48 protein-coding genes and 1 other annotated feature (1 of these 49 running past the window's edge) are annotated in these 53,253 nt (G+C 37.0%); of the genes, 37 read left to right on the plus strand and 11 right to left on the minus strand.

The annotated features are described in order from the left end of the window. The 4 genes in view from ACYVQZ_RS04695 to ACYVQZ_RS04710 are tightly spaced (at most 24 nt apart) and all read left to right on the plus strand, a layout consistent with a single transcriptional unit that may run on beyond the window. Positions 1-594: the 3' portion of a GntR family transcriptional regulator gene (locus tag ACYVQZ_RS04695; protein ID WP_461240243.1), read on the plus strand. Its footprint begins 108 nt before the window's first position; the window shows 594 of its 702 coding nt (coding positions 109-702); its start codon lies off the left edge, out of view; it ends in the stop codon at positions 592-594. A 12-nt stretch (positions 595-606) separates the two neighbouring features. Further along, positions 607-1,605: an ADP-ribosylglycohydrolase family protein gene (locus tag ACYVQZ_RS04700; protein ID WP_461240244.1), complete on the plus strand. Its 999-nt coding sequence runs from the start codon at positions 607-609 to the stop codon at positions 1,603-1,605. A 24-nt stretch (positions 1,606-1,629) separates the two neighbouring features. Beyond that, positions 1,630-2,991 (plus strand): purine-cytosine permease family protein, encoded by a 1,362-nt coding sequence (locus tag ACYVQZ_RS04705; RefSeq protein WP_461240245.1) that lies wholly within the window; start codon positions 1,630-1,632, stop codon positions 2,989-2,991. Continuing rightward, a complete protein-coding gene (locus tag ACYVQZ_RS04710; protein WP_461240246.1) occupies positions 2,984-3,859 on the plus strand; it encodes a PfkB family carbohydrate kinase in 876 nt (291 codons plus the stop codon). Before ACYVQZ_RS04705 ends, ACYVQZ_RS04710 begins: the two co-directional genes overlap by 8 nt. Positions 3,860-3,897: 38 nt before the next feature. Here the strand turns inward: ACYVQZ_RS04710 and ACYVQZ_RS04715 are convergent, their stop codons facing one another. Further along, complete coding sequence (locus ACYVQZ_RS04715; RefSeq protein WP_461240247.1) at positions 3,898-4,548, minus strand: LptM family lipoprotein; 651 nt, start codon at positions 4,546-4,548, stop codon at positions 3,898-3,900. Between the two features lie 167 nt (positions 4,549-4,715). On the opposite strand from ACYVQZ_RS04715, the gene ACYVQZ_RS04720 reads away from it, so the two are divergent. From ACYVQZ_RS04720 to ACYVQZ_RS04770, 11 genes are all read left to right on the plus strand, one after another. Continuing rightward, on the plus strand, positions 4,716-5,627 hold the full coding sequence (locus tag ACYVQZ_RS04720) for a hypothetical protein (RefSeq protein ID WP_461240248.1): 912 nt from the start codon (positions 4,716-4,718) through the stop codon (positions 5,625-5,627). 182 nt (positions 5,628-5,809) lie between these two features. Beyond that, positions 5,810-6,979 carry a chloride channel protein gene (locus ACYVQZ_RS04725; protein ID WP_461240293.1) on the plus strand — a complete coding sequence of 390 codons (1,170 nt, stop codon included), beginning with the start codon at positions 5,810-5,812 and terminating at the stop codon, positions 6,977-6,979. A gap of 321 nt (positions 6,980-7,300) precedes the next feature. Continuing rightward, positions 7,301-7,978 carry a hypothetical protein gene (locus ACYVQZ_RS04730; protein ID WP_461240249.1) on the plus strand — a complete coding sequence of 226 codons (678 nt, stop codon included), beginning with the start codon at positions 7,301-7,303 and terminating at the stop codon, positions 7,976-7,978. Continuing rightward, positions 7,978-9,489 carry a sodium:solute symporter family protein gene (locus ACYVQZ_RS04735; RefSeq protein WP_461240250.1) on the plus strand — a complete coding sequence of 504 codons (1,512 nt, stop codon included), beginning with the start codon at positions 7,978-7,980 and terminating at the stop codon, positions 9,487-9,489. Before ACYVQZ_RS04730 ends, ACYVQZ_RS04735 begins: the two co-directional genes overlap by 1 nt. Before the next feature lie 13 nt (positions 9,490-9,502). Then, positions 9,503-10,261: a 6-phosphogluconolactonase gene (locus ACYVQZ_RS04740; RefSeq protein WP_461240251.1), complete on the plus strand. Its 759-nt coding sequence runs from the start codon at positions 9,503-9,505 to the stop codon at positions 10,259-10,261. Between the two features lie 2 nt (positions 10,262-10,263). Beyond that, positions 10,264-11,373 (plus strand): N-acetylglucosamine-6-phosphate deacetylase, encoded by a 1,110-nt coding sequence (locus ACYVQZ_RS04745; protein WP_461240252.1) that lies wholly within the window; start codon positions 10,264-10,266, stop codon positions 11,371-11,373. Positions 11,374-11,389: 16 nt separating this feature from the next. Then, positions 11,390-12,412 carry an ROK family protein gene (locus ACYVQZ_RS04750; protein WP_461240253.1) on the plus strand — a complete coding sequence of 341 codons (1,023 nt, stop codon included), beginning with the start codon at positions 11,390-11,392 and terminating at the stop codon, positions 12,410-12,412. A gap of 30 nt (positions 12,413-12,442) precedes the next feature. Continuing rightward, positions 12,443-13,714 carry an AGE family epimerase/isomerase gene (locus ACYVQZ_RS04755; RefSeq protein WP_461240254.1) on the plus strand — a complete coding sequence of 424 codons (1,272 nt, stop codon included), beginning with the start codon at positions 12,443-12,445 and terminating at the stop codon, positions 13,712-13,714. A 156-nt stretch (positions 13,715-13,870) separates the two neighbouring features. Then, a complete protein-coding gene (locus ACYVQZ_RS04760) occupies positions 13,871-14,524 on the plus strand; it encodes a DUF4767 domain-containing protein (RefSeq protein WP_461240255.1) in 654 nt (217 codons plus the stop codon). Positions 14,525-14,730: 206 nt separating this feature from the next. Next, the gene (locus ACYVQZ_RS04765; protein WP_461240256.1) at positions 14,731-15,438 is read left to right on the plus strand and encodes a hypothetical protein; all 708 of its coding nucleotides are present in this window, start codon (positions 14,731-14,733) and stop codon (positions 15,436-15,438) included. A 63-nt stretch (positions 15,439-15,501) separates the two neighbouring features. Continuing rightward, the gene (locus tag ACYVQZ_RS04770; protein ID WP_461240257.1) at positions 15,502-16,212 is read left to right on the plus strand and encodes a hypothetical protein; all 711 of its coding nucleotides are present in this window, start codon (positions 15,502-15,504) and stop codon (positions 16,210-16,212) included. Positions 16,213-16,301: 89 nt separating this feature from the next. Here ACYVQZ_RS04770 and ACYVQZ_RS04775 read toward each other — a convergent pair whose 3' ends face one another. Next, complete coding sequence (locus ACYVQZ_RS04775; RefSeq protein ID WP_461240258.1) at positions 16,302-16,757, minus strand: hypothetical protein; 456 nt, start codon at positions 16,755-16,757, stop codon at positions 16,302-16,304. A gap of 256 nt (positions 16,758-17,013) precedes the next feature. Here ACYVQZ_RS04775 and ACYVQZ_RS04780 point away from each other — a divergent pair, with 256 nt between their 5' ends. From ACYVQZ_RS04780 to ACYVQZ_RS04800, 5 genes are all read left to right on the plus strand, one after another. Then, a complete protein-coding gene (locus ACYVQZ_RS04780; RefSeq protein ID WP_461240259.1) occupies positions 17,014-17,769 on the plus strand; it encodes a sulfite exporter TauE/SafE family protein in 756 nt (251 codons plus the stop codon). Between the two features lie 360 nt (positions 17,770-18,129). Further along, on the plus strand, positions 18,130-18,729 hold the full coding sequence (locus ACYVQZ_RS04785; RefSeq protein WP_461240260.1) for an ECF transporter S component: 600 nt from the start codon (positions 18,130-18,132) through the stop codon (positions 18,727-18,729). 31 nt (positions 18,730-18,760) lie between these two features. Then, positions 18,761-19,555 carry an energy-coupling factor transporter transmembrane component T gene (locus ACYVQZ_RS04790; RefSeq protein WP_461240261.1) on the plus strand — a complete coding sequence of 265 codons (795 nt, stop codon included), beginning with the start codon at positions 18,761-18,763 and terminating at the stop codon, positions 19,553-19,555. Beyond that, positions 19,552-20,439, plus strand: coding sequence for an energy-coupling factor ABC transporter ATP-binding protein (locus ACYVQZ_RS04795; protein WP_461240262.1), 888 nt, complete (start codon positions 19,552-19,554; stop codon positions 20,437-20,439). Before ACYVQZ_RS04790 ends, ACYVQZ_RS04795 begins: the two co-directional genes overlap by 4 nt. Then, a complete protein-coding gene (locus ACYVQZ_RS04800) occupies positions 20,414-21,229 on the plus strand; it encodes an energy-coupling factor ABC transporter ATP-binding protein (protein ID WP_461240263.1) in 816 nt (271 codons plus the stop codon). Before ACYVQZ_RS04795 ends, ACYVQZ_RS04800 begins: the two co-directional genes overlap by 26 nt. 34 nt (positions 21,230-21,263) lie before the next feature. Here the strand turns inward: ACYVQZ_RS04800 and ACYVQZ_RS04805 are convergent, their stop codons facing one another. Then, positions 21,264-21,941, minus strand: a complete 678-nt coding sequence (locus ACYVQZ_RS04805) for a Crp/Fnr family transcriptional regulator (protein WP_461240264.1) — start codon at positions 21,939-21,941, stop codon at positions 21,264-21,266. Between the two features lie 142 nt (positions 21,942-22,083). On the opposite strand from ACYVQZ_RS04805, the gene ACYVQZ_RS04810 reads away from it, so the two are divergent. Together ACYVQZ_RS04810 and ACYVQZ_RS04815 are read left to right on the plus strand one after the other, a co-directional pair. Continuing rightward, a complete protein-coding gene (locus tag ACYVQZ_RS04810; RefSeq protein WP_461240265.1) occupies positions 22,084-23,274 on the plus strand; it encodes an MFS transporter in 1,191 nt (396 codons plus the stop codon). Positions 23,275-23,297: 23 nt separating this feature from the next. Continuing rightward, on the plus strand, positions 23,298-24,233 hold the full coding sequence (locus ACYVQZ_RS04815) for a nucleoside hydrolase (protein WP_461240266.1): 936 nt from the start codon (positions 23,298-23,300) through the stop codon (positions 24,231-24,233). Between the two features lie 57 nt (positions 24,234-24,290). Here ACYVQZ_RS04815 and ACYVQZ_RS04820 read toward each other — a convergent pair whose 3' ends face one another. From ACYVQZ_RS04820 to ACYVQZ_RS04830, 3 genes are all read right to left on the minus strand, one after another. Next, positions 24,291-25,184, minus strand: a complete 894-nt coding sequence (locus ACYVQZ_RS04820; RefSeq protein ID WP_461240267.1) for an isocitrate lyase/PEP mutase family protein — start codon at positions 25,182-25,184, stop codon at positions 24,291-24,293. Between the two features lie 125 nt (positions 25,185-25,309). Next, positions 25,310-26,281, minus strand: a complete 972-nt coding sequence (locus ACYVQZ_RS04825; RefSeq protein ID WP_461240268.1) for an AEC family transporter — start codon at positions 26,279-26,281, stop codon at positions 25,310-25,312. A gap of 189 nt (positions 26,282-26,470) precedes the next feature. Next, on the minus strand, positions 26,471-27,379 hold the full coding sequence (locus ACYVQZ_RS04830; RefSeq protein WP_461240269.1) for a LysR family transcriptional regulator: 909 nt from the start codon (positions 27,377-27,379) through the stop codon (positions 26,471-26,473). Between the two features lie 403 nt (positions 27,380-27,782). On the opposite strand from ACYVQZ_RS04830, the gene ACYVQZ_RS04835 reads away from it, so the two are divergent. The 4 genes from ACYVQZ_RS04835 to ACYVQZ_RS04850 all read left to right on the plus strand — a co-directional run bounded on the left by ACYVQZ_RS04835 (position 27,783) and on the right by ACYVQZ_RS04850 (position 34,584). Beyond that, a complete protein-coding gene (locus tag ACYVQZ_RS04835) occupies positions 27,783-30,758 on the plus strand; it encodes a type I restriction endonuclease subunit R (RefSeq protein WP_461240270.1) in 2,976 nt (991 codons plus the stop codon). Positions 30,759-30,785: 27 nt separating this feature from the next. Beyond that, a complete protein-coding gene (locus ACYVQZ_RS04840) occupies positions 30,786-32,372 on the plus strand; it encodes a type I restriction-modification system subunit M (protein WP_461240271.1) in 1,587 nt (528 codons plus the stop codon). Continuing rightward, positions 32,369-33,532, plus strand: a complete 1,164-nt coding sequence (locus tag ACYVQZ_RS04845) for a restriction endonuclease subunit S (protein WP_461240272.1) — start codon at positions 32,369-32,371, stop codon at positions 33,530-33,532. The genes ACYVQZ_RS04840 and ACYVQZ_RS04845 overlap by 4 nt, the downstream gene beginning before the upstream one ends. A gap of 134 nt (positions 33,533-33,666) precedes the next feature. Further along, positions 33,667-34,584 carry a site-specific integrase gene (locus tag ACYVQZ_RS04850; protein ID WP_461240273.1) on the plus strand — a complete coding sequence of 306 codons (918 nt, stop codon included), beginning with the start codon at positions 33,667-33,669 and terminating at the stop codon, positions 34,582-34,584. 15 nt (positions 34,585-34,599) lie between these two features. Here the strand turns inward: ACYVQZ_RS04850 and ACYVQZ_RS04855 are convergent, their stop codons facing one another. After that, positions 34,600-35,169 (minus strand): restriction endonuclease subunit S, encoded by a 570-nt coding sequence (locus ACYVQZ_RS04855; RefSeq protein WP_461240294.1) that lies wholly within the window; start codon positions 35,167-35,169, stop codon positions 34,600-34,602. Here ACYVQZ_RS04855 and ACYVQZ_RS04860 point away from each other — a divergent pair. The 5 genes from ACYVQZ_RS04860 (at position 35,168) to ACYVQZ_RS04880 (ending at position 39,431) form a co-directional block, all read left to right on the plus strand. Continuing rightward, positions 35,168-35,695: a restriction endonuclease subunit S gene (locus ACYVQZ_RS04860; RefSeq protein WP_461240295.1), complete on the plus strand. Its 528-nt coding sequence runs from the start codon at positions 35,168-35,170 to the stop codon at positions 35,693-35,695. The genes ACYVQZ_RS04855 and ACYVQZ_RS04860 overlap by 2 nt on opposite strands. A gap of 122 nt (positions 35,696-35,817) precedes the next feature. Further along, complete coding sequence (locus ACYVQZ_RS04865; RefSeq protein ID WP_461240274.1) at positions 35,818-36,717, plus strand: restriction endonuclease; 900 nt, start codon at positions 35,818-35,820, stop codon at positions 36,715-36,717. Positions 36,718-36,807: 90 nt separating this feature from the next. Then, complete coding sequence (locus tag ACYVQZ_RS04870; RefSeq protein ID WP_461240275.1) at positions 36,808-37,230, plus strand: hypothetical protein; 423 nt, start codon at positions 36,808-36,810, stop codon at positions 37,228-37,230. A gap of 477 nt (positions 37,231-37,707) precedes the next feature. After that, a complete protein-coding gene (locus tag ACYVQZ_RS04875) occupies positions 37,708-38,751 on the plus strand; it encodes an acyltransferase family protein (protein ID WP_461240276.1) in 1,044 nt (347 codons plus the stop codon). 272 nt (positions 38,752-39,023) lie between these two features. Then, entirely contained in the window at positions 39,024-39,431 is a 408-nt protein-coding gene (locus ACYVQZ_RS04880; RefSeq protein ID WP_461240277.1) for a glycosyltransferase, read from the plus strand. A gap of 166 nt (positions 39,432-39,597) precedes the next feature. Here the strand turns inward: ACYVQZ_RS04880 and ACYVQZ_RS04885 are convergent, their stop codons facing one another. Both ACYVQZ_RS04885 and ACYVQZ_RS04890 read right to left on the minus strand, forming a co-directional pair. Further along, positions 39,598-40,359 (minus strand): aspartate/glutamate racemase family protein, encoded by a 762-nt coding sequence (locus tag ACYVQZ_RS04885; RefSeq protein WP_461240278.1) that lies wholly within the window; start codon positions 40,357-40,359, stop codon positions 39,598-39,600. 15 nt (positions 40,360-40,374) lie between these two features. Beyond that, on the minus strand, positions 40,375-41,589 hold the full coding sequence (locus ACYVQZ_RS04890) for an NAD/NADP octopine/nopaline dehydrogenase family protein (protein ID WP_461240279.1): 1,215 nt from the start codon (positions 41,587-41,589) through the stop codon (positions 40,375-40,377). Positions 41,590-41,668: 79 nt separating this feature from the next. Then, positions 41,669-41,902: a binding site (T-box leader), on the minus strand. A 461-nt stretch (positions 41,903-42,363) separates the two neighbouring features. On the opposite strand from ACYVQZ_RS04890, the gene ACYVQZ_RS04895 reads away from it, so the two are divergent. Both ACYVQZ_RS04895 and ACYVQZ_RS04900 read left to right on the plus strand, forming a co-directional pair. Further along, positions 42,364-43,191, plus strand: coding sequence for a MetQ/NlpA family ABC transporter substrate-binding protein (locus ACYVQZ_RS04895; RefSeq protein WP_461240280.1), 828 nt, complete (start codon positions 42,364-42,366; stop codon positions 43,189-43,191). A gap of 245 nt (positions 43,192-43,436) precedes the next feature. Beyond that, positions 43,437-44,084 (plus strand): hypothetical protein, encoded by a 648-nt coding sequence (locus ACYVQZ_RS04900; RefSeq protein WP_461240281.1) that lies wholly within the window; start codon positions 43,437-43,439, stop codon positions 44,082-44,084. Between the two features lie 63 nt (positions 44,085-44,147). Here ACYVQZ_RS04900 and ACYVQZ_RS04905 read toward each other — a convergent pair whose 3' ends face one another. Together ACYVQZ_RS04905 and ACYVQZ_RS04910 are read right to left on the minus strand one after the other, a co-directional pair. Then, on the minus strand, positions 44,148-45,464 hold the full coding sequence (locus ACYVQZ_RS04905) for an MFS transporter (RefSeq protein WP_461240282.1): 1,317 nt from the start codon (positions 45,462-45,464) through the stop codon (positions 44,148-44,150). Between the two features lie 20 nt (positions 45,465-45,484). Continuing rightward, a complete protein-coding gene (locus tag ACYVQZ_RS04910) occupies positions 45,485-45,988 on the minus strand; it encodes a YagU family protein (protein WP_461240283.1) in 504 nt (167 codons plus the stop codon). Between the two features lie 171 nt (positions 45,989-46,159). On the opposite strand from ACYVQZ_RS04910, the gene lplA reads away from it, so the two are divergent. From lplA to ACYVQZ_RS04930, 4 genes are all read left to right on the plus strand, one after another. Continuing rightward, positions 46,160-47,182, plus strand: coding sequence for a lipoate--protein ligase (gene lplA, locus ACYVQZ_RS04915; protein ID WP_461240284.1), 1,023 nt, complete (start codon positions 46,160-46,162; stop codon positions 47,180-47,182). 12 nt (positions 47,183-47,194) lie between these two features. Beyond that, on the plus strand, positions 47,195-47,353 hold the full coding sequence (locus ACYVQZ_RS04920; protein ID WP_461240285.1) for a hypothetical protein: 159 nt from the start codon (positions 47,195-47,197) through the stop codon (positions 47,351-47,353). A gap of 384 nt (positions 47,354-47,737) precedes the next feature. Beyond that, positions 47,738-50,509 carry an immunoglobulin-like domain-containing protein gene (locus ACYVQZ_RS04925; RefSeq protein ID WP_461240286.1) on the plus strand — a complete coding sequence of 924 codons (2,772 nt, stop codon included), beginning with the start codon at positions 47,738-47,740 and terminating at the stop codon, positions 50,507-50,509. 254 nt (positions 50,510-50,763) lie between these two features. Beyond that, positions 50,764-53,178: a mucin-binding protein gene (locus ACYVQZ_RS04930; protein ID WP_461240287.1), complete on the plus strand. Its 2,415-nt coding sequence runs from the start codon at positions 50,764-50,766 to the stop codon at positions 53,176-53,178. The last annotated feature ends 75 nt before the right edge of the window (positions 53,179-53,253 follow it).

The following is a 53,253-nucleotide window of genomic DNA, read 5'->3' on the forward strand; positions in this document are numbered from 1 at the left end:
ACGGAATATGCCGAAAAATTCGGTGTGACCAGGTCCACAATTCAAAAGGCCTTGATTGATTTAACTGAAATGAACCTGATTAAAAAAGTTCAAGGTAAGGGCTCATTTGTGAATATGCGGCAACCAATCGTGAAAATGTTTAACTTTAAGGGTTTTTCAGATTATGCCAAACATATTGGTGCAACGCCGATTACTAAAGTGATTAATAACATCATTGAAGAACGTGATGGTGAAAAATTTATGATTTTACGGCGCCTACGGTCTATCAAAACAGCCACGGGTGCGATCCCGTTAACACTGGATGAATCGCACCTGAGTTTGAGTCGCTTTCCGAACTTAACTGATTTTGATTTTAACGATCGTTCACTTTACGATACTTTGCGTGAAGAATACGGTGTTAATCCAATGACTACGACTTTAAAAATGTCGGCAATTGCCGCTGATTCTCAGGTAAAAGAACTTCTGGAGTGCAAAGAAGCTGATCCCCTGTTACAAGCGCAAGGAACAGTTTTTGATGCGAATTCAGAAGTCGTAGAAACGGTCAGAATTATTTATAGTCAACAAACAGAATTTGATATTAACTTAGGAATTTAGGAAGTGGAATTGATGCGAGACAAAGATAAAGTCTTAGGAACGCTATATGGTCAAGCAATTGGTGATGCAATGGGGATGCCCTCAGAATTGTGGCCAATTCAAAAAATTCGTGAGAAGTTTAATGGAAAAATCACCGAATTTTTAGATGGTACTGATGATAATGATATTGCCATTAATTTCAAAGCCGGTGAATATACCGACGATACGAACCAAGCCTTTGCCATTTTAGATGCCTTAATTGAAACTGACTGGCAACCTGATACTAAAGTGCTAGTGAAATATATTATGGCATGGGCAGATAAAGTCGGTGCTTGGGATAACAATATCTTGGGACCTAGTAGTAAAGCTGCTTTAACACTCGTTAAAGAAGGAAAAGATCCACAAGAAGTCACCAAATCAGCACTGACGAATGGTGCTGGAATGCGAATTGCGCCCATTGGAACGTTATACGAACCAACAGACATTAAAGCGCTCGTCGAGATGGTCTATGAAGTGACTAAAATTACGCATTCAAGCGATGTTGCCATTAGCGGGGCCGCTATGATTGCGGGCGCCGTAACAGCTGCAATGGCCGATTATAGTTGGGATGATATTGTTAAGTTTGCGATCCGTGCTAATGATTTAGGCTTTGCACTAGGCTCACCTACTTGGGCGGCAAAAAATAAAAATCGTCTCCAAATTGGGGTCAATTTGGCACACAAGTATGCCAGTGATGAAGATAAATTTAGCCAGTCTATCTACGAGACAGTCGGAACAGGCACAATGATCTCAGAGAGCATTCCTGCAGCTCTTGCGATGGCTTATTACGCGCAGGATGTGCAAAAGTGTGCCTATCTGTGTACAAACCTTGGTGGCGATACGGATACGATCGGTGCCATGGCAGTGGCTATTTGTGGCGCTAAACAAGGAGCTAGCCAAATTCCGCAAGCTTGGAAAGATTTAATTGATGAAAAAAATCAGCAACACAATATTCATGCGCTCGCTGACGAAATTATGAAGTTCCATCACTAAAGACAATTTAAAGGAGTGTGTATTATGGACGACCGCATTATCAAAGTACCTGAAGAAGATAAAACTTTGAGCCCGGGAAAGTTATTTTACAACTGGTTTGCTGCTAATATTGGCATCATGGGATTTGTGTATGGTGCCATTATCGTAAGCTATCACCTGTCATTTGGACAGGCCCTTTTAGCAGCACTTGTGGGAGCGCTTTCTTTCGTAATTCCTGGCTGGGTAGCGATGATTGGCCAACGTGAAGGCGTGACGACCTTTAAGCTCAGTCGTGCTGCTTATGGGACCCATGGCAACAAAATTCCAAACCTCATGGCATGGTTGAACATGGTGGGTTGGTTATCAGTGAACGTCATCACTGGAACCTTACTTTTCTCTGCTATGCTAAAAACAATTCATATTCAAAAAAATACATTTACAATGCTCATTTGTTTGATTGTGTTTGCTGGGTTGGTTATTATTTCTGGATTATTTAAAGAAGAAACATTAGCTAAAATTCAAACATGGATGAGTTGGTTATTTGGTATTTTAACCTTAGTGATGTTAATCATGTTCTTATCTAAAGCCAACTGGCATGCTGCATTTGCGATGAAATCAGGAAGCTGGGTCACTGGTTGGTTGCCAGCTGTAGCGTTTGTCGCCGCTGGTTCAAGTATTTCATGGTCAATGGCTGCCGCCGATTGGGGTGCTTACGTTAAACCAACCACCAAACCAGCCGCTACTTTCTGGAATACAACCCTCGGTGCTGCAATTCCACTCTTTATTTTAATGGCTGGTGGCTTATTATTAAGTACGATTTCACCAAATTTAGCTTCAGCTAGTGATCCATATAATGTCATGTTTGATGCCATTCCAAGTTGGTTTGGATTCTTATACTTCTTGTCAGCTGCTGGTGGTTTAATTCCACAATGTCTGGTTTCATTCCGCTCAGCCCGAATCAATTTATCAACTATTGGTATTAACGTGTCACAAAAAGTTTCTTTAACTTTGCACGCTGCTATTATTGTGATTATTTCCGTTTATGTACTTTTCATTTCTGGTAATTTCTTGAGCAACTTTGAACTCTTCTTGAACTTCTTAGGAATCTGCTTGGCCTCATGGGTCGCTATTTTCCTAGTCGACAGCGTTTTATATCGCAAACATGGATATGATGTAGATTTAATGCGTGAAGATTCATCAGTTCATTATAACTGGCCTGGAATTATTTCATGGATCATTGCGACAATTACTGGGTTCTTATTTACTAGTAACTCGGCCTATCGTGGTATTTTTGCGCACGGTATTTTTGAAAACAACAGTAGTTTAGCGGTCTTTGTTTCTGCAATTGTCGCCATTATTGTCATGTCAATTTTCTCATTTGCAAAGGGGACAAAAGCGCATGAGTGATAAAGTACTAGTGGTAGGTGCTGCATTTGTCGATGTCCTAATGGATGTGCCCAACTTACCCGTTTCTGGCGGGGACGTTACGGGCGTCTTTCACCAAAATGTCGTTGGCGGTTCTGCCTTTAATGTCTATGGGGCGTTGCAATATGTCAACGCGCAGTCTGACTTGTTTGTGCCGGTCGGGAGCGGTCAATATGCCAATGTGGTCCGCCAGGCGTTTCAAGATAAACAAATTCCCATGCTCATTGAACGAACTGAAAAAGATAACGGCTGGGATCTATGCTTAGTTGAACCAAGTGGCGAACGTTCATTCATTACGGTGCCAGGAATTGATCAGTTGTGGACCAAAGAATGGTTTGATAATATTGATTTAAATGATTATAAATATTTTTATATTAGCGGCTATGAAACAGAAAACGTCGCTTCTACAGAAGTGATTTTGAATCAATTTGATCAACGTCGTGACGACGCCTATGTGCTCTTTGATGCGTCACCAAGAGTTAGTCACATGGATCAAACCGTGATTGACCGGTTCCTAAGTCACAATGTCATTGTGCATTGTAATGAAGATGAAATTGGGTTTATGAGTACCGAAACCACCTTGGAAAATAAGATGAAAGACATCTATCAAAAAACGCAAAGTCCGGTCATTGTGACTTTAGGTTCGAAAGGGGCCGCGCTTTATCATGATGATGCTTTCAGTGTCATTACCAGTGATCAGGCAATAGTTGTGAATACAATTGGTGCTGGAGATACTCATTGCGGTGGCATTTTGGCCGGCTTGCAGCAGGGGTTATCCATTGAAGAAGCCATACAATTAGGTAACGAATTGTCCTTAAAAGTGGTTCAGCAACAAGCAGGAAGTTTATAGCAAAATAAAAAGGCTTCGAATAATGAAGCCTTTTTTTGCTATTTACGAGCATCCGTTAGTGTTGTTCTACCAGCAATTGCAGTCACATTGGCGACTGAGTTACGAGAGGTTTGTTTTTGATTATTAGCGTTAGGCCATGAAAACGTACCGTTGGCAAAGTTAACAATATCATCTTTAGTAATTGTTTCTAAAGGAGTATCGTTACCAGCGTTATCCGTTTTACCGTTTTGAGCATCATAGATAAAAATTTTGCCATGGTTAATTGTATAAGCAGCCTTTGGATCACCTGTACCCTGACTGCCAGTGGTTACAAAGTAAGTGACCCCTTCTTCACCAGGCTCAGTTTGATGACCCGAGGCATGGAAATCATTTGAAATGACAACGTTGATTTTGTCATTACCTTTGAGTGCTTTCCAACTAGTTAGCAGCTTACCACTGCTATGCTCATTAGTTTCATAATTAATAATGGCACCAACAGTTTGTTGGGGTGTTAATGTCGCAACGCTCAACTTGGCTGTCGCTGAGTTATTCTGTTGCTGATTACTGTTATTAGATGATTTGGAACTACTGCTTGATACAGATGCGGAATAGTCACTGTTGTTGCTATTGGTATTCTGTTTTTTCTGGCCGCAGCCAGCAAGTGATAGCAACAAAACTCCACATGAAATAAAACTGATAAATTTAGTCATAATGACCTCCAAAAAAGATTAAGTTACTTTAATCATAGGCATTTCATGATGTAATAACAATCAAAAATTGAGAATAAGTAATTATTAATTTTCTTTCGAAAAGCTTAACTAATAGACACCGTCAACTATGCTAAACTTAAGACTCATTATTTGGGATGGGTGAGCGTATGAAAGTTGTTAAGTATATTGGTTTAGGGTTAGGAATTATGATCAGTAGCATCATTGCCTTAGTTGTTTTGGTATTCATTCTCGGATTGCCACTTAGCTTCGTGGACGGTAGTTGGCAAGCTAATGATTATGCTCAACGGCTGAAACATTCTGATGCCATTGAACGGCAGTTAAATGAAGTGCTTAAAAAGCATGATTTAAACGTGCAAGCCTACATTGATGATACTAAGGTTCATGAAGGCGTTGGTTTGCATGACCTTACCACAGTTAAGGCAAAGTTAACATTTGTGCGTGCAGATGGTGCTAAGTTACACAGAACTGTGCAATTAGCGAATAACGGTTATAAAAAATTAAGTGTCCAAGATTTTGATCAGGTTACCGATTCTGGATATGGGATGAGTGATGAACTATTTAAAAAACTATTTCATAAAGCGTATGGGCTACCAGAGGACAACGGATACGAACAGGATACCCCAATTCATCGCGTTTCATATTTTGAATTTGAAAACAACGTTACAATGATTGATTACTTACGGGCGTGGCAAAATGATCAGTTACAACCGGCGCTAAAAAATCAAAAATTGGCGCAGCAATTGCTTGTGCAATTTTCGAAAAATGAAACTGGTGATGATCATAAATTATTTTCAGTCAATTACGATTTTACAGTGACTGATCAACTATCTGCAGCTGAACTAAACGATTACGTGAATGATCAATTGGAGATGGATGTTAAGCACATGCCTAAGAATCTGCCGCTGCTGGTCATGGTCAGCTCAACGGATAATACAGAAGCTGAAAAAAATGAGTACTTTCATATTTTAGTGGATGATCATAATCAAATTCATTTAATCGATAATGATCGTAAAGATTTTGGTACTGATGATACTTATATTTTTAAACTTGCAGCATAGTGAACTGACTATTTTCCCAATAGTCAGTTTTTTAATAAAAAAATTTTTGAATAGCGACACTTTACCAAGAAAGTTTGCATATCCAATGATAAATGAAAATCACGTAAAATCGGTTTGACACTTGGCTTAGCAACGTTGTAAGATGACATTTCTGTGAATGAAAGGAATTCATTTTAAACGTGATGATGCAAATTAAAGCACAAAATATAATCATTTATCTGTACGGTGTGATCTGTAGTTTAATCATTGGCATGCTAATGGGTGGTTTCTACCTGTTGCAAGGTCAATTGATTGAATTAGTTGGAATTGGGACCAGTTTCCGTCCGGTGTTTAATGCGATTTGGATTGCTTTAGTCAGCGTCCTGATTTTAGTGATCCATCAAACGACGGGTGAACTACCGAAAAAATTAGGTGCGATTAAATTGGAGCTCCATCAAACCGGTGCGGCTAATTATCGCTATGTGTTGTTACAAATGGTACTACCAGCAATTATTTTAACGAGTGGGACGAGCCTAGGACCGGAAGCAACGCTGGTAAGCTCCACGGTTTTGTACGGTCTGTGGCTCCAGGATAAATTACGATATCTAACCGTTAATTGGCCAAATTTGCATGGTCGAAACCGAGTGAAGGCATTACTAGTACCCCATCACTATTTATTAAAATCGGCAGATGGCATCAAATGGACACCATTAACTGCCGGTTTTTTTGCAATTGGTGTGGTTAGTTTCTACTTCACCTGTAAACTGGGCGGTGAATCATCTGTCATTGTTTATTTGGGTCAATCTCATTGGGGATGGACGGATATTATCTGGGGTATTCCGATTGTCATTTTAGGCCTAGTACTAGGCAAGGTTTATCTAAAAATCATGACCTGGAGCAGCCGTGGTATTGAATTGCGATTTACACGTCAATTCAGTTTGATTGTATTTGGCGGAGTGGCAATTTACCTCGCTAGCCTGTGGATGCCGTCGATTAATTTTTCGGGAATGGTGAATTTTCATCTATTAGCGACTAGTTGGCAGCACCAGTCACCGTTATTTTTATTGGGCCACTCGTTGCTAAAGTTAACGTTGCTGACGATTTGTTTGAATACTGGTTGGATTGGTGGAGAAATTTTCCCGGTACTATTTTGTGCCACCACTCAAGGTATTATACTGGGTCAACTATTGCCACAGTTGGATTTTGTTTTTTTGGTTGGCGTCTTTGCAATTAGTATGGGTTCTGTGATTTTAGAATCACCGTGGATTGCTGGCGGTGTGATGATGGTGATGTTTTTACCGCCGAATTTATTAGCAATCAATATCTGTTTGATGATGGGATTATTGATGCTAAAAAAGATGTTTAAACGTTAATAAGCGAAACTATACCAATTTAAAAAATCAAATTGTAAAAAGCAATATATATTTAGCAATCCCTTTTCTAAAGCGATTTAATATAGTCTAAATTATAATAACTGCGCTTAATTAAACTATACCTTTAACGGAATTTAATAAAAATTTTGTTGACATTGTACTTTTCGTTTCATAGAATGAAATCGTTTACAAGAATTAGTCCTAAGTTAGGATTAATAGAAAGGGGTCATTATGAGGAAAAAGGATGTCGTTAATTTGGTCGTCAGTTGCTTAGTAATCAGTTTGTTTGGCCTAATAATTTTTTTGCTACAACCAGGATGGATGATCAACGCATTGTTAGGAATCATCTTGATAGTGCTGATCATTATTGTTGGAACTCGTATTTCGAAAAAAAATCAGCTTGGTGAGCAAGTGGCAAAGATGACAGATATCACGAACCAGTTTAATTTATCTGAAATCAAGGTATACACATCAGCGCAATTTGCTCGTCTTTTTGGGAGTAAGAACATGGCTGTTTTGAAAGTGATTAGACAAAATCGTCAAACACAGCCAATTGTCATTTTGTCTGATGAAGTCAAAAACAAACATCATTATGCTGAATATCTGATAGATCGTCGGCGTGTCGAATATCAACAAGATTACGCCTTAAAAATAACGTCGAGTATTTCAATCGCATTGTTACTGTTATTGAACGGTGTAGTGGTCTATCTCTGGGCAATGAAACTGGGCCAAATTGACAACATGCTTTTAGGTGTTGGGGCAATACCGCTACTGTTTACACTTAGTTCTGTTTTGATTTTTCGTGTTTGGAATAGTTTTATTGATCGTCAAGATCGAAAAGTAGATCAAATTTTGATGGATGACTATTCAAAGCAAGAACTAATTGATTTTATCGTCACTGAGGAGCACTGCGTGAAGGAAAATATTGAGAAAAAAGCTGATTTAATCAGCTATCAAGCAGTGAATAAGCGCATTAAGGAAATTCGAGGAGGACAATAATGAGCGTCGGGAAAATGCAAGCATTAGATTATGTAACATTAGCACTCTTTTTTGTAATCATCATTGGGATTGGAATTTGGTCAAAACGCACTGTTAAGAGTTCAGAAGATTTTTACGTTGGTGGTGGGAAGATTCCATGGTGGTTATCTGGGATTTCACATCACGTATCAGGTTATTCTGGCGTTGTTTTCGTTGGATATGCCGGAATTGCATATGCACAGGGAACCGCAATTTATTTTTGGTGGTCATTTAACATCGCTGTTGGAGTGGTTATTGGTGCGTTTACCTTTATTCCACGTTGGCCGCGTCTTCGTAAAATTCTAGGTGTCCAGTCACCAACAGAATATTTGGAAATGCGGTACAGCCGATTAGCGCAATTACTAGTTTCTGGTTCAGGTATTATTGTTAAGCTTCTGGATGTTGGTGCTAAATGGGCTTCGCTTGGAATTTTATTATACGGCTTTACCGGGTTGCCAATTTGGATGGGAATTGTGATGGGTAGTTTGGCCTCCATGATTTATGTATCCATTGGGGGAATTATGGCTGACTTGATGACTGATTTTATTCAGTTTGCCGTGACCTTTTTAGCTGGTGTCCTCATCTTTGTATCGGTAGTCCACTATTTAAGTACCATTGGCTACTCATCATTAGGTGACATGATTAACGCCATTCCAAAAGGCCATTTACGTGCGTTTGAAAGTGGTCGGGGCCAAGGTTCGTTGTCATGGACGCTGCTATACTTCTTCGTCATGTTCTTTAGCTATAACGGTGGAACATGGAACCTGGCGGCGCGCTTTATTGCCACGCAAGATGATAAACAAGCGCAAAAAGCAGCCTTGTTATCAGCTGGATTGTATCTAGTTTGGCCATTAATCTTGTTTTTCCCAATGTTTGTGGCCCCAATCATTTTTCCAGGATGGACGCAAGCACAAGCCGAAGCCAATCTATATGCGAGTCTAGCTGGTAAATTTTTACCCGTCGGCTTAGTTGGATTAGTGCTGGCGGCGATGTTTGCGCAAACCATGTCGATGTGTAATTCAGATGTGAACGTGATTTCAGCTGTTATTACACGTGATATTTTACCAAAAATTAGTGCACGGTTCCGCCAACTGAGTGATCATAAGTCACTCGTGTTAGCACGACAAACCACGGTTGCTTTTACAGTTTGTACAGTAATAGTGGCGTTATTGAGAGATCAACTTGGTGGGGTAACCGGAATGATCTTGAGTTTAGTTGGAGCACTGCTTGGCCCCACTGCTATTCCACTATTGTTTGGATTATTACCACCGTTTAAACACAGTGACAGTAAAGCGGCCATTACGTCAATCGTATTAGGATTCCTCGTCTTTGTGGGAACAAAAGCGTTTGGGATTCAAATGCATGAAGATGTGGCTTTAATTGCACCATTATTAGCTTCAATGATTGGCTATCTTGGGGTTGGCTTGATTAATAAATACGTACTGAAAAAAGAAATTAAGCCTGAGGTACGTGACTTAATGGACCATATGTAGGAGATGGATACTGATGATTGAACATAAAGAAAACGATTTGGTAATTAGACAATATGAGCATCGGACAGAAATGGGCATTGATGCGGCCAAAAGAGTGGCTGCCAAAATGCGTGAAGTCATTGAAAGAAAGGGCAAAGTAAGAATGATTTTTGCATCAGCACCATCACAAGATGATGTGTTGGCCGCACTTGCCAAAGAAAAACTTGATTGGAGTCGTGTTGAAGGATTTCACATGGATGAATATCGCGGATTAGCGCCAGATGATACACGGCTATTTAGTTACTACATCAAGCAACATTTGTTTGATGTGGTGGGGATGACCAATTACCACGTGATTTCATCAATGGGTGAAAAACAGCAAGTGATTGATGAGTACACAAAATTGCTCACAGCCGAACCGATTGATATTTGTTGTATGGGAATCGGTGAAAATGGGCATATCGCATTCAATGAACCGGCATATGCCGACTTTAACGACCCAGTCAGCATTAAAGAAATCACGTTAGATGATGTTGATCGTCAACAACAAGTTAACGACGAATGCTTTGCCAAAATTGAAGATGTTCCTAAGACAGCATTAACACTAACAGTGCCAGTGTTGACAAATGTGGAACAGGTTTGTTGTGTGGTCCCTGGTCCAACGAAAAAAGCAATTTTGAAAAAATTAATTGCATCACCAGTGACAACTGACATTCCATCGTCAATATTGAAACGACATTCTGATTGTATTGTTTACACGGACCAAGAATTATTTGAAGAAAGTGGTCGGTAATTATGGAATATACGGGATTTGATGTTGTTAAAAAGCAATCTAAACAATTAAATACAACTACTAAAACCTATCAAACTGAAGGGACACAGACGCAAGCAGCAGAGTATTTATTTTTGCCATCATTGATCGATATTCAGGTTAATGGATATGCGGGTGTTGATTTCAATACCGAAGGCCTAACCGTGGCTAAAGTGGAAACTGTCTCTGAAAAGTTACGTCGGGCTGGTATTGGTTATTATTTTCCAACGATTATCACGAATGATCCGCAGTTCATCTCACAACAAATTGAAGCTGTAGTGGCAGCTGTTGAGCAGTCTGAAATTTGTGCACAAATGATTAAGGGTATTCATGTCGAAGGCCCCTTTATTTCAAAAGAAGATGGGCCACGGGGTGCTCATCCAATTGAATTTGTGCGCGCACCTGAGCGACAATTTGTGGATCACTGGTTATCTGCATCTAAAGGACTATTTAAGTTATTAACAATGTCACCAGAATGGCCTAATTCAGCTGAATTTATTGAGTATTGCCAAAGTAAGGGGATTGTCGTGTCTATCGGACACACCAATGCTAATACAGAGCAAATCGAACAAGCTGTGCAGGCAGGTGCCCAACTATCAACGCATTTGGGTAATGGTGCGCATGCGTACATTAAACGGCACCCGAACTATATTTGGGATCAGCTTGCTCAAGATGACCTGTATGCGAGTGTCATTGGTGACGGTCATCATTTGCCAACTTCGGTATTGAAAGTTTTTGGCAAGATTAAAAATGATCACTTGATTTTAATCAGTGATTCGACGCAATTTGCTGGTGCTAAGCCTGGCAAATATCAAACGTTAATTGGTGGGACAGTCACACTCAATGCTGAAAAGCGGTTATATATTGATGATAATCCAGATTTATTGGCAGGTTCTGCCATGAATTTGATGGATATGATTAATCACGTTGTGTCTGACAAGATTTTTTCATTAGATTATGCGTTGGCTTGTGCGACAACCCACCCACAGGCATTATTGAAGAATGTGGTGATATTTGAGCAAAATGATATAGTAGTTGTGAAACAGGTCGATCAACAACTAGAAGTTGTCGACTATATCCAGGATATTAATTAGCACAGGAGATAATCACATGGCAACCATTGGCCCGCACTTACTCAGAGAAAAAAATCAACGCAGTGTTTTGAAAACACTAAGACAAAATCCAGGAATTTCACGAAAAGAAATTGCTGACAAAACAGGACTTGGGAAAAACACAATTTCACTGATCATTGATGATTTAATTAATGACCAAGTGATTTATGAATCTCATAATCGTTCTGTTAATCAGGCAGGTCGTCCTAGTGTGTCGTTGAAATTTACTCGGCAAGGAATGTTGGTTGCCGGAATTGTTGTGGAGACCCAACAAATATCAGTGACCATTTATAATTATGGCTTGGAAGCTATGGAAACCTATCAAGTTGGTTTTGATGATGTCCACTTAGTAGCTAGTTTAAAACAAATTATTTCTGATTTGATGCAAAAATATGACCAAATTTTCGGTATTTCGATCGCAGTTCCCGGCATTATTGGTGCAGATGGTCAGACGATTATTAAGTCTAATTATTTTGGTTGGAAAAATTTAGATGTTCTGATCGAGTTACATCAAATTTTTGATGGCTTATTAGTCATTAATAATACGGTCAAAGCCATGGCCTTATTGTCGTTAGAAGAAACTTATCCAAAAGTAAAATCTATGTTTTTCTTAAATTTGGGCAATGGGGTTGGTGGCGCATTTATTAATCAACATGAAGTCTTAGTTGGGGATGATGGCCATGCCGGTGAAATTGGACAAATTCCTGTATCACTGATTGATGTAAAAGCTGATGCGACAACTATTGAACAGTACTATCGCCAACAAAAACAATTACTGCCAACAGATACAAAAGTGGCTGATCGACTGGCGTCACTGACGATTACGTTAGATCGCCTAATTCAATATTCTTTTGACCCTGAGCAGGTCGTCGTTCATGGCGCAGTCACCACTAATCCTGAATTTCAACAAGCAATTGAAAACTCTGACAGTCACGTACAAATCGTTGAGCAAAACATTGATTTATGCCGGGCGACTGCATTGACACTAATTAATAAATACGAATTGGAGTTATTTTTTTAGTATATAGCTATGGTTTTGGGAGGATCCAGTATGAAATTAAAAAGTTTTTATCAAGATCAATTCACTAACCAAATTTTTTATTTTTGGCAAAAAGCTTTTGATGATGTTAATGGTGGCGTTTATACCTGCTTTAATAATGAAGGTAGCCAGTTAGTCAGTCACGACAAATATGTTTGGTCACAAGGACGATATTTGTGGGTGGTCAGCAAAATGGTGCAGTTGGCTGAAAAACAATTGATAAATAATGATATTAAGATGTTAAAAAAACAGGCCAACTTAACCGCTAATTTTTTGCATGACAATGCATTATTACCTGATGGTAGCAGTGCCTTTCTACTAACTGAAGATGGCGAAAAAAAAGAAACCACTCCGGGCGTTGGCTATGATGACAGTATCTTTGCTGACTGTTTTGTCTTGCTCGGGTTTGCCAAATATTTAGAGGTCATTGAACATCGTGATGACTGGGCGCAATGGTTGTGGCAGTTATATCAAAATGTCGAAAAACGTATTAATAATCGAACATTTAAAACGGACCCTTATCCTGTTCCTGAGGGGATGATTTCGCATTCTATTCCTATGATTATGCAAAATGTGAATCAGGAAATGGCCAGTTGTTTTGCTAAATATGATGCCAAAAAAGCAGCCTATTGTTGTGAACAAACTACACGAAATATGACGGAAATTTTAACCGTTTTTTGTGATGATCAAAATCGAATTGGTGAGATCTTAAATGAAGATCAATCACGTCAAAACACTGTTTTACAGCGACATCTAAATCCGGGGCACTCGATTGAAGATTCCTGGTTTATTGTAGAAACAGCATTGATGAACCATGATCAAGAAGCTTTAGCTCAAGCGAAACAAATTGTGTTAAAAGCACTTGAGTTAGGTTGGGATCATGAAAACGGTGGTATTTTGCGTTATGTGGATTATGAAGATGGTGGGCAGCCACAAGGTCAATCAGAGACGGATGGGTTCACCCAGCTCATCAATGAAACGTGGGATTACAAACTTTGGTGGCCACATGCTGAAACCCTCTACACATTACTTCTACTTATGACGCACTTCAAAGATCTAAAGTTGAAAGATTGGTATCAAAAAGTTCACGAATATGTGTTTAGGACGTTTACAAATACTGACCAAAATATTCGTGAATGGATTCAAATCCGGACACGAGATGGGCAACCAGTTAGTAAAGTAGTTGCGTTGCCTGTAAAAGATCCTTACCACATCATGCGTAGTATGTTGTTGATTATTGAATTAATGAATAAGGTGAATTTTGATTTACCGACTGTAAAATAAAAATTTTAGTAATTTAAAATGAGACTCTAAAAATTAGAATGCTGTCTAATTTTTAGAGTCTCTTTATTTTATTGAAGCCTTGTTGATTTTAAACATGATATACTAAATGGTGTTTATTTCTAATGAAACAATAAATTAATTAATGGGGAGATTCAAATGAAATTAGGTTGGAAAATATTAATAGGAGTTATTGTAGTTGGTGCTGTTGGTGGAGGTACCTACATTTGGTATGAACAGCAAAATACAGACACGAATAATTCTTCAACTAATGAATCTACAAATTCTGCTTATACAGCGGAGAGTAAAGGTAAAAGTTCTCAGACTCATTCTAATAAAACTACTGGTAACGGAGCTAGCAGTACTAATAAAACATTATGGAATTCAAGTAAAACTGCAAAACTATCTTCATTCATGAGTGGTTGGCAAAAATCAATGAAGCAATCCTACTTAAGCTATCAACCAGGTGGTGCTCAGTATGATCAATATGGGGAAAAGTTTCCTGCCGGTCTAGATGGCTCGCAAATGCCATTAGTGGTCGGTGGACAAGGTGATCCAGTAGTTTCGATGGAATGGTCTAATGATGGGACTGGTAAGGCTGATTATCAAGTAGTTGCTGTTTATGGACGACAAAAGCCGAGTGACGCAACTGGGTTGTGGGATGAAACTCTTTATTTGTTTGCTATTCATAATGGTTCACCGGTTGTCTTGTATACACAACAAAATCAGGGCGGTGGGGATAATGCATTGCATTTTAAACCGACAGACAATACTGCATTAGAGAGCGGTTTTGATAAAATTGTAAATCGTTAGGGAAAAAGCTAAACGTTAAAAAACGTTTAGCTTTTTTAGTTGTAAATAATAAATTGATTAGAATTTTAAATATTCCCTGTTTACCGAATATGTATATCTGTATAATTGACACGGGCAACTAATATATAAAGTCAGTAAATTGAATAAATCTAGTCCCTAAAGCAGATGACATAAAACTCGGCTACTTAACTTGGGAGGATTATTTAATGTTAGTTAGTGATCTTTTGGTCTGGTCAGGAATTATATTTGGGGTATTGACCCTAATTTCTATAGTTTTATTGATTATTTCATTAATAAAAAAGAAAAAAAGAGGGCTCGCAGTTATCGTAACTAGTGGTTTATTTCTTTTTTCGATAATTACACTTGGGGGAGCTGGATTTTCAGCTACAGCCTATGATGATTTAGATATTACTGTTGATAATTTTGCAAGGTATCATTACAAAACTAGTGAAGATTCTTTGGGTGTTGTTGTAAAAGCGTTTGTTTCTCCATCCGACGATAATACTAACAAGGCTCTTGATGAATTGAAGGTTCAAAAAAAACTCGTCAATAAGTACAAAGACAGTGGTGAGAAAATGCGGGCACTGACATCTATAAAAACATTAAATAGTTATTTAAAAAATTCGTACTCGTCTAATTACTCCAGCTTATCTGAGTGGAAAAATGATATTTTATCGAAAAGTACGGTATCAGTGGCGAGATTAATTTTAGACGTTTCCACTATTCATACGAATACATTTCGAGATTCAGAAGGATTTAGTAATCACCAGATGGAAGATTTGGCAGATTATATGCCAGCTATACCGCATTTTGCAAAATTATTGCGTGCTCAGAATAAGGCAGTTTTAAATTCTTATGATAGTGAAGATGACTACGATTATGATGATTACTTAAGCGGATTAGTAGATGAGTAACTAGATCTAAGTCCCACAAGCAGAAGACGATAAACTCGGCAAATTTTATTGGGAGTGATTTACATGGCAAAGAAAATACAAGGTGAAGATGGACAAACCTATGTTCAGAAAAAGCCGTTTTATAAAAAATGGTGGTTTTGGATTATTGTAGTTGTGTTAGTAATCGGTGGATTTAGTGGAATGGGAAATGACGATGATTCTTCGACAACTAGTTCAAGTTCAAATCATACGGGGACGTCAAAAACCAGTATTACTAAAAAGGCAGAAAAAAATACAGCCAAAGCTGTTACTTTAAACGCCGGTAGTTTTAAGGTTGGTACAGACGTTCAACCTGGCCGATACGTTGTGAAGGCAACAAATGGTAGTGGCAATTTTATGAATGAATCTGGTTCAATTAATGTTATTTTGGGATCTGCTGCTGACGATACTTTAGGCCAAGTTGACTCTTATACGGTTAATCTTGTGAAAAATGAAGAGATTAAGTTAGATGGTATCCAGTCAGCTTCATTTACACCTACACCATCAAAAAGAAATTTCCAAACAACATTGTCAGCAGGTGTCTGGGAAGTTGGTAAAGATATTAAAGCTGGTCGATATGAAATTACTGCTAATCAAGGTAGCGGAAATTTGATGGATAATAGTGGTAGTATCAATGAAATTTTGGGAACTAGTGCAGATTCTGATGCCGGACAAGTAACTAAAGTAACTGTTAATTTGCATGATGGACAAAAACTTACTTCTGATCTTCAGAGTATCCAGTTGACTAAAAAATAACAAATGAATTTTGAAATTTATGTGAAACAGTTGATATGAATAATAGGGGAGAATTAAATATTTTAATTCTCCCCTATTTTTTGTATTATTTAGTTCATCGGCTTGATATCGCCTGTAGCATAGACCGTATAAATATTGCCTTCACTGTCCTGCTCAGAAAAATTGATTGGTGAACTCATCGCCACAGTACCATGAGATGTTGTCCAGCCTTTATTGCCATACTTTTTAGTCATTAATGCTTCAGCTTGTTGGGCAGATTTAATCGGTTCCCAGCTTAAAGGACGATTGCCGTTTTGTTTTTCTTGATTGGTTATTTCATCTCTGGACTGATTTAATCCAGTGTTTTGAGAACTCGATGACGAACTGGTTGAGCGGCTGCTAGTGTTCTTTTTCATAGAAACTGAGCTTTTTGAACTAGCTTTATGGGTTGTTTTTGTGCTAGTCGTTTTAGACGATGCATCTTTTTTTGAAATGGTATTGCCGCATCCAGCAAACAGAAAAATGGATAGTAAAATGCACGAAAGGGTTGTTAAACGTTTATTCAAATTAATCACTCCCAATAGATTAGATAGTGTCAGTATACAAGAAGTTGAACTGTAGATTAAATTTAGTCAGGAACGTGTGTAATTCGTACGTGAACGTCACTTTTTATATGTTTTTGATGTTGGAATATGAAAAATAAAGTTAACTTATTATCAATTTGAGGAATGTTTGTTCCTAAAAAATCTGTGATAACTGAACATTAAATTTTAATTATGCTATGATAAATAAAATTATTTAGGTGTAAGAGAGGAAGACAGCATGATTACTTTTTTAATTGTTTGTCCGCTCGTGTTTTTGGGTGGCTTTGTGGATGCAATTGCTGGCGGCGGTGGATTGATTTCTTTGCCTGCCTATTTATTGAGCGGAGTACCTGTTCATGTTGCTATCGGAACAAATAAACTATCGTCAGCAATGGGTACTTCCGTCACTACCCTTGAATTTGCACGTAGTGGTTATATTAAATTGAAACTCTCAATAGGTGCAATGATTGCTGCAATTATTGGTTCGTCCACGGGTGCACGGTTAGCGTTACATCTGTCAGATTACTATTTTCGAATTATTTTGTTATTTATTTTACCGATCACGGGATTATATTTGTTGTTTCGAAAAAGTGCTTTGGAAGTTGCAAGCGCAGACAGTGAACCTACACGCCGACAGATGGGATTAGCTATTCTCTTGACACTTGTTTTAGGAATATATGATGGTTTCTATGGACCTGGTGCAGGTACTTTTTTCTTACTGGTTCTGACTAGGGTTGCTCATTTTCCAATTAATTTAGCTGCTGGAACTACTAAAATGATTAATTTAACGACTAATCTTACTGGTTTAACAGTGTTTATGCTTAGTGGGAAAGTTTTTATGTTACTGGGACTAGTTGCAGGACTCTTTGGAATCCTGGGAAATCATATTGGTGTTATTTATTTTCAGAAACATGGTAGTAAAGTGGCTCGACCACTAATTCTGATTGTTTTGTCGATTTTCTTTTTGAAGGTTATTTATGACTTTATGAAGTAATGCAAACGCGAATCGATGATTATTTAATTCAAAGATCTTTCAGAATATGTGAACAATAAGATTAGAAGACAAATGTTAAAAATATTTGTATGAAAGTCAAAAACGCAATTATAGGGTTACTTAAACATTTTTTGTGAAGAAAAATTTCATATACGAATAAAAAAACTTTGAAAGAATAAATATTTCGAAGCTTTTTTAGTATTTGGAACATTATAACAACACAATAATGAACTATACCAATATATATAATGTATTAAAAGTAGAAAAATGACAGCTGACATGTTTTGATCTAGCTATATGTGATACTATTTATTTGAAATTAAATAACCTATACCATTTTGGTAGGAAAGATGAGCCAATATGAAACTTATAGGACGTAAAAATAAACAAAATTTATCCATTCTGTCGTTATTAGTCATCCCCCTAAGCGTCGCGGTTAACTTTGTTGGTGGGCAGCTGGCAACGGTAGTTAAGCTACCAGTTTATCTAGATGCAATTGGAACATTGTTTGCTGCACTTTTATGTGGCTCATGGATAGGTATCTTGACAGGTGCACTAACTAATATTTTAATGAGCATTTCCAATCCAACGAACTTCCCTTTTATAATTGTTAACATTTGCACTGGCGCATTAGCTGGATATTTAGCAAAAAAGAATATGTTTGCTACCTGGTGGAAATGGATTGTATCAATGCTGTTATTAGCATTGACTGCAATTGTGACATCAGTGCCGATTGTAGTGATTGTATACGGAGGCCTAACTGGCGGTGGAACTTCGATCATTACTGCTATTGCTATGGCATCTGGAACTAATATTTGGACAGCAGTTTTTGGAACTGAAGGCATTTTTACGCTACTAGATAGAATAATTTCATTTACAATTTGCTGGTTGGTGATTCGTGTGACACCGCCAAGACTACTCATCAGGTTTGATTACGGTGAAAATTATATTAGATGGTAAATGTTAAAGAAATAGAGGTATAAAATGAAAGATGAATAGTTATATTGATGAAATTCAAATAAAAAAATCAAATAGAATTGCTGCTCTACACCCTTTTGTCAAATTCATAATGTCAGTAATCTTTGTTACGATTATTTTAATATTAGAAACAATTAAAAACACTCGGTACGCAATCTCTATCTTACTCATACCCACTTTTTTGTTATTATTGGCACTTATCATTTTAAGTGGTGTATGGAATAGGGTTGTAAAACAAATTCGAGCAGTTGTGCTTCTTTCTCTATTAATTTTTTTGCTACAAAGCGTAACTGTGACAAATGGGCCACTCGTACTACAATTTTTATTTTTGAATGTTCATAGAGAAGGTATTTCAAACGGTTATTTTTTGGGATTCATTATTTTAAATATTGCTACTGTATTTATTTGGCTTTTTGGTGTAACAACGAATGATGAAATTACCGCAACTCTTCAACAAATGAACTTTAACTATCGTGCCGTGTATGTTTTTGCTGCCACCTTACGAATGGTAACTGTACTGACTAAACGTAGCAAAGGTATTGTTCAATCTCAAAAAGCACGAGGAATTGAGCAAAAGGGCCGACCAGACATCAGAATTAAATCATTCTTTTCGTCAATTGTGCCATTAATTATTGGCTCACTAATTGAAGCCGAAGAAAGATCACTTGCGCTAGAGGCACGAGGGTTTTCGATAGATGGCCCTAAAACTAATTTAGTAAAATTAAAGTATTCAGGGGATGAATCACTTGCGCTTGGAATTTCTTTGATGGTTTTTGGTGCAGTTTTGATTGGAAGGAGTCTATTATGAGTGATTGGCAAATAGAATGTGATCATGTGAGTTATTCGTATCCAATCAGCGAACAGGAAAAACCAGCTCTAGCAGATATCAATGTAAAATTAGAAAAAGGTAAATTTTATGGAGTAATTGGGGCAAATGGTGCAGGAAAAACTACTTTCTGTGCTGTGCTTAGAGGATTTATACCAAGCTTTTATAAAGGATCTTTAGTTGGGACAGTACAAATAGATGGACAGGAAATCGATCAACTTGATGCAAGAATTTCAAAAAAAATTGGTTTTATTTTTCAAAATCCTTTTTCTCAGTTGAGTGGTGTGAAAGATACAGTCTTCGAGGAAGTTGCTTTTGGTTTGGAAAATTTTGGTATTAATGCTCTAGAAATTGAAAAAAGAGTTTCTGAGATTATGCGTCTGTGTGATATTGAAAAATTAGCTTTAAAAAACCCATTCGAATTGTCAGGGGGTCAAGTTCAAAGAGTTGCGTTTGCTTCAATTTTGGTATTAAATCCAGAAATTTTAATAATAGATGAACCTACAAGTCAACTTGACCCAGAAGCAGCAGAAATGATATACAAAATCATTTCCCATTTGAAAGACACAAATAAAACTATCATCCTAGTAGATCATAGAACTGACTTAATTGCAGAATATGCTGATGAGGTACTGTTATTTGATCATGGCAAATTAATAATCAAGGACTCACCTGACAAGGTGTTAGCGGATGATTCTATTGAAAATAGGGGTATAAAATTACCGGCTGCGACAAAGTTATTCTATGAATTACAAAAAAGAGGAATCAATCTTTCTAAAATACCAACTACCATAGGTGAAGCAAACGATTTAATTAGGAAAGCAAAGGCGGATGGATCAGATGGATGTGGAACTGAGCAACGTTAATTTTGGCTATCAGAATAATAATCTGACATTAGAAAATATTAACTTATTAATTAGTACCGGTGAAAAAGTTGCTATCATCGGACAAAATGGTTCTGGAAAATCAACTTTAGCAAAATTGATAAATGGATTGTTAAGACCGCAAACTGGACGAATTTTAATCAATGGTCAGGATACTAGTCAGATGTCGACAGCAACGATTTCAAAAAAGATAGGTTATGTATTTCAAAATCCAGATGATCAAATTTTTCATGCTACTGTTGAAAAAGAAATCAATTTTGGCCTGAAATTAGCCAAGTTTACAAAGAATGAAATTAATAGAAGAACAGAAAATGCACTTAATGAGACAGAATTAACGGCATACAGGAATGAAAACCCATTTAATTTACCGATGTCTGTTAGAAAATTTGTGTCGATCGCATGCGTGTTAGCGATGGAACCGGAAATAATTATTTTTGATGAACCAACTGCGGGGCAGGATGTCTTTGGTAACCGGTTATTGAGTAGAATTATTAAATATGAGAATCAGAAAAAAAGAACAGTCGTCGTTATTTCACATGACATGGATTTCGTGGCAGAAAATTTTGACGATATAGTTGTGATGGAGCAAAAACATATTTTAGAAAGAAATAGCGCAAATAAAATATTTTGGAATCAAGAATTATTAGCCAGGGCACATGTGAAGCAACCAGCGGCGCTTGCGATATCCAACTCACTTGGAATTTTCAAGCATGTGGTGACTTTAAATGAAATTGCTGATAGCATTGCTCAGGACGTTAAAAAAGACAATTAACGATTAATTTTTATAATCGTTAATTGTCTTTTTGCTAGAAAATAATTTCCTGATATCTTTTTTGCAAAAGATAAAATTCTGACCGATCAACAATTAATTTACCATGTTGTAGCTGCAAATAATTATGATGTTGTAGTGTGGAAATATATCTATAAAGCGTTCTCAAGTTTATCTCTAATTTTTCTGAGAGTTGCTGTCGCGTGAGTGGACAAACATAAGGTAGATGTTCTTTTGCTTCAAGGTATAAAAAGTGTCCAAGAATGTCTTCGCCCTCAAATAAAGTCTTTTTTTCCGCATTTGTCATATTTAGTGAGACGGTATTGGCAAATCTTTGTAGAGTCAATAAACAAAGATCACCGTTTTGAGTAATAGTTGAAATGAATTTATCTACAGGCGTTTTAAAAATAAGGCACTTTGATTCTGCAATTACGTCTGCAGTATAAAAATTAATACCATTTAAGTGTTCGATGAGTCCCAAGATTTCCAATGGAAAAACTTGGCCAACCTTTTGGCCTTCTTCCCAGGAAATTTTGTTCCAAACAGAAGCGCTACCATCTAAAAGTAAATAAAAATACTTAATTTCTTCTTGTTGTTCCACAATGGTATCTTGTGGTGAGTAAATAGAAAAATTATTTGAATATTCGATTTCTGATAGTATTTTTTTATTTTCTGTTAGTATATCACGTAATAATTCAGCGTAACTTAATGTCATTTGAGGCACCTACCATCGATTAAAATATGACAGTTGTCATTTATTACATTATACATCCATGATAATTTAAAAACAGTTAATTATTGCTGAATTGTAATTGCACTTCCCTTTAGTTAACAATACAAAATAGGAGATGTGATAAATGAAGTCGTCAAATAAGATTCTGGTTGGCTTTCTAGCTTTTGCAATGTATTTTCTGACTGGTGCGGCCTGTGTGATGGTCGGTAGTAGTATGCCGCAGTTAGTCGAAATGTACCATATGCCAATTAGTAAGGTTGTTATTTTAGGATCTGCATACGCATTAGGAAGAATTTTAACTGTTTTGATTACGGGTAAAATGGTTGAAAAGCTTGGTTCGCTGAAAGTTTTATTTGCCGGTGTGTTTTTAACAGGCGTATTTTTGGCAGGTGTCCCGATTTTTCAGAATTTCTATGCTGGTCTAGTATTTACCTTTATTGGTGGTGTGGGTATGGGCTCACAAGATGCTACAACACCAGTATTACTTAGTTATACGTTTTCTAAGAAAGCTTATGATGGTTCATTAAGTGGTGGTCAAGGAATATTTGGTGTTGGAACATTCGTCGCACCATTTTTAATTGGGGTATTTCTAAAAGGCAAATTACCGTTTTACTTGTCTTATTATGTTTTGGCAGCGTTTGCAGTGCTAATGTTAATTTTAATTCCATTTGCACGTATTGATCGCAACAGCAGTAGCACGGATGAAAAAGAAAATGAAACAGTGAAACCACTTTACACCAAAAATGCAATCGTTTCTTATATCTCTATTTTTGTGGTGGTTTTTGCTTTTAGTGCGTTATCAAGTGCCTTAGGACTTTATATTGCTGCATTTGCACAAAGTATCGGTGTTTCAGCTTCTAACGCAGCATTTATGTTCACTGTGTACAATATTGGCTGTGTGATCGGTGGATTTGTATTCATGATTGTTCTTCGGTTTATTAAGAGTCAAACAGTTTTAATGATGAATTGTGCATGTGCATTTGTTGCAATTGCTGTGGCTCTGATGATTAATAAACCTCAGGCTTACTTTGTTTGTCTATTTATAGCGGGTCTGTTTTTGGGAGTGCTCTTCAGCGTAATTGTAGCCATTTCAACCAGAATTGGTTACAAGCATATGAGTATTGCAAGCTCGTTAGTTGCGACTGCCAGTGGTGCCGGAGACTTTTTGACCCCAATGATCACAGGAGCAGTGGTTGCAAGTTTCGGTCTGAAATCAGCATTCACGTTCTCGTTAGCAATGTTAGCTATCTGTGTGGTGTCAGCACTTATTCTAAAGATGGACACGACGGAAGAATTAACCGTAAATGCGGAATAATTTAACAGTAAGAAGGACAAAAAATGACAAAGAAAATAATTATTGATACTGATTGTGGTTCTGATGATGCAATGGCTATTGCAATGGCATTAAATGATCCTAATTATGAAATTTTAATGTTTACGACTGTATCAGGAAACGTTCATGTGACGCAAGCAACAAAAAATACGTTATCAACAATTGAACATGCGGGTAGTTATGAACCTCCTGTTTACGTCGGATCGGACCAGATGTTACTACGACACATGATTTATGCACATGAAACACACGGCAATGACGGTATGGGAGATATCGGGATTGTGCCTGAACGTCTCTCTGCAAAAAAAGAAAATGGCGTTATTAAAATGCTTGAAGCATTGAATGCGAGTCAAGATGGTGAGATTGACATTCTTGCAATTGGACCACTTACAAACATTGCACTTGCTATTCGCTTAGATTTGGATACTGTAAAAAAAGCGGGGCGTATCGTTGTGATGGGAACAGCAGGATTAGGACGTGGAAATGCCAGCCCAGTTGCGGAATTTAATATTTGGCAAGATCCAGAGGCTGCAAAAATTGTGACTGAAGCAGGATTAGAAAATTTGATTTATGTCGGTTGGGATGCTAGTTTGGGTGATGCAATGTTGACACCCGAAGATATCGATAAGTTACAACATCAAAGTGATCTTGGTAAGTTTACAATTGATGTTAATAAAGACTTGATGGAAATGAACAAAGAACGATTTGGGGATGCGTATCTTGATATGGCTGATCCAGCTGCAATTGCGGCTGCTCTGTATCCGGAATGCATTGAAGAGTGTGATAAATATTATTGCGAAGTAGATGCAGCTGTGGGTCCTAGTTATGGTTCAATGCTTGTAGATGTAAATAATGTTTTAGGTAAAGAACCAAATGCATACATTTGCAGCAAATTAAACGCACAAAAATATAAGAAATATATTTTTAGTAGATTGAAATAAGAAAATATCCACTGCTCAACTTAGAGCAGTGGATATTTTTAATTTATACAAATTAAATTAGTTAGTATATTCTTTTTTACGACCAGTCTTGTATTTTTCTTCATCAGCTCGAATTTCTGGAAGACCAGCTAAATTAGTAAACTCATCAAACGTCAGCATATTGTTTTCGTAGTCCAATGTAGTTTCTTGATTTTTTAAGTGATTCATTAAGTCGGTCATAGCTTTTGCCACGACGAATGTCGATGAACATGGATAGATGGCTAAATCGTAACCAATATCTTGTAATTCACTCTTTGATTTAACTGGTGTACGGCCATGTTCAATCATATTTGCAATCACAGGGACACCGAAACTTGATGTAACTTGCCGCATTTCATCTTCAGATTCTACAGATTCAATGAAGAGAATGTCTGCACCAGCTTTTTCATAAGCATGTCCACGTTTCAAAGCCTCCTCAAGTCCAAAGTTTGTTCGTGCGTCCGTACGAGCCATAATTAAAGTATTCTCAGATTGTCGTGCATCGGCAGCTGCGTTAATTTTGCCGACCATTTCGTCTTGAGAAATGATTTCTCGACCTAACATATGACCACATTTTTTTGGAGCAACTTGATCTTCAAGTTGAATTGCAGCAATACCCGCTTTTTCATATAATCTAACTACTCGCATAACGTTCACGGCGTTACCATACCCGGTATCAGCATCTGCAATTACTGGAATGTTGACTGCTGCAGAAATATTCTGTGCTCGTTCGAGCATTTCAGTCATTGTTAATAAACCAACGTCGGGGGCACCTAGTACACTGGCGGAAGTACCATATCCGGTCATATAAACAGCTTCAAAACCAGCCTTTTCAATAATTTTTGCACACAGCGGATCATATGCACCTGGAGCAATTAAAACTTCTGACTCTTGTAAACGTGCTTTTAACTTCTTTCCCATTTCATTTTCCATGATGTTTCTCCTTTAATTTTTAGTATGTTAGTTTAATTGATCAGTGCTATTAACTGCGCCGGAGATCGTTCCTGGTGGGTTAAACAATTCAAAAAAATGATTGACATGATTACACCTCCGATGAATTATAAATTAATTAAAAGCATGACGACTGGTACAACAATAATGAATAAAACAGATGTGGAAACAACGATGTTTGTTGCAAACTTAACATCACCATGAAACTTATCTGCCAAGATCGGCACAACAGCAAGAGCTGGTAACGCAGCCTGAATAATCAAAGTTTGTGTAAATGCATTTCCAATATCCATGAAGTTGGCGTTGCCAACATATATTAATAATGCAGTGATCAGCGGAACAAAGATGAAACGGCCAATATAAGTCCAGATCACATCTTTATCAAAACGCATGTTCAAAATACCGAACTTGCGTAACATAATGCCAATATAAATCAATGCAAGAGGTGTTACTAACCCACTTAGATCAGTAAGCGATGTCATTACGAAATCGATACCTTTGATGAATTTTCCGAGGGCAGGAATGAAAACGAAAGGTAGCGATATAATCAGGCCCCATACAGGTGCCGGCAATAAATTATGCCAATCGAATTTAACTTTCCCCTCACCGCCAGTTGGATCATCAATAGCAATCAGATAAACACCAAGCGTCCAAATAAGAAAAATATGAACAACATAGTAAACAAGCACATAAGGAATTGATGATTCACCAAAAAGGGATAAGTTTAACGGGACACCGATAAATAATGTATTTGGAGCAGTAATTCCCATGATCATAATGCCGCGACGACCCTTACGAACTTTAAGCCATTTGACCATTAACCATGCAATTAGAACAGTAACAATAGTTGATAAAATTGAGTAAATAAGTCCAACAGATAGTTTAGCTAAAGTCTTTAAATCAAAATCGTTAAGCATAGCGACAAAGATTGAAATTGGCAGAGCGACATTCATCAATAGATTGGAAACAGAATTCGAAAAATGTTCACTCAACATATTAGTGGCTTGACAAATATATCCAACCGCAATCATGATCATGATGGTCACGACGCTGGATATTGATGAAAGAAAGACATCCATGATTTTTCTCCTCGATTCATTGTATTTTATTTCACAATTTAAGTGTAAGCGCTAACAATCAGTTTGAAAAATATTGGTTTTCTATTCAAATATAAAAAAAGCCTATAGGTTACTACGAAAATAGTTGTAACCTATAAGCTCGTTGCGATTGGACAAATTATAATACTAGTATATTAATTCACAATATTGTTAAAAAACATCTTCAGCTTGAATTTTTTCACCAGAATCAGCGCGCAAAATATCATTTTTTACTTCAATTTCAAATTTACTAAGTTCATTTTCTTTTTTAAAGACCAGGTAAAAATAACAATAAATTGATTCTTTGAGTGGCACAACTGTAATACCTCTGGCATTACCCAGAGAGTAAGTTGTCATTAATCCGATTCCGGCACCATTTGAAATTAGTGAGTTAACAGTTTCGAACTCATTTGAAATAATCAAGTTTTTAATTTTATTTTCCATGTGGTGATCAATACATAATTGCTTCAAAACAGTGTATTGAAGGTAATTTTTTCCGAGTGAAACAAAGTGCTCGTTTTTTAGTTCTTCAATCGATACTGATGTTCGAGTAGCGAGGGGATGGTTGCATGGCACAAAGAGTGCGTATTTGTCTTGCATGATGAGATAACGGTCAAAGTCTCGATTTTCATTTTTTGATAATGTTCCAATGATTGCCATGTTTATTTTATCATCGAGTAGTAATTGACGCATGTTTGCAGAACCAGTTTCGACGAGTTCCAAGTTTTCCAAAATATTCGGTTCCATAAAACGCATTATTTTTGGAAAAAGATAGGCGCCAATAATTGCAGGGACCCCAAGTTTCGCCTTAGCATGATTATTAGACTGAACCTCATCAACGATAATATCAATTTCTTTCAAAATGCGTTTGGCATGGATGTAAACCAATTCACCGTCTAGCGTCAAACTGATGGATTTAACACCACGAGCTCGGTTAATTAGTGGCCTTCCGAGTTCTGTCTCTAGGTGTTTAATGGACATAGTTAAAGAAGGTTGCGATATAAACAATTTATCAGCAGCACTTGAGAAACTTTTTTCTTCCACAACGGTTACGAAGTATGTTAATTCATTGAGCTTCATAGCGATTCTCCTTTGTTGAACCGAGGGAAAATATGGGATTTCAGTGGATGTTCATTCTTTCGACTCAATCATATGAAAATCTTACGGAAGAGTCAATCTTAATCTGTTGACAATTTTTTAGGAGTTTATTGTAAATTTCGATAAAAATGAAGTAGATTTTTTTGATTCTGCCTAAAGTAGCGTATTTTTCAATTAACTGATCAGTTAGATATATTAAAATGATTAATTTAATGACTCATACAGCAAGACAATTTGATGAGCCAAGTTGATAATTAATTGGAAACACGCTACAAATGATTAAATAAATCTCACGTAGGTCTATCCCTATCGGCACTAAACCGATAAAATAGAATACGTAATGATTCGAAAAAATGTTGCGAAAGATTTTTAGCGGAGGAGTAGCATGGCAGAAGATAAATTCGAACAAGCTGTGATCAAAAAGTTAAAAGATGAGGGATGGACTTATCGCTCAGACTTATCCGGAGTCACAGATGATAAGCTATATGATCATTGGCGAGAAATTATTAATGAAAACAATAGTAAAAGACTGGATAATAAGCCGCTTTCAGATAATGAGTTTGAACAACTGAAAATGGAAATTAATAAAATTAAAACACCATATGATGCACAAGTAATTTTAGTTGGAGCCGGAGGCCTAGGAACAATTCCATTATCACGAGACGATGGATCTCAAACTGAAATCGAAATCTTTTATGGAGATGAAATTGCCGGTGGCCATTCAAGATATGAAATTGTCAATCAAGTGACTTTCAATCATCTACCAAATACGCTAAGTCACAAGCGTCGTATTGACATCATGATGTTAATTAATGGATTACCGGTTGCGCATATTGAAGAAAAGGACGAATCACTTCAAAATCAATGGAATGCATTCGAACAATTTAAAAAATACGACGGTGATGGCATGTATCACGGTTTATTTTCGTTTGTTCAGGTTCAATTTATGCTGTCACAGCATTCAGCCCATTATTTTGCGCGACCAAAAAATGTTGAATCCTATAATAAAGATTTCACCTTTGGCTGGCGTGACGACGATGGTAAAGATGTGACGGATACAATGGAATTTATCCATCAGGTAATGGGTATTCCAGCGCTCCATCGGCTAGTAACGGTCAACATGATTCCAGATGAAGCAAATGATAATTTGATGGTTATGCGTTCATACCAAATACAAGCAACTCGTGCTATTTTGGAACGCATGAAACAAATGGATAGTAATGGCCTTATTGAAAAAGAAGGTGGGTATGTCTGGCATACTACCGGATCTGGAAAGACTGTAACTTCATTTAAAGTTGCACAACTTTTGGTGTCTTTGCCTAAAGTTAAAAATGTGCTTTTTATTGTGGACCGTGTTGATCTAGTAAAACAAACGTTTGATAATTTTCAATCATTTGCATACAAGCATATAAAAAATAGGATTAAAGTTGTTAATGGTAAGGAACTCAAGCGAGAATTAAATCATAAACAAACGTCGAATATTTATTTGATTACGGTTCAAGGGTTGGATACAGCAGTCAAAGATAATCTAGTTTGCGATGATAGAATGGTTATTTTAATGGACGAAGCTCATCGATCGGCCAGTGGAGATGCTGTCGACAGAATTAAAAAAGCACTCCCTAAGACTTCTTGGTTTGGATTTACTGGTACGCCAAATTTTTATAGTGATGAAACCAATGACATTAAAACTTCTAAATCTGTTTCAACGTATGACGTTTTTGGTCCAAGATTGCACCGTTATTCAATTAAAGATGCTATTGGCGACGGAAACGTATTAGGATTTGATGTGACATATTATTCACCAGATGTAGTGGCAGCTCGTGAAGACTGGAACTTTGAAGAACACGAGACAGAAGTTTATACAAGCATTCCATTCCGGCAATCCGTAACTGAAGACATTATTAAACACTGGAATGAAAACTCCGGTGGGCCAATTGAGATGGGGGTTAGAAAGCCAAATCAATTCCAAGGAATGCTTGCAGTTTCGGGAAAGCAAGCTGTTGTGGCTTATTACAATTTGTTTAAACAGTTAGCTCCAGATTTTAGAGTTGCATTAACATATTCTCGAGATGAAAGTAATGGCGTTGGCACGTCAGATTTACAGCAATCATTAAAGGATGCAATGGAAGATTATTCTACTCAGTATAATCTAAGAAGTTTTTTACAAGATAAGGATCCAGAACGTTCATACCTTAATGATGTAACGCGTCGCATTGCTCGAAAGAAGCCATATAATCAGGGTCGTGATGAAGACCGCCTTGACTTGATTATCGTTTCAGATCAATTATTGACCGGCTTTGACTCGAAGTTTGTGAACATTATCTATATGGACAAATTACTTTCAGAAGGGCCACTAATTCAGGCAATGTCACGAACTAATCGAACAATTGATAAAGATGCAAAACCATATGGTAAAGTGCGTTTCTACCGTAAAGGTGAAGCAATGGAAGAAAAGGTCAAGCAGGCACTTATTATTTACACAAAGGGTGGTAACGATACTCTGGAAGACGCGGAAAAAATTGTCGATAAAACTGAACAAAAAGAATTATTCAGTGATGATATTTTGGCACCAAAAATTTCAAAGCAAATTGAAGATTTGAATCCTAAGATTGATCGACTAAAAGAAATTGCCGGAGATGATTTTTCACAAACACCAAGATCGAAAAAACAAAAATTCGAATTTGTGACATTGGCCGCTGACGTTAATTCGAAAGTACAAAGATTGGTACAACAAGGTTATCAATTTGGAACAGACAAAGATTATAGAGATGAATCAACTGGTGAGTCGGTTAAATTGAATTTGGATAGTTCTAATCAATTCAGTGCTATGCAGGCTCGATTTAATGATGTTAACGAATCATTACCTCCAGAGAAACAAGTTGATTTGACAAATATTGCCATTTCTATCGACGTTGTGAACTCAGAGATTATTGATTATGACAGATTGGTTGAATTAATTAACACCTATATTGACGAAACCACTGAAAATAACCGTAAAGCAGTTGAGGAACACATCATTCCAATGAGTGATGACAGTCGTGGCGAAATTGATCAAATCCTTGATGAAATTGAAAAAGGTAATGTCGATAAACACTTTAATACCGAAACACTGAAAGCAGCTAGAATTAAAGTGCGTACGGATCAGCAAGAATTGAAAATCCGGCGCTGGTCTGCAAACCATAATTATAATGGCAACCGAATTATTGAAGCCTATGATCTATATTTGCCAGGGGTTTCACTGCTGGATAATCCAAAATTAAATGAAGAATTACAGTTAATCGAAAAAGAACAAGATATTGGGTTCTTTGGAACTGCAGATTTTGAGCATGAAATTACAGAATTTTTTGCAACATTGAAGTAGATATTTTGTCGTTGTGGGGGAAGAATAATGGCTTTAACTGAAGAAAAAAAGGCAATGGTTTGGAAGACTCTTAATGAAACACGGCGAAAGATTGAGCCTTCTGAATATAAGAACTATATTTTTGGCGTTATGTTTTATAAATTTTTGTCTGAAAAGGCACAAACATGGTTCAAATCTGTTTCGCGTCAAGAAACATGGGAAAGTGTTTGGAAACAGGATTCCGAGCGTGCTGCTAAGTTTATGCAAGACAAGTTAGGATATGTCATTCAACCAGGCGAAATGTTTTCAGATTGGCAAAAAGCAATTGCTGAAGATCAATTCAATATTTTAATGGTGTCAGATTCATTGGCTCATTTTAATCAAGGTATTCGACCAGATGCGCGAGAAGATTTTGCTGGTATTTTTGACGACATGGATTTAACGTCAAATCGCTTGGGTAATAATGCACAGACTAGAACAGCCACAATGATGGATTGGATCAGCTTGATGGACAAGATCGAGCTGGATGAAGATGCGGATGTGCTGGGCGATTTATATGAATATCTGATTGGTGAGTTTGCGGCTAGTTCCGGTGCCAAAGCAGGAGAATTCTATACACCACATCAAGTTTCAGATATTATGGCACGGATTTTGACTGCCGGACGTGAAAACATGGACGAGTATAGTCTGTATGACCCTGCACTTGGATCTGGGTCGTTGTTGTTGACCACCGCATCTTATATGAAAAATGCTGGTGTTCAAGGTGCTATCAAATATTATGGCCAAGAAGTGATTACAACCACATACAATCTAGCTCGGATGAATTTAATGATGCATGGTGTGGAATATAACGATATTGAAATTCGTAATGGAGATACGTTAAACACTGACTGGCCGGACGGTTTAGTAGACGGTATAGATAATCCACGTATGTTCGATGCTGTTATGGCTAATCCCCCTTACTCTTTAAAATGGGATAACAAGGATCGAGAAGATGATCCACGGTTTAAGGCGGGTGTTGCGCCAGCTTCTAAAGCAGACTATGCATTTCTTCTACATTGTTTATACCATTTAAAACAAGATGGCCGAATGGCAATTGTTTTACCTCACGGCGTACTATTTAGAGGAGCAGCTGAAGGCAGAATCAGAAAAACTTTGCTTGAAAATTCAAATATTTCGGTAGTAATTGGATTACCAGAAAAAATATTTACCAATACAGGGATTCCAACTATTATTATGATTTTGGAAAAAAATCGTAAAAGTGATGATGTCTTGTTTATTGATTCATCAAAAGGCTTTGAAAAACAAAAAAATCATAACCAACTCCGCCAAGAAGATATTGATTTAATTGTAAAAACTTATTTGGATAGAAAAGATGTCGATAAGTATGCGCATGTTGCAACTATGGATGAAATTAAAGAGAACGAATTTAATTTAAATATTCCACGATATGTAGACACTTTTGAAGAAGAACCACCTGTTGATGTTGTTAAACTAACCGCTGATATGAAAAAAGCAGATGGAGAAATTGAACAGTTAGAAACTGACATTAGTGGGATGCTAGATGATTTAGTTGGACAAAATTCTGACGCTCAACAGCAGCTTACGTTGATTAAGGAGTTGTTTAAGAAATGAGTGATAAAAAACAACCAAATGTGAGATTTGCTGGTTTTACTGATGATTGGGAACAGCGTAAATTGAAAACAATGACGGAAAGAGTTAGAGGAAATGACGGCAGAATGAATCTACCAACATTAACTATTTCTGCAGGTAATGGATGGTTAAATCAGAAAGAACGGTTTTCTAGTAATATAGCCGGTAAAGAGCAGAAGAACTATACCCTTTTATCAAAAAATCAACTCTCATATAATCACGGGAATTCAAAATTAGCCAAATATGGAGCAGTATTTGTTTTGCGAACATACAACGAAGCACTCGTTCCGAGAGTGTATCATAGTTTTAAAACAAACAAAACCAGTTCATCAGATTTTATTGAGTATATGTTTGCAACAAAAATACCAGATAGGGAACTAGGGAAGTTAGTTTCATCTGGAGCACGAATGGACGGGCTATTGAATATTAATTATGATGATTTTATGAGTATTAAAGTCAAAGTTCCTGAAGTTTCGGAACAGAATCAAATCTCTGCATTTTTGAGGAAACTAGAACAGCTTATCGCTTCCAATCAACATAAGCTTGATGAATTAAAAGAAGTAAAAAAATTATTTATGCAAAAAATTTTTGATCAAGAATGGAGGTTTAAAGGATTTACTGATCCTTGGGAACAGCGTAAGTTAAATAAAATTGCAAATTTTTTTGACAATAAAAGAATTCCTGTTACGGCGAGTGAAAGAAAAAGTGGGATTATTCCATACTATGGGGCTAATGGAATACAAGATTTTGTAAATGGATTCACACATGATGGAGAATACATTCTAATAGCTGAAGATGGAGCTAGTGACTTGGTTAATTATCCTGTCAATTATGTTAAAGGAAAAATTTGGGTTAATAATCATGCACATGTTGTATGTGGAAAAAGCAAAACTTTAGATACCTTATTTTTAAGTTACAGAATGAATTCCATAAATATGGTAAAGTGGTTAGTTGGCGGAGGTCGTGCAAAATTAAATGGTGATATTTTAAAAAAAATACCAATTTGGGTGCCAAGTTATAAAGAACAGGTGGTAATTGGAACCACATTAAATAAATTGGACCAGCTTATCGTTTCCAATCAAGAAAAGCTCGAACAATTAAAACAGTTAAAAAAATGGTTCATGCAAAACATGTTCGTTTAAAAAAATATAAAAGATTGGTAATTATCGCTGTTGGTAAGCGAAATATAGAAAATGAATATAGATATAGTTTTAATAAAACTGTATGAATAAATTAGGTAATTTAAATTACCTAATTTTTTTATGGAGGTGTCAATATGACACAGGAATTAAAGCTACATCAATATTTTTATCAATGGATGAAACTGTACAAGCAAGATGCAGTTCGTCCAGTAACATATAGCAAGTACGAAATGACTCATAAACAATTAGTCAGACTTGCACCGCACTTGTATTTGCGTGATTTGTCGAGACTGACTTATCAGCAGTTATTAAATGATTATGCAACCAATCATGAACGACAGACTGTGATGGATTTCCATCGACATGTAAAGAGTGCATTGATTGATGCACTTGAAGAAAATTTAATTGACCGCGATCCAACTAGAAAGGCGATTATTAAGGGCGTTAAGCATCGGCAACATAAAACTAAATATTTAAACCAACACGAAATGCAATCATTGTTGAATATTCTAGTTTTGGATGAAGGCGTCAATTGGGACTATTTCATCTTATTAATTTCAAAGACTGGATTACGTTTCGCTGAAGCGCTTGCCTTGACACCAAATGATTTTGATTTTGCACATCAATATTTGAATGTGAGCAAAACATGGAATTATAAATCAGCGCATGAAGAATTTGCACCCACTAAAAATGAGTCTTCCGTTCGAAAAATTCAACTTGATTGGCAAACTGTTATTCAATTTTCTCAATTAACGAAAAGTTTACCTGAAGATAAACCAATTTTTGTGCGAAAGAAGGTATATAACGATACGGTGAATCATTATCTTGAAAGACTTTGTAAGAAAGCAGATATTTCTGTTATATCAGTCCATGGATTGCGGCATACACATGCATCACTTCTTTTATATGCTGGTGTAAGTATTGCATCAGTTGCCAGAAGGTTAGGACATTCAAATATGACAACGACACAGCAAACGTATCTGCATGTTATTCAAGAATTGGAAAATCAAGATAATGATAAGGTGATGAAACATCTTGCTAGTTTAATATAATTTTTTTCTAATAAGTCATGATGGTGTGTACCATTTTGGCTTATTTTGGTTACGATGATTGGAAGCGATAAGTTGATCAAGAAGTCGAAATATGCTACCAATGGCTAGTTGTTCATTGTACTTTGGTACATGTGTAATTATATTTGAAAAGTCACTTTTATTCACAATCTGCATTGTTGCTGCAGCAGCAAATGACTTCATTCTAGACGACCAAATAAAACTCTGAGTTAATAAAAAGTACGGATCATTTTTCTTGTCAGGTACAACAGCATTTATTTGTTGATTAAAACCAACCTCGGTGGTAGTTAATGCATTTTTGCCGATACTAGCAATAGATGTAACCAATATCGAATTATTGGGTACAATTCTTGCTAGTTTTTTACCTTTTTTTGATAAATACTTTTCAGTATCCTCAATAATATTATCGGTAATGTCCGTAGGTGTGACCCAAAGCAAGCCCTTATCTGCATAATTATCTCTGTCTGTAGTTTTCGGAGTATTTCCTGTAAAAATATCGCCTAGATCGCTTAACTTACGCTGTTCCCAAGCATTCAGGGAATATGGTGCAACTGAATTATTTAAAATATGTAATTATGTTTGGGAACAGCATAAGTTTTTTGAACTGACTACGTCATTTTCTGGATTAACCTATTCACCCAAAGATATTCAGAATTCAGGAACTTTAGTATTGCGCTCTTCAAATATTCAAAATAACGAGATAGTTGATGCGGACAATGTTTTTGTGAATGATGATGTGGTAAATTCAAAAAATATTCAAAAAAATGACGTTATCGTGGTTGTCCGTAATGGTAGCAGACATCTAATTGGAAAACATGCTTTAGTAAAGAAAGAAATGAAAAAGACAGTAATTGGGGCATTTATGACTGGATTACGTGGTAATAACGGATCTTTTATCAACTCGTTATTAAGTACTGACAAATTTAATGCCGAAGTCCATAAGAGCTTGGGCGCAACTATTAATCAAATTACTGGAAAAGATTTTGAACTGATGAAATTTTACGTTCCTAACATCCAGGAACAAAACAAAATCGGGCAATTATTTGTAAAATTTGATCAACTTATCGCTTCCAATCGGTGTTCTGGGAATTAATGAAACAAACAAACTAATTAAATTTAAAAACCTATCAACATTACCCATTAGAAATAAATTATATTGACATTTGCAAATCTAGTACGCATGATTAAAGTATAAATAGATATGGAGAAATAAAAATGACCAAAAATTTTGAAGAGATGTCACGTAAAGATCAAGAGAATTTAATTATGCCTAAAATAATAGCAGTACTTAGAAAAGTTGGTGGTAGTATCACTCGAAACCAACTTATTGATGAATTGATTGAATATGCTGAAGATATCCCTGAAGAGTACACTCAGTCGACAAAAATTAGTAAGAATGGAAACGAGTATAGACCATTTGCGTATACGTTTAATTTTGCGCTAAAGAATTTAGAATTTGCTGGATTTGTTACTCGACCCATTCGTGGATCAGTCGATTTAACCGAGAAGGGCAGAACTACAAATTTACAATTGTTAAATGTAAAGAAAGATATAAGGGATATAGCCGACCCAAAGTGGGCTGAGCAGACTAAAAAGAATAAATTAAAAAAGAACATAATTGATGAGGATGAAATTGATAGTTCAAAAGTTGATGAATGGCGCAGAGACCTTTTAAAAGCGTTGAAAGATTTTTCTCCGGCCAAATTTGAATTATTTTCGAGACTATTGATCAAAAAAATGGGCGTGTCTATGGATGAACAAATTGGTATTTCTCTTAGTGGAGACGGAGGACTAGATGGTTTCGGATATCTGACGACAGATGATTTCAGAACTACGCGAGTTGCAATTCAAGCTAAACGATGGGATAAGGGATTGGTATCGGCACCGGACATAGATAAGTTTAGAGGCGCTATGGATAAATACAGAGCAGAATACGGTGTATTTATTACAACATCTGATTTTTCGAGAGAGGCAGTAAAGACTTCAAGAGAAGGTACTAGAGCAATTACTTTAATAAATGGTGACAAAATTGCAGATTTAGTTGCTAAATATCAGATACATGCTCAACCGGTTACAACATACATTTTGGATGAATATTATGAGAGTGAAAAATGATTACTGATCTAGTTGAATAAAATAATTTAAACGGAGATAAAAGATGAATAGTATAATCACATCGAGTTTTATTGGCGCTAGTATTGCCGTTTGTGGAACAATTTTGCGTCGATTATCCAGTATTTAATTGCTAAATTACAGGCAAAGCAAGCAAATAAGCGACAAGTTGCAAACTTTAATAATAAGTGGCTGGAAGATACAATTGATTTGCTAGCTGCATTTGAAACAAAATGTTTACAATATACTAGCTCCGCAAATATGATGAACCGGTTAACAGATGAAAATTTAAAATACGATGATGAAGATTTTAGGCGAAAACAGATTATGAAATTTACCTCTATTGAACTAGATATGCATATTTTAAGAAACAAATTGCAATATAAAATTAGCAATGCAGAAAAAATTTATTTTCTTATTCCTGAATTGGAGTTAGCTACGGCGAATGGAGCAGCATCGGACAGTGATATTTTTGAAAAATTTACTGTAGAGTCAGAAAATATACCACAAAAATGAGGGCAAATTTAAATAAGTTTTGCTAATGTGCCCCGAATCCTCATCCATACAAAGGGGTATAGTCTTTAAATTAATTGATTAAAAATTTGAGAAAAAACTAGTGTATTGAAATATATTGAAAATAAGCAGATCTGATTTTTTTAAGATTGATTCAGGAAATTATAAATTTAGAATAAACGTAATGGATTTGTAGAAAATCAGGACCATCTGCCATTTTTGGATATTTTTGAGAAATGAATTGAAAAGTGTGTAGGTTAAGAATATTTGATACGAATTAATTAGATTCAAGTTTAATCGATATAAGGTAACACCAATTCAAAATGGATTGGTGTTTTTTTTGAAAGTACAAAAAATCTAGTACTACAACACGGGAAAACATACAATCCTTAGTTCTACCGCCCTTTGACAACAAAATCATAATTCCGTATATTAGAAAAGTTGGGAATTTTAAATTAAGGTTAAAGAGGGATTAAGATTTTGAAAACGAAAAGAGATTATCGGATTGATGTCTTACGGGCACTTGCAATCTTGCTAATTATGCTCGCCCACGCCAATCCAATGAACGTGATTTATAATTTGCGAAATTGTGACGTGGTCATGATGGTTATTATTTCCGGATCGTCCTTTGCTTTAAGTACAAGCGGGCAAATTGGTAGTAAAAGAGACTATTGGGACTATATCGTGAAACGATTTAAACGATTAGTCATTCCAGCATGGGTATTTATTACCATGTTTTTGGTAGTCTTCTATATTATCTTTGCACTCGAAGGTAAACATAATCCACTTGGTTTCAGCAAAATTTTGTCTTCATATGGGTTAATCGATGGGATCGGATATGTCTGGATTATTCGAGTGCTGTTTTTCATCAGTATCCTCAATCCATGGTTCAAAGCCGTGAATGAAAAGTTCACACGTCTGTCATCTTTCATCTTACTGATTATTGGCTTATTACTGATTCAATGGGGCCTTGTTAAAGTTAGTGCCCATTTGACTGGGTTTACTGGCGGATTGGTTAAAGTCTTTTTTGAAGAAATTACAGGTTACAGCATTGTTGGTTTAATTGGAATTCGTGCAATTAAAGAAAATCCCAAAAACCTATTGAAATTAGGCGCGATGTTTTTCGTCATGATCGTTGCTTATCCGATTGCTAAAACACTTTTCAGTGGTGGGTTTAATGTTAACTTCATTAACTTTGAACTTTACAAGTATCCACCACATCCATATTACTTACTCTATGGAACAGTTGTGACAATGGTCTTACTAGCTGTACTAGCTAAAATGAAATTTAACGACCGACTGAATAACGTGATCACCTGGATTTCCAAAAATTCATTATCCATTTACTACTGGCACATTTTTCCAGTTGAATTTTTCATCCATTACTTCCCAAATAAATTTTTGGCAAGCCACTGGGTTGTGGCATATATCTTTATTGTCGCTTGTGCGGTGGTATTGACCTTGTTGCAGAACAAGTTTTTGCCAAATCTGTTTTCTGGAAGATTCAAACGTCGTCAAGCATAACTAAAGGTCTGATCTTATTGAGATCAGAGGAAACATGATAATATTTTAATTTTTAAAATAGCTTTACTCCAATATTGAACTGGAGTGAAGCTATTTTTTTGACTTTGATGAAAAGTATCTTGTGATTAATAAATTAATACTATGATATAATTCTTGCATTATTAAAAACTTATTGAATGAAATTATCTACGAAAAATATGACATTAATTCTCATGATTTTTTTGCAGTTATTACTACTTTAATATCGATTATTATCATTTGGGGAGATTTCAATGAAAAAGAAGCTATTTATTACATTCATGATGGGGTTATTAGTGATTGGCTTAGCGGGATGCGGACATAAGCAGTCAACCTCGAAACTATTTGGAACCTGGAAGGCTGAAGATGGTGCTGGGACGCGATCCACAATTAAATTCACCAAAAAAACAGTGACAGTAAATGATACAAAATATAGCTATAAGCGTACGGAAGTTGGGTATAAGAATGGCATTCGTTATATTTCAATTGAACAAGATGGCAAAGATTATACGATTGTGTTTCCAAAAAAGAATGATAAAAATCTAGCCTTGATGCTCAAAACAGCCGATACGGATGAACCGCTGAATGGCAGTATGTTATATGCGCTGAACAAAACTAAGAAACCAAATTACGGACAGTATGCTCAAAAGTATTTACATTAAGGAATGTAAGTTGTTTTAGTACTTCAAGACACCTGTGTAGTGTACGTTGAAACGATAGCAACAGATTTGACGGAAGTTCTGTTGGTAGATGCACAAGTGGCGGCGCATTTTAAATTAAATTTGATCCCCAAAAAAGCGATGAATATTGAATTCATCGCTTTTATATTTAGAAGTATCCGTAATAACTACGCTGAACAACCGCGTTATAAACCCAGTTGATTAAGGTAATAAAATCAAATACTGGTAACTCACTAGCACCCTGAATTGCAGCTGCATAGGGTGGCAGATCACTACATTCGAGTAAAATTGCCCCAATTTCAGGATGATTACCCAGTAACTGTTGTGTCGTAGTGATTAATTGTGCACGTAATCCAGCATTATCTAACTCAGTTTCGCCGTAGCGAATCGGGTGAAACTTAGGAAGTGTGCCAATATCCTGAATGACGCAGTCATTAATATCAGCATTTGATTTAGCAAAAAACTTTGCCGTGGCATCTTTGAAACTGGCAACAAACACGCCAATTTTTTGATTGTCTGCCAGTCCTAATTTGATAATTGGTAATTGACTAAGACTGGATAAAAAGACGGGCACGTGCACAGCTTGTTTGACTTCTTCTTGGAAATTAGCAAAGTACCCACACGCGCCAACAATGGCACGTACCCCGCGTTGTTCCAAGCGGCGCGCCGCAGTGATAATCACATCTTTAATTTCAGCCTTGCCTTCAAACAAATCTTCAATTTTAATATCAATCACTTCATAATCCACAGGGAATGAAAATGTGGTGGCATTAGCCACGTTGCCTGGTAGCTTGGGATACACCAAGTTAACGGCAATAATGCCAATGGCATTACCTGCCACTGCTGTGGTTGTTGGCTGAAAGCTTTGATTTAAGCTGACGTCATCGTTTAGTCGCTGTTGATAGCCCATTGCCCATCCTCCGTTCTAGTAAGTACCGTTTTCGAGATAATCTAAGAGTGCTGGTTTATCCAGGTCACCAATCCCGAGATCATCTAAAGTAACGCCGGTTTTATAAAAATCAGTGCCGACCATCGCAGAAGCGATCGTGATCATGCTATCAATGACGTTAGTTGAAACATTAAATTTTTTGCCCAGTTCGTGATAGATATGGCAACCAACCGGGATATCTTCAGTGATGTAGCGATCATGAATATCAAATGGACCGGTACCGATGGCCATTGGGTATTGTTCATCAAATGGGACTGCAGCACCGTCACCCATGTACTCAGGACCGAGAATGTTCGATCTAGAGAAGAAATCTTTCTTGTCATAATGTTGAACATCGACCCCAATCGTGTGTGCCAATTCAACTTCTTCAGAATAAAATGAGTATTGCACTTCTGAAATAGACTCACAAAAAGCATAAGAATAAATTGAGTATTTAGAGCTATCATTACCGCCAAACACGCGGCCAAAGTTTTCCATGACACCGACACCTAGTAGTGTGCCGGGACAATGTAAGACCGGATTGACATTACTGAAACCAATGTCTAGGACTGTCTTACCGGAAGCAGGCCCGTCCCCAAAAGTCACAGAATCAAAACAACCCAAATGTGCTGAACTAGCTAAAAATTCCTCTTGATCAGTTGAAGGAAGAGAAGCACCTCGAAGAGAGATAGCTCGATAACGTAATAATACGCGCGAGGTATCCACACCAGCTTCTTTGATGATTCGTGTTCCATAAGGAGCACTGGACCACCCACCGATGATCACTTTTTTGGTACTTCCTAGTTCACGCATTTTTTTACGAAGCTTCAGGGAACCAAAGTTGTCTGGAATAATATGGACAATCACACCGTCTTCAAGTAATGGGACTAATTTTTCAAAGAAAGCGTTATGGCCAATCGATGGAATTGCCACAATAATTAATTGGGCACCACTCACCACTGCAGCTAAATCAGTTGACACTAAGTCAAATTTTGCTGTACCAGAACGAGTGAAATTGTACTTATTCCATTGTTTACCTTCCAAGGTAATACCAGTACGATCGAGATTTTTCAACGATGTTTCTGCAAATTCAGGTAAATCGTAGAGACGTACTTGGTTACCGCCTAATTTACAATCAGCGGCGACGGCGCGACCAACAGCACCGGCACCTAAAACGGCTACTGTATAGTTACTTAAATCGTGTTGTGTCATAAACGTAAATCCTCCTCAAAATGTGTATTTAATTAACGTTTTGGGACAAAAAAAGCCCCACAATTGGACTATCATCCAATTGTGGGGCGACTATGGCCGCGGTACCACCCAATTTATGTATTCAAAAAATACACACTCACATACTGACATATGCTGTACGAATAACGGGTACCACCGATTAAAGTTCGCAATAAATGCTTGCTTCAATAAAAACTCCAAGACCATCTTCATTTGCCATGCGTTGCTACATTTCACCAAACCGTAGCTCTCTTAAAACGTCTTAGCAAATTACTCATCTCATCAACGTTATAAATTGTCACGATTTTAAACTGTTCATAGAATGATTGTCAATAGGCAAAATTAAAATAAATTTTTTAAACACGAATTCTACTATAGATGCCAAAGATTAAAAAAATTTAATTTTAAAAAGATGTTGACATTTCAAGATATGTGTCGGTATACTTCATTTCAACATTAAAAGTTGATGAGAAGAAATGAGTAGTTTGTCAGCCATGCAAAGAGAGTTATCACACGCTGAAAGATGACCTTGGGGAGCAGATGAATATGGTTTCTTAGTATCAATTTGTAGACGAGTTAATTTAATTAATCTGCAATGGTGGGGCCATTATCCCTGGAGTTAAAAACTCATTGAGGCAATTGTCGTTATGGCAATTGTGAATTTAGGTGGCACCACGAAGCTTTCGTCCTAATTAGGCGAAAGCTTTTTTTGTCGAAAAAAATTAACTAGTCAAACTATTTGGGAGGTTTATGAGTATGAAGATTAAGAAGATTTTTGGTAGTTTAGTAGGTGTCTTAGCAATAGCAGTGGTTTTAGCAGGATGTGGTAAATCTACGAAGCAAACAACCATTACGGTTGGTGCTGCAAACATTCCACACTCCAAAATTTTGGAACATGTGAAACCAGAATTAAAAAAAGAGGGTGTTAATTTAAAAATCAAAGTATTTCAAGATTACGTATTGCCTAATAAAGACTTAGCCAATGGTGATCTAGACGCGAACTACTTCCAACACACACCATTTTTAGATAATTGGAACAAGGAAAACAATGGTAGTTTGGTCAATGTTGGAAAAGTGCACTTGGAACCAATTGGTATCTATTCTAAAAAATATAAGAGTCTCAAAGATTTACCAAACGGTGCCACATTACTTGTCAGCAATAATATTGCAGACTATGGTCGTGTTTTGACACTATTAAAAGATGCGGGACTGGTAACTTTGAAACCGGGAACAAAAATTACCACTGCTACGTTTGATGACATTAAAGATAATAAACGAAATCTAAAGATTAAACACAATTTTGAACCAAAGCTCATGACTGAATTTTATGATAAGGGTGAAGGGGATGCTGTCGTCATCAATGGAAATTATGCTGAACAATCTGGTATCAATCCAACTAAAGATTCAATTGCGTTAGAAAGTAAAACATCACCTTATGCTAACATTGTGGCAGTTAAGAAAGCCGATAAAAATAAACCGGCCATTAAAAAGCTAGTGAAGGCTTTGCAATCGAAGAAAACACAACAATGGATTAAAACAAAGTATCATGGTGCGATTGTGCCGGTATATCCTAACGGTAAATAAGAGTTTTCAGTAAAATCAAATAAAAAATCACTTTTTGAAAAATGTGATTTTTTGTGCGTTTGAAAGAAAAAACGTTGATTACAGTAACTATTTAATTATCAGTGGATCTCTATCGTGATCCTATAAAATAATATAAAATTACAAAATTTTTTAAAAACAACAAGAATCAAATATTGGTATACAATGACTACTCAAAAAGTATTTACGCTATAATAACGCTATAAATTCTTGGGAGGTATTGGATTTTGAATGCGAAAGGTTTTTCTAGTCGATTTAGTAAGGTTGATAGTTTTGCGAATTGGTATGAACCCGAAAATTCAAAAGTGCTTGAAAAAAAGGATCAACCTGGCCGTAATGAATTTTTTGAAAAGTTTTATAAGAGCCAACCGTTGGGTTTTCCAAAAAATAAATTAAAGGAATTTGACAGTTTTACTGATGAACAATGGCGAAATAAAACGCATAGTGTCAAATTTGTGTTGGTTGGTTTAAATCCTGGAAATGCAGGAGTTGGTGCGGGGCGATTTAATAATTTTCATGGAGATCCTGCTAGCAAAGATTACAACATTCAAGTTTTAGTATATGGAACGCCAATTGATGGTGCTTTTATGACGGATCTAAATCAAAGCAAGGATGAAAGTGATTCTTCGAAAATTAAAATTCAACATACTGATATTGAAAATTTATATGATCATTTGGAAAATCTTGAAATTTCAGATGAGGCAATTATTATTGCGATGCACTCCAAGGTACGAGATGCTTTAAAAACAAAATTTGCGCAAAATATTCATCCATTTGATAAAGATAGACAATATATTGCCCATTACAGCTATCGTTACAAAAATCGGGATACAACCTCTGTAGAATCTAGAAAAACTTTGGAAAATCTCTATTGATTAATACAGACATTCATAACTTAAAAACACCAGCTGAATAAAAACTAGCTGGTGTTTTCATATTTATATTGATGAGATTGCTCGATTGATTCTTCTTTCATTGTAAAATAGTAATACAACAAACATCACCACATAAATGGCTAGTGGAATCCAGACATAATTAACATTAATCATATGAAGCGTTGCGGTGTTTTGGGCATGATTAGAAACATACCCAGATAATTGAAACAGACCGGCAGTAATCATACCACCAATTCCAAGCCCCATATTGACACCCAAATTATCAGTCGAGGCAAGAATCCCTTCAGCTTGAATGCCCATGGTCGTCCCATAACGAATGGTGTCGGCAATCATAATGGAAACTAAGCCGACGATAATACCATGACCGATGGAATTGATAAAAATGCCACTGAATAATACGGGTAATGTATGCAGGTAGACCCCAGCTGTGAGAATTAGTTGACCCACAAATGCTGTCACAATTCCCGACAACATGGTTTCTTTTTTGCCGGTGATTCCCGAAATCTTGATAATGAGTAGTACACCGATTAATGACGCAAGCGTGAAACTATTAGCTAAAGGCACTAACCCTTCGTTATGCAAAGTATATTTGAAGTAATAAATGGCCGTCGAGTTCTTAATCGCAGTGACCAACCAAAATAGAAAGATCACAACTGAAATTACAATCCATGGATCGTTGTGGCGCACCATTGCCAAAGCTTTACGCAGTGGTTGATGTGATTTCTCATGATCCGTAAATCGTTCACGCACATGCGCAAATGTGTTTAAAATCAAAATTAACGAAATAATACCAAACAATGAAATCGTCAGTAGGAATCCTTTTTGCTGATTACCACGTCCGAAAAATGCGACAAGTGGCAGCGTAAATACTGACACAATAATTTGAACTGAACTGCCAAAGAATTGTCGAATCACGCCGAGCAAGGTTAGTTCTTTTTCGTTTTGCGACATGGTCGGTAAAATCGATGTGATTGGCAAGTTGACGGCTGTGTATAAGAAACCAAGTCCTAAGTATGTGACGTAAGCCCAAGCCAGCTTGCCACCGGCTGAAAAGTTAGGCGTCACAAAGGTCAAAATGGCAAACACAACGTAGGGCAGTGCATACCATAAGAAAAACGGACGACTCTTACCCCATTTGGAATGGGTGTGATCAATCATGACGCCAATCACGAAGCTTTCAAGCACGTCACAGATGCGAGCTACGACGAATAAAATGGCGACGGCACCGGCTGATAAACCGTAGACGTCGGTATAAAAGAAGAGCAAATAAGTGGTCATGACCTGAAAAACTAGATTATCGGCGGCATCACTGAGTCCGTAACTAATTCGTTCAGGCCACTTAGTTTGAAAATTTTGCACGGAATTCACTTCCTAATTAATTACTGATCATCATGGTTGAAGCGTTGATACAATTGATCTGAAACAATATCAATTGTCCGCATCCAGGCGATATGACCGAGTGCTTCTGAGATGTGTTCTTCGGCTGGTTGATCCTTAGCCCGTGGAATGGTGCCTAATGCTGGTAAGATACCATGATGAAATGTGCCGAATAAAACTAGTCCAGCTGCCGTTCCGTGACCGGCACTAATGGCAGGTACATAGTGTTTGCCGACACTATAAAGTACTGCGAAGGTTGTTGAGAAACCGAAATGCATTAAGTAACTGACAAATGGTTCTTGATGGCCTGAATAAGTGTAGGTCGCGTGGGTGACTGAAGCTGGTACGCCCATTTGTTCCAGGAGTTGTTGTGGGGGATTAGTTGCATCACGTTCAGGGGTGCGCGGTGGCAACAGATTTTCCCAGCCGAGTTTAACGAGTCCAGAAACGACACCGGCGACGGTTCCTGCCAAAACTGCTGATTTCATATTGATATGTTGGGTCATATTAATCGTCTCCTTTGATAAGATAGTCTTATTATAAGGGTTTGACTTACTGTTTGTTAGCAAAAACGCTTAAAAATATCGTAGACGATTGTTTCTGACGGTCAATCGCGGTATGATGAATTCGTTGAAAGCGCATACTTTCGTAAACTAACATGTAAAGGACGCGAGGAAATGTTTTTAATTGATACCAGTAGAAATGGTAAACCAGTTTATGATGCCACGATTAATCAGTCTCTCGATAATTATTTAGTTAACGATTTACGGTTGAAAGGCCACGGCCTGATTGTGTATATTAACCGCCCATCAGTCATTGTCGGGGTAAATCAAAATGCGTATGCCGAAGTTGATTTACCTTATTTAAAAGAACACGACATCAAGTTAGTTCGTCGGACCTCTGGTGGTGGAGCGGTCTATCACGACTATGGCAACATTATCTTTGAAAACATTGTGATCGGTGACGATGGCAATTTTGGTAACTTCCATGCGATTGCCGACCCGATTTTAGACGCTTTACATGACTTCGGGGCAACTGATGCGCAAATGCGTGGGCGTAACGATATGGTGATTAATGATCAGAAGTTCTCAGGAATGACTATGTTTAAGGTCGGCGATTCCTATGCCGCTGGTGGGACGTTAATGTATGACTTGGATATGCAAGCTGCTAACGAAGTACTGACGCCTGAAAAGGATAAGTTGGCTTCTAAGGGTGTTGCTTCAGTTAATTCACGAGTGACAAATGTTAAACCATTCTTAAAACCTGAATACCAAAACTGGTCAACTGAGGAATTTAAAGAAGCTTTGATTTGCCATATGTTTGGTGTTGAGAAGATGGACGATATTGAAACTTATCATTTAAATGACCATGATTGGGAAATTATTGATCAACGCTTAGCTGGTAAATATGATACGGATCAATGGAACTATGGTGAAAATCCTGGTTACAAGGAATATCGGTCAAAGCACTTTGATATTGGCACCGTGGCATTTAACTTTACCGTTAAGGATGATAAAATCGCTGAATTTAAGATTTACGGCGATTTCATTACTGGTGGTGACATTACCAAGATTGAACAACAAGTGACTGGGGCCGCTTTTGATCGCGACAGTTTGACCAAGGCATTTGAGGCTGGCGATTTGGCAGCTAACCTTGGGAAAATTGAACCTGAAAAGCTTGCTGATTTAGTCTTATCCTAAGGGAGAAACGCTATGACAGAAAAAGTGGAAAATCCATATTGTCATCAGGGGATGCAATGTCATGATGGTTGTACCTGTTCAGATGCCAACGGCATTTGTCAGTGTCCAATGTTAGATGATAAGCGATGTATGTGTGATGGCATGTGTGAAGCAAAACATGAAGCCAAGTAATTGATGATTTAATATTCAAGATTAGTGCAAATAAATTTGATAACAGAATAAAAATATCAGCAGTAGCATAAGCGTCTGAAAAATATTTTCAGACGCTTATTTTTTGCTTATTTTTTAATGATAAAAGTGCTAATAAGTGGTTAAAGTGCGATTTAACTTTGCTTTTGTAAGTGAATAGAGAAAAATGTGATGCAGAAATTAATAACGCTTTTAACCTTATAATGCCGGCAAATTAGTGTTATATTGGTATTTTTATCGGAAAATTATTAGAATACGTTAATTTGCCAGAAAAAAATTAGAAAAATCCGCGCTATTTCAGATGAAAATATTCAATAATGGTGTCGTAGGAGAAAAAATAATCTTAGAAATATAGGTGATATTAATATGACAAATAATAAAACACAACATGGAACCAATTACTCAAAGTTAGTTCTAACATTGTTAAGCTGTACTGTAGCCTTGGGAGCTGCCAGTTTAGCTGATAAAAAAGTTGTCCATGCGGATGCACCGACTAGTGCGGCTACTAGCCAGGTAGTACCTACTGCACAAACTGACACAACTACAAGTACACCAGTTAACACCGAAACCGGTGATACAACCCAGAGTACTAGTAGTCAAACACCAGCTACTGCAGCAGAAAATAACCAACAGACCGCTGCTGCTAGTACTGACACAGAAAACACAACCGGTGCATACGTTAATCCGTATGTATTTACAAGAAATCAAAATAGAGAAGATGCGAACGTCCACGGTGGGTACACAACTTCTGATGTTTCTAAAGTAGATTTCATTGTCAACGGCACCAATGTTGGGTCAGCATGGCCGGATACAGAGCATAATTATAGCTTTTACATTCGTCCATATATTACTTCTGTTAATGATCAAGTAACGATTAATGCTTTAGATGTTAACGGAAAAATCGTCAATCAAACACAATTGCCCATCGAAGCACCTACAGGAACAGTCACTGTTGAAAATAGTGACTACAGACTAGATAACAGTTCATACGGACCTCTGATTATTTCTAAGACTGGTGATGTTGCCCACGTTCAGGTAGTTATTTCGATAACGGCTGATGGTAAAGTTGTCCATACAGAATCACTATTTCTAGATCCATATCTAGATGTTGCTTATCCCATTAACATTAACGATGAAGAATTAGAATATGCACATCTTCCCATTTTGAGCTACTTTGTTGATGGTAATTTAAAGGCTTTGTATAATAATGGCAAAGGCGTTTGGGATGGTACTGGGGCAAACGTTGATCTTGAGGTAGTTGGATATGACGATTACACAACCCCCGAGGGCAAGCTGGACCCCAATGAGATTACCAGAGTGAAAGTACCAGTTGTCGGGCCACAGGATGAAATGACCGCTAATCAAGCAGGGGAAGCTATTTTTCCAAAAGAAGAAGTGACTCATTTAAATATCGCCGCTGCAGCACCAGCGGATTCAAGTAGTACCTCAACGACAAGCACTTTTGTACCATTAGATCCTTCCGCAACAACAATTGAAATTAACAGCCAAACTTTCCCAGACGAAAACTTCAGAAATTACGTCATCAATCATGTGGCGTTTGGCAAAACCACAGTGAGTCTTGCTACGATCCAAAATATGAAATATTTGGATATCAGTGGTCAAGGTATTAGTGATCTCACTGGTATTCAGTATTTCACTGGATTAGCTCAGCTTTATGCTAACGATAATAAACTGACTTCAATCGATACCTCCAAAAACACTAATTTAAAATATCTAGATGTCAGCAATAATCAGTTAACTTCTTTAGACGTATCAGCCAATAAGGCTTTAGAGCAATTGAGTGCGTACACTAACCAACTAACTAACTTGAATGTTGACGGTAATGCTAATTTGCTTTACCTATTTGCTTATAATAATAAATTAGCAAAAATTGACGTTTCCAAAAACGCTAATCTTCAGGTACTAGATGTCCATGACAATCAATTAACTAAAGCAGGATTAGATGTTACCAACAATTCAGCACTTCGAGTTCTTTGGGCACATAAGAATAACTTAGAAGATATTGACGTTTCTAAGAACGCGAAACTAACTGATTTATTTGTCGCTGCAAACAAATTAACTAGTTTGGATATTACTCACAATCCAGCATTAGTTCACTTAACCTCTTATGGTAATTCAATCGCCCAATTAGATGTTTCCAAAAATCCAACATTGACTGAAATTGGTAGTTATTCACAATATCTAAATGCTGATCTTGGGCAAAATGCTGCAGGACAATATACCTTGGATATGAATCCGATTAGTGGAGAAAAAGATGTTAAATCAACTAATTTAATGTACGCTAAGGATTGGACATTCGATACCAATACTGGTGTTGCAACATATACAGGATCAGGTGTTCCGACTGAAGTGGCAATGGTTTATGATATTCGTAGTGAGGGTGAAGCGCAGAATCCAGTATTAGCAGAAACATTAAAAAGCTATCCACAGATTGCTTTGATCACGCTTAAAGCTCCTGCTAAGGAAACAAACCCAACAGATACCACCGACCCAACGGATACCACAAATCCAAGTGATACCACAAATCCAAGTGATACCACAAATCCAAGTGATACCACAAATCCAAGTGATACCACAAATCCAAGTGATACCACAAATCCAAGTGATACCACAAATCCAAGTGATACCACAAATCCAAGTGATACCACAAATCCAAGTGATACCACAAATCCAAGTGATACCACAAATCCAAGTGATACCACAAATCCAACGGATACGACAAATCCAACGGATACGACAAATCCAACGGATACGACAAATCCAAGTGATACAACAAACCCAACAGATACAACTAATCCAAGTGATACCACAAATCCAAGTGATACAACTAATCCAACAGATACCACAAATCCAAGTGATACAACTGAAATAACAAGTTCAGTAGATTCAAACAATTTGAACGAAACTACTAACTCATCAGAAGCCGCCATTTCGACTGTAACTCCTCAAAAAACAACGACAGCCGCAAATAGTAAAACAGTTGGAACAACTCAGCAAGCAAACAAACAATTACCACAAACTGATGAACAATCAGCAACATGGATTGCAGAACTTGGCATGAGCTTACTAGGATTCTTGGGCTTATTAGGATTCGCAAAACGTAAATCAACTAAATAAAGTATTACAAATGTACGGTGAAACTCTGAATCTTTGATTCGGAGTTTTTTTGTCGTTAAAAAGTAGTTAGTACAAAGCCGGAAAATATATCAATTAATTATTAAATTATTATTAATTAATTATTTAATTATATGGAATCATTTTAAAACTGGTGCTATAATTCACTCAGTTAGGTATAGGTACAGCTTTTTTATTACAATAAAGCAACATGGCCTGTATTGAATGTATTTTAAAAGGATGGAGTGATTATTAGAATGGGGAAGAATAACTATAAGTACCAGAAACTTGTCCAAGATTCAGCAACAGTGAAATCTCGCTATAAACTGTATAAGTCGGGTAGAAATTGGGTTGTCGCAGGAATTGTTTCGGCAACTTTATTGTTCACAACGCCGACAGTGTTGGACAAAGTAAGTGCGGTTCATGCGGATGAATTAACTGATCCAGCACAAACTAGCTCAAGTGCACCTGCCAGTGATAGTAGCTCGGCAAGTGAAGCAACACTGAAACCAAGTGCTGATTCACAGGCTACTAAAACTGATGATGCAAATAATGCAACCGCTGACAAAACAAGTGACTCAGCTACGGCAACACCTGCTACGACCACACCACAAAAAAAGGTTCAAGTGGATGCTGAAAGTACCAGCACAATTTCATCACCAACTGCTAAAGTGACAGATACATCTTTATTAGCTGGTATTGATCAATTAAAACTTGATGTAACCGGTACGTACGCAGATAACGCTGACATCAAAGCAGGTTCAAAAATTGCAATTAGATTTACGAACCCAAGTAGTTTGAAGCTTGACTCATTTGCTGACACGCAAGGCGCTTCTGACCAGAACGTACCAACTTATTTGACCAGAGTGGTCGATGCTGCAAATGGTGTGATTTATTATGTGTACAACACAGATATCACACAGGCTGGGAGTTTAGGATTTTCATTATCAATTCCAACAGTTAGTGCAGGTCAAAGTAACGTTGTCACAACCTTGCAAGATCCAAATGGCAAAACTATTATTAATTTTGATACACCAGAAAGTACAGTCACAATCGTTGACCCTGAAACATCTGGTAGTACAATGGTGATTTTTCCAACTGATCAAGGTGAACTTAACCAAGCTACTAAGATTAAAGGAACCAACACACCAATTAATGATGAGACAGATAGACCAGGAGGAGATGTCAAAGGGAACTTACTAAACATTAGTGCTCCTGGCGAATATTTACCTGATGGTAATTTAATTCCTGTAACCAGTGAATTGCGGTTAAAGGATTGGCAAGATGGTGACAAGTACATGAACACGGCAACATTAGAAAACATGCAAGCTAATGTTGCGGCAGACGGTACAGTTGATTTGCCCGGATTATCAAGTTTTAACGATAATACCGGTACAGTTGCGGGAGGTTGGAGTAGTGAACCGTTCATTGGTGTTATTAAAACATCTGGGCAGCTTTCATATGTTGAAAATAGTTTCAAGGTAACCGACAAAGAAGCCGGCACAGATTTAACTGACACGTTTGTAGTTTATAAAATTAGTGATGGTCTTTACGGGTTTACACTCAATCCGGATACGACTGACAGTCAAGGGTTTAGCCCAGCTTGGTCGCCAACAATAAAGCACGACTTTGTATTCACTTACGATTTGCAAGCAGCTAGTGTCAATTTAGATCCAAGTGTCGATACTGCTTCAGAACAGATGTACTGGGTCACTCTCCCTGCATCGACCGCAGATAGCATAGGTTTCCTTGGTGACAATACGACTTTTGATTTAACTTACAATCAAAGTCCATCATCAACAAAATTCAAACCAAGAATTTCAGGTTTATCGGATCGTAACTTCCCAACCGGTGTTGCATTGACAAACGCTGACTTATTAACAAATGTGACTGCCAATGACGTGGAAGATAAAGATTTAACATCTAAGCTTGTAATTACTGATTTAGGAGGTCTAGATCTTGATTCTCCAGCGCTAGGTGACTATACTATTTCGGTTCAAGTCACAGACTCTGATAAGAATACAACGTATGGTACTGAAAAAATTTCGATCAAAAACCCAGAATATTTCAATGTTACCTACATTTATTACAATGACGATACCAAAACAGTCATGAGTCAGACTGATCCAGAAAAAGAAATGTTATCAACCTTAGTTCAGAAGAATGCCGAACTCCCGGGTTATACATTAGTTTCTGTTGATGGCGCTGATCCATATAAAGATGCTAACGGTAAGCTTATTGGAGCAACTGTTTTATGGAACCAAGATCGAACTGTTACTTTCCATTACACAAGTAATCCAGCAACGGCTATAGTTAATTATGTTGACCAAGACAATGACGGTGCAATAGTTGCTACGGAAACATTACCTGGTAAAACAGGCGATGCAATTCCATTCGATACAGCAGCATATATTGCCAAAACTGCCGGTACTGAAAATGATTTAACTAACTATGAAATAGTTACTGATGAAACTACTACGCCAACGAATTTTGACACAACTGATGATGGGACAACAGTAAGTCAAACCTTTAAAGTAGTTTTGAAACATAAGCATAAAACTGTACCTTCAACTGATCCAGACGCGTTGACGACAAATTATGTTGTTAACTATACAGTTAATGGATGTAAGCTGATTCCTGAGACAACTTTTAAGAGAGCGTATAATGAATAAATCGTCTCTCAAAAGGAAGGAATTTTTACATGCCAACTCGTTACGACAAAGAATTCAAACAAAACATCATCAACC

Source organism: Paucilactobacillus salsurae (assembly GCF_054784995.1).

Excerpts from the sequence above, each read along its gene's own strand:
- ACYVQZ_RS04830 (WP_461240269.1), bottom strand. The coding sequence starts at position 27,379 with ATGAAGCTCAATGAATTAACATACTTCGTAACCGTTGTGGAAGAAAAA.
- ACYVQZ_RS04800 (WP_461240263.1), top strand. The coding sequence starts at position 20,414 with ATGGATGTGGAACTGAGCAACGTTAATTTTGGCTATCAGAATAATAAT.
- ACYVQZ_RS04710 (WP_461240246.1), top strand. The coding sequence starts at position 2,984 with ATGAGTGATAAAGTACTAGTGGTAGGTGCTGCATTTGTCGATGTCCTA.
- ACYVQZ_RS04790 (WP_461240261.1), top strand. The coding sequence starts at position 18,761 with ATGAATAGTTATATTGATGAAATTCAAATAAAAAAATCAAATAGAATT.
- ACYVQZ_RS04720 (WP_461240248.1), top strand. The coding sequence starts at position 4,716 with ATGAAAGTTGTTAAGTATATTGGTTTAGGGTTAGGAATTATGATCAGT.
- ACYVQZ_RS04865 (WP_461240274.1), top strand. The coding sequence starts at position 35,818 with ATGACCAAAAATTTTGAAGAGATGTCACGTAAAGATCAAGAGAATTTA.
- ACYVQZ_RS04725 (WP_461240293.1), top strand. The coding sequence starts at position 5,810 with ATGATGCAAATTAAAGCACAAAATATAATCATTTATCTGTACGGTGTG.
- ACYVQZ_RS04885 (WP_461240278.1), bottom strand. The coding sequence starts at position 40,359 with ATGGGCTATCAACAGCGACTAAACGATGACGTCAGCTTAAATCAAAGC.
- ACYVQZ_RS04810 (WP_461240265.1), top strand. The coding sequence starts at position 22,084 with ATGAAGTCGTCAAATAAGATTCTGGTTGGCTTTCTAGCTTTTGCAATG.
- ACYVQZ_RS04925 (WP_461240286.1), top strand. The coding sequence starts at position 47,738 with ATGACAAATAATAAAACACAACATGGAACCAATTACTCAAAGTTAGTT.
- ACYVQZ_RS04840 (WP_461240271.1), top strand. The coding sequence starts at position 30,786 with ATGGCTTTAACTGAAGAAAAAAAGGCAATGGTTTGGAAGACTCTTAAT.
- ACYVQZ_RS04730 (WP_461240249.1), top strand. The coding sequence starts at position 7,301 with ATGATCAACGCATTGTTAGGAATCATCTTGATAGTGCTGATCATTATT.
- ACYVQZ_RS04880 (WP_461240277.1), top strand. The coding sequence starts at position 39,024 with ATGAAAAAGAAGCTATTTATTACATTCATGATGGGGTTATTAGTGATT.
- ACYVQZ_RS04910 (WP_461240283.1), bottom strand. The coding sequence starts at position 45,988 with ATGACCCAACATATCAATATGAAATCAGCAGTTTTGGCAGGAACCGTC.
- ACYVQZ_RS04750 (WP_461240253.1), top strand. The coding sequence starts at position 11,390 with ATGGCAACCATTGGCCCGCACTTACTCAGAGAAAAAAATCAACGCAGT.
- ACYVQZ_RS04740 (WP_461240251.1), top strand. The coding sequence starts at position 9,503 with ATGATTGAACATAAAGAAAACGATTTGGTAATTAGACAATATGAGCAT.
- ACYVQZ_RS04920 (WP_461240285.1), top strand. The coding sequence starts at position 47,195 with ATGACAGAAAAAGTGGAAAATCCATATTGTCATCAGGGGATGCAATGT.
- ACYVQZ_RS04735 (WP_461240250.1), top strand. The coding sequence starts at position 7,978 with ATGAGCGTCGGGAAAATGCAAGCATTAGATTATGTAACATTAGCACTC.
- ACYVQZ_RS04715 (WP_461240247.1), bottom strand. The coding sequence starts at position 4,548 with ATGACTAAATTTATCAGTTTTATTTCATGTGGAGTTTTGTTGCTATCA.
- ACYVQZ_RS04890 (WP_461240279.1), bottom strand. The coding sequence starts at position 41,589 with ATGACACAACACGATTTAAGTAACTATACAGTAGCCGTTTTAGGTGCC.
- ACYVQZ_RS04895 (WP_461240280.1), top strand. The coding sequence starts at position 42,364 with ATGAAGATTAAGAAGATTTTTGGTAGTTTAGTAGGTGTCTTAGCAATA.
- ACYVQZ_RS04820 (WP_461240267.1), bottom strand. The coding sequence starts at position 25,184 with ATGGAAAATGAAATGGGAAAGAAGTTAAAAGCACGTTTACAAGAGTCA.
- ACYVQZ_RS04765 (WP_461240256.1), top strand. The coding sequence starts at position 14,731 with ATGTTAGTTAGTGATCTTTTGGTCTGGTCAGGAATTATATTTGGGGTA.
- ACYVQZ_RS04780 (WP_461240259.1), top strand. The coding sequence starts at position 17,014 with ATGATTACTTTTTTAATTGTTTGTCCGCTCGTGTTTTTGGGTGGCTTT.
- ACYVQZ_RS04795 (WP_461240262.1), top strand. The coding sequence starts at position 19,552 with ATGAGTGATTGGCAAATAGAATGTGATCATGTGAGTTATTCGTATCCA.
- ACYVQZ_RS04930 (WP_461240287.1), top strand. The coding sequence starts at position 50,764 with ATGGGGAAGAATAACTATAAGTACCAGAAACTTGTCCAAGATTCAGCA.
- ACYVQZ_RS04785 (WP_461240260.1), top strand. The coding sequence starts at position 18,130 with ATGAAACTTATAGGACGTAAAAATAAACAAAATTTATCCATTCTGTCG.
- ACYVQZ_RS04850 (WP_461240273.1), top strand. The coding sequence starts at position 33,667 with ATGACACAGGAATTAAAGCTACATCAATATTTTTATCAATGGATGAAA.
- ACYVQZ_RS04755 (WP_461240254.1), top strand. The coding sequence starts at position 12,443 with ATGAAATTAAAAAGTTTTTATCAAGATCAATTCACTAACCAAATTTTT.
- ACYVQZ_RS04815 (WP_461240266.1), top strand. The coding sequence starts at position 23,298 with ATGACAAAGAAAATAATTATTGATACTGATTGTGGTTCTGATGATGCA.
- lplA (WP_461240284.1), top strand. The coding sequence starts at position 46,160 with ATGTTTTTAATTGATACCAGTAGAAATGGTAAACCAGTTTATGATGCC.
- ACYVQZ_RS04705 (WP_461240245.1), top strand. The coding sequence starts at position 1,630 with ATGGACGACCGCATTATCAAAGTACCTGAAGAAGATAAAACTTTGAGC.
- ACYVQZ_RS04760 (WP_461240255.1), top strand. The coding sequence starts at position 13,871 with ATGAAATTAGGTTGGAAAATATTAATAGGAGTTATTGTAGTTGGTGCT.
- ACYVQZ_RS04825 (WP_461240268.1), bottom strand. The coding sequence starts at position 26,281 with ATGGATGTCTTTCTTTCATCAATATCCAGCGTCGTGACCATCATGATC.
- ACYVQZ_RS04845 (WP_461240272.1), top strand. The coding sequence starts at position 32,369 with ATGAGTGATAAAAAACAACCAAATGTGAGATTTGCTGGTTTTACTGAT.
- ACYVQZ_RS04770 (WP_461240257.1), top strand. The coding sequence starts at position 15,502 with ATGGCAAAGAAAATACAAGGTGAAGATGGACAAACCTATGTTCAGAAA.
- ACYVQZ_RS04805 (WP_461240264.1), bottom strand. The coding sequence starts at position 21,941 with ATGACATTAAGTTACGCTGAATTATTACGTGATATACTAACAGAAAAT.
- ACYVQZ_RS04700 (WP_461240244.1), top strand. The coding sequence starts at position 607 with ATGCGAGACAAAGATAAAGTCTTAGGAACGCTATATGGTCAAGCAATT.
- ACYVQZ_RS04835 (WP_461240270.1), top strand. The coding sequence starts at position 27,783 with ATGGCAGAAGATAAATTCGAACAAGCTGTGATCAAAAAGTTAAAAGAT.
- ACYVQZ_RS04745 (WP_461240252.1), top strand. The coding sequence starts at position 10,264 with ATGGAATATACGGGATTTGATGTTGTTAAAAAGCAATCTAAACAATTA.